The following is a 56,512-nucleotide window of genomic DNA, read 5'->3' on the forward strand; positions in this document are numbered from 1 at the left end:
GGCCAGCACCGACAGTGCGCCGAGCGGATTGTGGCCGATCCCATGCCAATTCCCGCGCAGATAGGCGACAATCGTCGCCGGTCCGCGCACAAACTGGCTGAAACGGGCGTAGGTCGAACCAACCACCCCCCAGATGAGCCGAAACGCCAGCAGGCCGATGATCGCAAGTCCCAGACGACCGTGCCAGACCATCAGGTTGCCGCCGATCAGGCCGGTGGCGAAGGCTGCCGCGACCGCGAGAAAGAGTAACCAGTGAGTCAGGCGGGTGGGTAGATCCCAGAGTTTGATACGCTTGTTTTGCATGTCATGGTGCCAAAAGTTGGATTGAGCAGGATGATGGAGTGTCGCCCTGGCTGGCGCTTGCAGCCAAGTCCGTCAAAGTGATTTCCCGCAAAGTTTATAACCGCCCGACTGAAACCGCTTGGCTTGCCGGCTCTTCGACATGGCATTACATTGACATGACGACCTGAACGGCGACAGTCCCATGGCGCGTACCAAGAACGAAGTCCTCACCATCCGCGCCACTGCCGAGATCAAGGCACTGCTTCTGGACGATGCGAAAGCGCAGAGTCTCGCCCTTCCTGACCCGAACCAGACCGGGCGCAAGGACGCCACCCAGCCGAGATAACCGAGATTAACGCATGACAGGGAACGCCCTTCACAACATCGAACAGATCGAAGCCAGCCTCTGGGAGGCTGCCGACCAGCTCCGCTCCAACTCCAAGCTGACTTCCAGCGAATACGTAATGCCGGTGCTCGGCATCATCTTTCTGCGTCACGCCGCCAATCGCTATTACGTTGCCAAGGCTGCTATTGAGGCCGACCAGGCGGCGGGCCGGATGCCCAAGCGCTCACTGATCCAAGCCGATTTCAAGAAACGTCGGGCGATGCTGCTGCCGAGGGAGGCGCAGTTCGACGAGTTGCTGAGGCTCCCGAAAGACGCCAACTTCGGCGCGGCACTGGTGGGCGCCATGCACGCCATTGAGGCTGAATTCCCATCGCTCGCCGGCCAGCTTCCCAGAGATTACGACGGTTTCGACCCTGCCCTGCTCGAAAACCTGCTGCGCATCTTCGACAGCGAAGCCTTGCGCACCGCCTCGGGCGACGTGTTTGGGCGCATCTACGAATACTTCCTGATGAAATTCGCCATGCAGGGCGCGCAGGACAATGGCGAATTCTTCACCCCGCCCTCGCTGGTGCAGACCATCGTCAACGTCATCGAGCCCGATCACGGCATCGTCTTCGATCCCGCCTGCGGCTCGGGTGGCATGTTCGTGCAGTCCAGCCACTTCATTGAGGACCAGGGCCAGGACACCAGCCATCGGGTGACCTTCTACGGTCAGGAAAAGACCGGCACCACCATCCGGCTGGCCAAGATGAATCTCGCTGTGCATGGCCTGGAGGGCGACATCCGCGAGGCCAACACCTTCTACGAGGACGTGCACAGTCTCTACGGTCGGTGCGACTTCGCTATGGCGAATCCGCCCTTCAATGTCGACATGGTCGATGCGTCCCGCGTGTCGAGCGATTGCCGCCTGCCGTTTGGACTTCCAGGGATCACGAAGAACAAGCAGACGAAGAAGGAAACCGTCTCCAACGGCAACTATCTCTGGATCTCCTATTTCTGGAGCTACCTGAACGAGCGTGGACGGGCCGGCTTCGTCATGTCGTCCCAGGCGTCCAGCGCCGGACATGGCGAGGCAACGGTACGCCGCAAGCTGGTCGAAACCGGCGACGTGGACGTGATGATCGCGATCCGCTCCAACTTCTTTTACACCCGCACCGTTCCCTGCGAGCTGTGGCACCTGGACCGGGGCAAGCCCGAGGAGCGCCGCGACCAGGTGCTGATGATCGACGCGCGCAACGTCTACCGGAAGGTCACGCGCAAGATCTACGATTTCAGCCCGGAGCAGCTCGCCAATCTCACCGCCATCGTCTGGCTCTACCGGGGTCAACAACATCGTTTCCTGGATCTGGTCGCGGGCTATGTCGATCGGATCGGCGATGAGATCGCCTTGATCGAAGATGCCGTGCTCGCCTTCGAGGAACGGCTCGTCGAGATCGAGGACGGGCTCAAGGCTTTTGCTGATGGAATCCGCGCCATCGCGGATATTGATGAGGCGCAACGGCAACCGCTGATCGACGCCTTCACCGAGTTGACGGAGGCCGAGAGCGCCTACGAGACCGACCGCGCCTCCCTGCTCGACGCTCTGGCGGCATTCGTCGCGATGACAGCTAGGACGCCGCCCACCAGCAACGGGGATCAGCACGCCGCCCGGCACACCTTCACCCCGCTGGCCGAGCGCGTCAAGGGTCTGGTCAAACAGATCGACCTGCTCTATAAGCTCGCCGCCCGCGCCGCGCAACTGGTCCAGGATTTCGCGGGCGCGCACGAAGCGGCGGCTGCGATCTACGATCGCCGCATCCTCTCCCGCGCGCTCAAGCCGCTTGATGCCGAGCGCAAGACCGCCGTCGAGCAGCTCAAGCTCGCGGCCTATTTCTATCGCCAGGTGGTCTGGCTCCAGGAGCGCTTTCCCGATGCCGAATTCGTCGCCGTGCCGGGTCTTTGCAAGGCCGTCACCCGCGCCGAGATCGCCGCCGCCGACTGGAGCCTGACGCCGGGTCGCTATGTCGGCGTCGCCCCGACCGAGGAGGACGAGGACTTCGACTTCGAGCAGACCCTGCGTGACATCCATATCGAGCTGGCGGACCTGAATCGCGAGGCGGCTGAATTGGCAGCCAGAATTCAGGCGAATCTTGAGGATATCCTGTAGGGGCGAATTCATTCGCCTTGAATTCCCCCGAATTCATTCGCCCCGAGACGTTCAGACCGTCCAACCAGCCTACAGACATCAACATATGCCACGCGACGACCTACTGAAAGGACGTTTCTCCTGCTCCGGCCACGTCTACCACGTCACGACTTGCACCGAGGCCCGCGTGCCCTTGTTCCGCGATTTTTCCTGTGGAAGGCTGGTCGTGAAAGAGATGCGAGAGCTGAACGACGCCAAGACAGTCACATCGTTGGCCTGGGTCATCATGCCCGACCATGTTCACTGGCTGTTCCAGCTTGGAAGCGACCTCACCTTGTCGCAGACCATGAAGGGTTTTAAGGCCCGCTCGGCATTGACCATCAATCGTTTCCTGAATCGGCGCGAGCCAGTCTGGCAACGCGCATTCCACGACCACGCCCTACGCCGGGAAGAAGACCTGCGCACCGTCGCGCGCTACATCATCGGCAACCCGCTACGCGCCGGCCTGGTCCAATACATCGGAGATTACCCCCTATGGGATGCCATCTGGCTGTAGGGGCGAATGAATTCGCCCCTACAACGCCGGGCGTCATCCATGTGGAGGCCGCAAAACCCGTAGGGGCGAATTTATTCGCCCCGTTGCCGGCAGGGATTCAGGAGAATTTCGAGGAGTTAGGCGAGTGAGTTGGTCTTTATGCAGTCTTGATGAATTGGGTTCGGTTTCGCGGGGACGCTCACGGCATCGCCCACGTGATGCCTCCCATCTCTATGGCGGCCCTTATCCGTTCGTACAGACTGCGGACGTGAAAGCAGCCAACCTTTATTTGACCGAATACGAGCAGACGTACAGTGAGGTAGGGCTTGAGCAAAGTAGGCTCTGGCCACCGGGAACCTTGTGCATCACCATCGCCGCAAATATCGCGGAAACTGCAATTCTCGGTATCGAAGCATGTTTCCCGGACAGCATTATTGGCTTCATTGCGAATGCAGATAGAGCGGATACGCTGTTTGTGAAGTACATGTTTGATGCGGCCCTGAAGATGCAATATCGGGCCTACACGCAGGGGGCTGCACAGGATAACCTGAGCCAAGCCAAGTTGCTGGCGCTGAAGTTCTCGGTTCCCGATGTTGCAGAGCAGCGCCGAATCGCTGATGTTCTTTCTGCCTACGACGACCTGATCGAAAACAACCGCCGCCGGATGGCGCTGCTGGAGGCGGCGGCGCGTCAGCTCTACCGCGAGTGGTTCGTCCGCCTGCGCTTCCCCGGCCACGAGCACACTCGCATTATCGATGGTGCGCCGGAAGGATGGGAGCACAAACCGCTAGCGTCGCTCTGTGAAAATGAGACGGGGATTCAAACCGGACCTTTCGGTAGTCAGCTCCATCAGTCCGATTATGCCGAGGACGGAATCCCAGTCATCATGCCGCGAGACCTTGTCAACTTTACGATTTCGCTCGATTCAGTCGCACGAATTCCTGAGCAGATCGCCGAGCGGCTAGATCGGTATCGGTTGATGATCGGAGACACGGTCTACGGGCGGCGCGGCGATATGGGCCGTCGCGCATTCATTGGCCCGCGACAGTCCGGTTACATCTGTGGAACCGGCTGCTTACGCATTCGCCCGAACCCTGAACGAATTAACCCGAGGTATCTGTTCGATGCCTTGGGATCGCCCGAAACGGCCGGGACAATCGCGAGCCGGGCAAAGGGCGCGACAATGCCGAATCTGAACTCAACGGTTCTCAAGACTGTTCCGGTTCTCGTCCCACCTCGGCGCATGCAGCAGCACTACGTTGAGCAGATAGAGCCACTGACAGCGATGTGTGAGCTACTTGCCGAGTTAAATCAACGACTCCGCACCGCTCGCGACCTCCTCCTCCCCCGCCTCATGAGCGGCGAGATCGCGGTATGACGCTGGAAGACCAGCACACCGACCGCAAGTCGCTGCGCACCGTCACCGGCAAGAACCCGCATTGGGACGAGATAGCCAAGGACTGCGTCTGCTTCGCCAATAGCCAAGGCGGTCGACTCTTGATCGGGATCGAGGATAACGAGACAGAGCCGCCTGCCGGACAAGGGATTCCACCGGAACTGATCGATCGGCTGCGCAAACGGATCGGCGAGCTGACGGTGAACGTGCAGGCGTTGCCCAGCGTGCGACAAGCCGCGAACGGTGCCGAGTTCATCGAGCTGCTGGTCGACCGCTCACCGAGCGTCGCCTCGACCACGGATGGTCGCTATTTCCTGCGGGTGGGCGATACCTGCCAGCCCGTCTTGGGGGATGACGTGCTGCGCCTGGCCAACGAGCGACCGGGCCGGCCTTGGGAGTCGATGGACGCCGGGGCTGTCCGCGCCGCGACGGATCCCGCCAAGTTCACCGATTTCGTGCGGGCGATCCGCGAGTCCGACCGGGTCAAGGCATCGGTGAAGGAGAAAGGACCGGATGAGCTGCTGACCCATTACGGGCTTGCCCAAGGGGCAACGCTGACGCGGCTTGGTGTCCTGCTGCTCGGCACCATGACGGATCGGCGGGCCTTGGGCACCGCGCCCTTGGTGCAGGCGATCAAGTACGACGGGTTGGGACAGAAGATCAACAAATGGGTGTGGGACGATTGCGCCTTGTCACCCGTGGAGCTGCTCGATGCGATCTGGCAGGAGATCTCTGATTTTCGCGAGAGCCAGGAAGTCCCGGAGGGGATGTTTCGGCATAGCGTGCCGGCCTACGACGAAAAGGTGGTGCGCGAGCTGCTGGTCAACGCCCTGGTGCATCGGCCTTACACCCAGCAGGGCGACATCTATCTGAACCTGCATCCGGATCGCCTGGAGGTGGTCAATCCCGGTCGGCTGCCCCTGGGGGTCACCCCGCGCAATATCCTGCACGCCAGCCGTCGCCGCAACGAAGGTCTGGCGCGGATCTTTCACGACCTGAAGCTGATGGAGCGCGAGGGCAGCGGCTTCGATCTCATGTACGACCGGCTGTTGTCTCAGGGCCGACCAGCGCCGCTGATCGAGGAAGGCACGGATTGGGTCAAGGTGACCATCCAGCGACGCATCCTCAAGCCGGAGGTCATCCGGTTGATGACCGAAGCCGATGCGCGTTTTCAGTTGACGCAGCGCGAGCGCATCACCTTGGGGATACTGACCCAGTCGGACGACTTGCTGGCAGGTGAGCTTGCCGAAGGACTTGAGACGCCAGTGGATGCCTTGACGACTTGGCTGGGTCGGTTAATCGAGTTCGGTCTGGTTCAAACCAGCGGACGCACCAAAGGAACCCGGTATTTCGTTTCGCCGGATCTGCTGCGTGGCACGGGGCTGGCCCGCATGACCTCTCTGAAGCGTATTGAGGCGCATCGACTGGAGGCATTGGTCAGAGAAGACTTGAAGCGATACCCAAAGTCGCAGATCGGCGAGATCCATTCCCGAATCGGACCGGAGATTCCGCGGAGTCGGTTGAAGCGTGCTCTGGCGCAACTTGTCGATGCCAATATCGTCGTGATGGAGGGCACGCTTGGTGGGGCACGTTACCACTTGCGCAGTCAGGGGTGATGCTATGCGCTTTGGCTCATTGAGGCTGGAAATAACGGCTAAACCAACTGCCGACATGCACTAAGGACGATGAGTTGATCCGTTAAACAACTGTCTTTTATCTATCTTTATTGATCTTGGCGGCTGATGAATGAGCCAAGCTCGGACCAAGGAAGTGAGCCAAACAACGATGGCCGTGACCGACATCAACAGCGAAGACCGCTTGGTCCAACAGACCTTTGCCAACCACCTGCATGAGGTGTTGGGTTGGGACAGTGCCTACGCCTGGAATCAGGAGACCTTCGGACCGGACGGCACGCTTGGGCGCAGCGACACCAGGGAGGTCGTGCTCACCCGCGACCTGCGCGCGGCGCTCATCCGTTTCAATCCCGAGCTGCCGGAGCAGGCGATCGAAGAGGCGATCGCCAAGCTAACCCGTCAGGACTTCACCCGCTCGACCCTTCAGCACAATCGGGAATTTCATCGTTTCATCCGCGACGGGGTGCCGGTCAGTTATCGGGACGCCAAAGGCCAGGTGCGGCAGAGCTTCGCGCGGGTCATCGACTTCCGCCATCCGGAAGAAAACTGCTTCCTCTGTGTGCGCGAGCTGACGATCACCGGGTTGCGCGCGCCCCACTACAACCGCCGCGCCGACCTGATCTGTTTCGTCAACGGTCTGCCGCTGGTCTTCATCGAACTGAAGGCGGTTCATATCAACATCCGTGCCGGCTTCGACGGAAACCTGCGCGATTATCTGGACGAGCATGTCATCGCCCACGCCTTCCATCACAACGCCTTTCTGATCGTCAGCAACGGGCATCGGGCGCGCTATGGCTCCATCACCAGCGGCTGGGAGCACTTCGCCGAGTGGAAGCGCCAGGACGAGCGCGACCGGGGCAGCGTGGATGCCGAGATGCTGCTGAACGGCCTACTCGCCAAGGATCGGCTGCTCGACATCGTCGAAAGCTTCATCCTCTTCGATGCCAGCAAGCCGGGCGCGGTCCGTAAGATCGTGGCAAGCAATCATCAGGTGCTGGGCGTGAATCGGGCAGTCGATTCGGTCGTGCGGCAGGAGGCGCTGAAACGCGCGTTTCCGCCTGATCAGCGGCTGGGCAGCCGGGTTATCAAGCTGCCGCTCGAAAACCGGCGTTTCCTCAAGGCGGCGGAAGAACCCGGTTCGTACATCCGAAAAGGGCCAATCGAGCTGAGCGAGCGCGCGCATCCGGACCTTGGCCGGCTCGGCGTCTTCTGGCATACGCAGGGCAGCGGCAAGTCCTACTCGATGGCCTTCTTCGCCGAGAAGGTGCGCCGGATCGTGCCGGGCAACTTCACCTTCGTCCTCATGACGGACCGCAACGACCTGGACAGCCAGATCTACAAGACCTTCGTCGGTTGCGGGGTGGCGGACGAGCGGACGCCGCGCGCGGGCTCGGGGAGGGAACTGGAAGCGTTGCTCAAGGAGAACCATCGTTACGTCTTCAGCCTGATCCACAAATTCAATCAGGAGGTGAAGCGGGACCACCCCTACAGCGAGCGCGACGACATCATCGTCATCTCGGACGAGGCGCACCGCACTCAGGCCGGCAGGCTGGCGCGCAATATGCGCCAGGCCCTGCCGAACGCCGCCTTCATCGGCTTCACCGGCACGCCGCTGTTCAAGCATGACGAACTGACCAAGCGCCTCTTCGGCGGTTATGTCTCGCGCTATGACTTCAAGCGCTCCGAGGAAGACGGGGCCACGGTCAAGCTGGTGTATGAGAACCGTGGCGAGAAGCTCGGCATTGCCCGGCTGGACCTCAACGACCGCATCGCCGAGAAGATTGAGGAGGCCGAGCTGGACCCCGATCAGGAGGCGCTGCTCGAAAAGCTGCTCGGCAAGGATTATGAGGTCATCACCGCCGACGAGCGTCTGGATAAGATCGCCGACGACTTCGTCGAGCACTGTGCAACCCGTTGGGCGTCCGGCAAGTCGCTACTGGTGTGCATCGACAAGATCACCTGTGCCCGCATCCAGCAGCGAATCCTGCCGCGCTGGAAGACCAAGGCCGCAGCGGTGCGCCGTGAAGCCGAGGCTCGGCAAGCGGATCTCCAGGCCGCGCTTGATCCGGATCTCCGGCAGCGGCTGTACGCGCAACGCGATCGACTGATGGAACAGGCCCGCTGGCTCGACGAGACGATCATCGAGATCATCATCAGCGAGGGGCAGAACGAGGTCGCCGACTTCAAAAAATGGGGCTTCGACATCATCCCGCACCGGGCGCTGATGAAGCAGGGCTTCGAGACGGCGGACGGTAAGCGGGTGGATGTCGAGACGGCCTTCAAGAACCCTGAGCATCCCTTCCGCGTCGCCATCGTCTGTGCCATGTGGCTGACCGGGTTCGATGTGGAATGTCTGTCCACGCTTTACATCGACAAGCCGATGAAGGCCCATACCCTGATGCAGGCCATTGCCCGCGCCAACCGGCGCTATCCCGGTAAGGACTTCGGGCTGATCGTCGATTACAACGGCATGCTCAAGAGTCTGCGCGCGGCGCTGGCCCAGTATGCGCTTGGCGACGACGGCAAGGATGGTGGAGAGATCGTCGCGCCCATTGAGGAGCGGGTGCAGGCGCTACTGGAGGCCATTGAGGCGACCGAGGCCCATGTTCGCGCGCTGGGGTTCGAGATGCAGTCCTTGATCGGATCTCAGGGGTTCGTCCGTATCAAAGGTATGGCGGATGCCGTGGAGGCCATCTACACCAGCGATGAGTCCAAGCGGCGTTTCGAGATTCTGGCCCGTCAGGTCTTCATCCGTTTCCGGGCGTTGCTGATGGAGCCGTCCGCGTTCGCCTATGCCGAGCACCACGACAACATCGAGGCCATCTACAAGAAGCTCTCGGAACGGCGTGACACGGCGGATGTCACCGAACTTTTGAAGGAACTGCACCGCATCGTGAATCAGGTGATCTGCGCCGAAGCGCCGGGCGAAGACCAGACCGAAGGGCTGACCTTCGACCTCAGCCAGATCGACCTGGAAAAGCTCCGCGACGAGTTTGCAAAGAAGGTCAAGCGCAAAGCGACGGTACTTCAAGACATCCGCGACATCGTCGAGCAGAAGCTCGCGGCAATGCTCAAGTCCAATCCGCAGCGAATGGACTATTACAAGCGCTATCAGGCGATCATCGCCGACTACAACTGCGAGAAGGATCGGGTCACCATTGAGGAAACCTTCGCCGCGCTGACGGACCTGATTGACGGCCTTGATGCCGAGCAGCGACGCGCTGCCGAGGAAGGATTGGACGAGGATGAACTTGCCCTCTTCGACCTGCTGAAGAAGGATACTCTCGGCAAAGATGAACGCGAAAAGGTCAAGCAGGCGAGCCAGGCTTTGTTGGCCTCGCTGCGCAGACTGCTGGCACCACTGGAGCACTGGACCGACAAGGAGCAGACCCAAGCCGAAGTGGAAATCTTCATCCTCGACCAGCTCTACACGAAATTGCCATCGCCCTCTTTCACTGAAGAGGATAAGCAGGAAGCCGCAGCGGTCGTTTACCGGCACGTCTGGCAACAGGCCGTCAGTGGCGCTTTCAGGATGGCGACTTGACGCGCCAGAACTAAACAATATTTTGATTTTTACAGATAAAGTAATCGATATGCGTAAAAAAACCGCCGGAACGATGACGAAAGCAGTGGTGCTGTTGAGCGGCGGGCTGGACTCGACGACGACGCTCGCCATCGCCAAAGCCGAGGGCTTCACGCCCTATGCGCTCTCCTTTCGCTATGGTCAGCGGCATGCGGTGGAGCTTGAGTCGGCGGTGCGGGTCGCGCAGGCCATGGGGGTCGCCGAGCATGTGATCGCCGACATCGATCTGCGCCGCTTCGGCGGCTCCGCCCTGACCGCCGATCTGCCGGTGCCCAAGGCGCGCAGTCTGGACGAGATGGGCGCGGGCATTCCCGTCACCTATGTTCCGGCGCGCAATACGGTGTTTCTCTCCTTCGCGCTGGCATGGGCCGAAGTGCTGGGCGCGAGCGATCTCTTCATCGGCGTCAACGCGCTCGATTATTCCGGTTATCCCGACTGTCGGCCCGAGTATCTCGCGGCCTATGAGCGCATGGCGAATCTGGCGACCGCTGCCGGGGTCGAGGGACGCCAGCAGCTACGCATCCATGCCCCATTGATGCAGTTGACCAAGGCCGGGATCATCCGCTGGGGTCTCGCACTGGGCGTCGACTATGCCCTGACCAGCAGTTGCTACGATCCGGGCGCGGCTGGCCGGCCCTGTGGTCAGTGTGATTCCTGTCTGCTGCGTGCCAGGGGCTTTGCCGAAGCGGGCGTGGCCGATCCGCTGCTCGCACGCTTCGCGGAGGCCGTATGAGCGAACGTCTGCTGCATGTCGCCGCCGCGCCCTTCGAGGCGGCCTGCCATATCCCGATTCTGCCCGAAGGTCATCGCTCGCGCCGTCTGCACGGTCACAGTTTCCGCGCCCGTGTCCGCGCCGACCTGCCGTCCGACTGGGCGCCCTTTCCGGGGGCGGCGACCGGACGTCTGACCGAGGCGCTCAAGGAATGCATCGACGCACTCGACTATCGCAATCTCAATGAGATTCTGCCGGTTCCGACCGACGAAAACCTCGCCCGCTGGGTGCGCGCACGGCTGACGGCGCCGGGGATCGAGTCGGTCGGCATCCAGAGCACCCACGATCAGGGCGCGGATCTGGACGGCGCCGATCATGTTCATCTCTGGCATCGTTTCCGCTTCGAGGCCGCGCACTGTCTGCCGAACGTGCCCGCCGACCATCCCTGCGGACGCCTGCACGGTCACGGCTTCGAGGTCATCCTGCACGCCGATCAGACGCTTGCGGACGAGGACATGGGGATGGATTTCGACCGGCTCGCCGCGCTCTGGGCGCCGCTTCAAACCGAACTCCATTACGCCTGTCTCAACGACATCGCCGGTCTGGAGAATCCGACCAGCGAGCGGCTGTCGCACTGGATCTGGCAGCGGCTCAAGCCCGAGCTTCCGGTGCTGTCCTGGGTGACGGTCTACGAGACCGCCACCGCCGGCTGTCACTATGACGGTACCCATTACCGCATCTGGAAGGAGCAGCGATTCGAGAGCGCGCTACGGCTGGTCGCCGCACCCGACGGCGATCCGCGACGGCGGTTGCACGGTCACAGTTATCTGCTGCGACTGCATCTCACCGCGCCGCTCGATACCGTACTGGGGTGGACGGTCGATTACGGCGACGTGAAGCGGATCTTCAATCCGGTTTACCAGCTGCTCGACCATCACCGGCTCGATGCCCTGCCGGGGCTCGATGCGGCGGACCCTGGCAGTCTGACCCGCTGGATCCGCGCCCGGATCGCGGACGATCTGCCCCAGCTCGACCGCATCGATCTGCACGAGACGCCGGGGTGTGGTGCGACGCTCTGCTGGGGCGAACTGGGACCGGCCCTGCCGACATGAGCTATCTGGTCAAGGAAATCTTTTACACCCTGCAAGGGGAGGGTGCCCAGGCTGGCCGCCCGGCCGTCTTCTGCCGCTTCGCCGGCTGCAACCTCTGGTCGGGACGCGAACAGGATCGCGCGCAGGCCGTTTGCACCTTCTGCGACACCGATTTTCGTGGCACCGATGGCGTGGGCGGTGGTCACTTCCGCACGGCTGAGGATCTGGCCAGCGCCATCTGCGCGCAATGGCCCCGCGAGGCCGGTCTGTCAGCGCCGCCCTATGTCGTCTGCACCGGAGGCGAGCCGCTGTTGCAGCTTGATGCCGCGTTGATCGATGCCCTGCACGCGCAGGGCTGCGAGATCGCGGTCGAAACCAACGGCACCTGTCCGGCCCCGCCAGGGCTCGACTGGATCTGTGTCAGCCCCAAGGCCGGCGCCGGGATCAAACTGACCGTCGGCGACGAACTCAAGCTGGTCTATCCGCAGCCGGCAGCCCCGCCCGAGCGCTTCACGTCACTCACCTTCACGCACTTTTTTCTGCAACCGCTGGATGGTCCCGATCTCGCTGTGCACACTGCACGGGCCATCGCCTACTGCAAGGCCCATCCGCGCTGGCGCTTGAGTGTGCAGACCCACAAGATGCTTGGTTTTCCTTGATTTATTTTTCAATGCATGCAAAGGCTGCGGGTGCTCTCTTTCGTGCTGGCAGATGATTGCCTCACATGTAAATTCAGATTGACATTGTTGGGTGTAAAGCTAAGATGACAGGTAGGATCGCAAAGTGCATCGTCTGATCCGGATGCGGTGACATTGGGCAGGCGAAGCACCCTCAGTATCGCGGTCAGTTTATGACGCCATCCTGTCATCCAGGATGGATATGATGTCAGTGTCTTTCCTAACGGAGTCCCATCTCGTGGCTGAACAGAAATTTACCCCCGCTCAACAACCCAAACCCCGCGTGGAAGCCGCTCCGGTCGTCGCTCAGGCTCAGAGTCTGTCCGGCCTGACCGACCAGCAGGCGCAGGAATTTCACGAGCAGTTCAAAGTGACCTATACCGCATTCGTTGCGCTGGCAGCGGCTGCTCACCTCTTCGTCCTTGCCGTGAAGCCCTGGTTCTAAAATCCATCCCGCACCGAGATCAACGATCATGAGCGACCATCTCGCAGGGCCGAAAAATCCCGCCGACGATTGGAAGATCTGGCTGGTGGTGAATCCATCGATTTGGCTGATGCCGATTTTTTATGCCCTGCTGACCCTGGCCATTTCCGTCCACGCCGTTGTCTTTGCCGTTGGTCTGGGCTGGAATTAAGGGGCGGAGCCCGCGTCACTGACGAACGGGTTTTCTGTCAGATCGTTTCCCTGATCTGTCGGTCTGGCGTGCGCGGATTGATTGAATTCGGCGCTGGCAGCCACATGGCTGCCAGCGCCGATTGCGTTTCAGCCTTCCGGAAAATACCCGCCGGGCAAAGAAAAAGGGCTTGGTTTTTTAAATCCAAGCCCTTGATCTGATTTGGCGCTCCCTAGGGGGTTCGAACCCCTGTTACCGGCGTGAGAGGCCAGCGTCCTAACCGCTAGACGAAGGGAGCAGTATTGCGGTCAAGAATCGCGTATTATACGCTCATTGCGCCGCCGCACAAGCGGCTGTGACAATCCTTTGACCAATCGACTGACCGCGCTCGCCCGCTTGGGAACCTTCGACATCCGTTCCCGCATCGTTCACGAGCGCTGCCCTGGCACTTTTAAGGAATCCGCTCAAATACGGTCATGCAGGAATCCGACCCCGACACAACAGGCACCACGACTCCACTGGTCGTGCCACGCCCGGAACATAACATCTCCCGCGCGCAGATCAGCGAGCACGCGCTCAAGGTGCTCTACCGACTCAGGCAGGAGAATTTTCAGGCCCATCTGGTGGGCGGCGGCGTGCGCGATCTGCTTCTGGGCCACGAGCCCAAAGACTTTGATATTGCCACTGACGCCACGCCTGAACAGGTGCGCCAGGTCTTTCGCAACTGTCGCCTGATCGGGCGGCGGTTCCGGCTGGCGCATGTCCATTTTGGGCGCGACATCATTGAGGTTGCGACCTATCGCGGCAGCGGCGACGATGCCGATCCCGCCGATCATCGTCTGGAAAACGGCATGATCGTGCGCGATAACATCTATGGCAGCATCGAGGAGGATGCGCGGCGGCGCGATTTCACCATCAATGCGCTCTACTACAATATCGCCGATTTTTCGCTGATCGATTATGTGGATGGACTCGCCGATCTGCGCGCGGGCAAACTGCGTCTGATCGGCGACCCGGAACAGCGTTACCGCGAGGATCCGGTGCGGATGCTGCGGGCCGTGCGCTTTGCCTGCAAGCTCGGCTTTGCCATTGAGCCGTCAACCGAGCAGCCGCTCTTCAGGCTCGGATCGCTGCTCGGCGACATTGCCGCCGCGCGTCTGTTCGATGAGCTGATCAAGCTCTTCCATTCCGGCTATGCGCTGGATGTCTTCGAGAAGCTGCGTCATTACGGGCTATTCGGTCAGCTCTTCCCGGAAACCGACGCCTGTCTGGCGCTGGAGGATCAGGGTTTTCCGGTCATGTTCGTCAGCCGTGGTCTGGCCAACACCGACCGGCGCCTGCAGGAACACAAGCCGGTCGCACCCGCCTTTCTCTTTGCGATTCTGCTCTGGGAACCGGTGCGCCGCGCAACCGAGCAATTGCAGTCCGAGGGCATGGACGTCAATGAGGCGATCCTCGTGGCTTCCGCCGATGTCTGTCACCGGCAGCAGTCGCTGGTGGCGATCCCCAAGCGTTATTCATTGCCGATGCGCGAGATCTGGGCGCTGCAACCACGGCTTGAGCAGCGCGAGGGCAAACGGCCCTACCGGCTGATGACCCACCCGCGTTTCCGCGCCGCCTATGATTTTCTGCTGCTGCGCGCCGAGGCGGGGGAGACGGATCCCGAGCTGGCCGACTGGTGGACCCGCTTCCAGGAGGGAAGCAGCCAGGAACGGGCGAGCATGACCGAAAGCGGCGCCAAGCGGCGCCGTCCACGTCGCCGCCGCAGCAAGTCCAAGACCCCGGCAAATGAAGTGGCCGGTTGACCGCGTGTCCAGATCGCTATTCTTGCATTATCCCTGATGCCCCCGGAGCTGCCGATGTCCACTGCGCCGATCTCAGTCGCCACCCTTGCCGCCATGAAGGCGCGGGGTGAGCGGATCGTTTGTCTGACCTGCTATGACGCCAGCTTCGCCCGTCTGCTCGATACGGCGGGCGTGGATCTGATGCTGGTGGGCGATTCACTGGGCATGGTGCTGCAGGGCCATGCCACGACGGTGCCGGTCACCATCGACCAGATGGTCTATCACACCGCCTGTGTCTCGCGTGGGCGGGAACGGGCGCTGCTGGTGGCCGACCTGCCTTTTCTGGCCTGTGCCACGCCGGAGCGTGCGCTCGACCATGCCGGGCGTCTGATGCAGGAAGGCGGGGCGCAGGTGGTCAAGCTCGAAGGCGGCGCGCCCATGCTGGAGACCGTGCACCGCCTGACCAGTCAGGGCGTGCCGGTCTGCGCCCATCTGGGTCTGCTGCCGCAGTCGGTGAACCGGCTCGGCGGCTATCGTTTTCAGGGGCGCGATCATGCCTCGGCGGAGGCGATCCGTCATGACGCCCTGGCGATGCAGGATGCGGGGGCCAGTCTGCTGGTACTGGAATGCGTGCCGACGGCGCTGGCAACCGAAATCAGTCTGACCCTGACGATTCCGGTGATCGGCATCGGCGCTGGCGCGGGTTGTGACGGCCAGGTGCTGGTGCTTTATGACATGCTCGGACTCAATGCGGGCCGTCCGCCGAGTTTCAGCCGCGATTTTCTGACCGGTCACGGTTCCATGGCCGAAGCGGTTGCCGCCTATGTGGCGGAAGTCCGTCAGGGCACCTTCCCGTCAGCGGCTGAAACGCCGTATTAGAGTCCATTTCCTGAAAACGCATACCGATGCAGGCCTGAAATAGACAGGATTAACAGGATTCCCCATGATGGACAGGATTTTTAAACGCTTGTTTTCAATCTTGTTAATCTTGAAAAATCCTGTTAATCCTGTCTATTGACGGCGTTTCGGATTGGCATCAATCTTCCAGACATCCCAAATTATCTATGCACCGCGTTGAGCAACTTCATGACCTGCGCGCCCAGGTCGCCGGCTGGCGGGCCAGCGGCGAGCGGGTGGCCTTCGTGCCCACCATGGGCAACCTGCATGCCGGGCATCTGACCCTGGTACGCGAGGCGCGGCTGCATGCCGCGCGCGTGGTCGCCAGCATCTTTGTCAATCCGCTCCAGTTCGGTCCTGGCGAGGATCTGGACGCCTATCCGCGCACCCTGGACGAGGATTCCCGGCAACTGGCCGAGGCCGGGTGCGATCTGGTGTTCGCGCCCAGTGCACGGGTCGTCTATCCGCGCGGACAGGCCGAGCAGACGCGGGTGGAGGTGCCGGGGCTCTCGGATATCCTCTGCGGCGCCAGCCGGCCCGGCCACTTCGTCGGCGTCGCCACCGTGGTGTGCAAGCTGTTCAATATGGTGCAGCCGCATGTGGCGCTCTTTGGCGAGAAGGATTTTCAGCAGCTTCTGGTGATTCGCCGTCTGGTCGAGGATCTGGCGATGCCGGTTGAGATCCTTGGCGTGCCAACGGTGCGCGAGGCGGACGGGCTGGCGATGAGCTCGCGCAACGGCTATCTGTCGTCCGTCGAGCGCAGCCAGGCGCCCGCGCTCTATCGCGCCCTGACCAGCGCCGCTCAGGCGCTGCATGCGGGCTGCGTCATCGCCGAGGTCGAGCAGGCGGCGCTGTCGCAGATCGCCGACGCCGGGCTGCGACCCGATTATTTTACGGTACGTGTTGCGGGCGATCTCAGCCCGGCAACGCCGGACGATGCCGACCTGATCGTGCTGGCCGCCGCCTATCTTGGACGGGCGCGGCTGATCGATAATCTGCGGGTGATGCGCGGCGCTCATTGACAGCCATCCGGCAGCGACGGATTCGCCGCAAAATCGGATGCTGCATCGCAACAAAGGCTGCGCTACACTATTCACCATCTAACATCAATCATCTTCATTCAATCTTGAAGATTTGGCCGTACTGGCCCTTGCGAGGATTTCTGACATGCATTTGACCCTTCTGAAATGCAAACTGCATCGCGCCTGCGTGACGCATGCGGAAGTGGATTACGAAGGCTCCTGCGCCATCGACGAGGAATTCCTCGATCTTGCCGGCATCCGCGAATATGAGCAGATCCAGATCTACAACGTCACCAATGGCGAACGCTTCACCACCTATGCGATTCGCGCCGAAGCCGGCTCGCGGGTGATCTCGGTCAATGGCGCGGCGGCCCACAAGGCGGCGCCGGGGGATCGGGTCATCATCTGCGCCTACGCCGCCATGACCGAGGCCGAGGCGGATGTCTTCAAGCCGAGCCTCGTCTATCTCAACGAGCACAACCGGGTGCTGCGCACCGGCGACGCCATTCCCGCCCAGGCCGCCTGATCCTCACCTGCTCAGGCCAGCGCCAGGCTGGCCTGAGTCTGACGCTCGGCGATGGCGTCGGCATAGAGCGCCAGATATTGACGCGCGCTGGCCTCCCAGCTCAGGTCCTGTGACATGCCCGTCGTCGCCAGGCGTCGCCAGGCATCCGGGTTGTCGCGATACAGCCGCAGCGCCTGATGGATGGCATGCAACAGTGCCTGCGGCTGCGGTTCGTCGAACAGAAAACCGGTGGCTGTGCCATTGGCAAGCGTGTCGGGGGTGGTCTGGACGACCGTATCCGCCAGTCCGCCCGTGCGATGGACGATGGGCGGCGTCCCGTAGCGCAGGCTGTAGATCTGATTCAGCCCGCAGGGCTCGAAACGCGACGGCATCAGAAAGCTGTCGCAACCCGCCTCGATGCGATGCGCCCGCGCCTCGTCATAACCGATGAAGACCCCGACCTGACGCGGATGACTGGCGGCGATGTCGAGCAGCGCCTGCTCGATCTGACGTTCGCCAGCCGCCGCCATCACGATCTGGATCCGGGGATCGCGTAACAGCTCCGGCAGCATGGCGAGAATCAGATCGACTCCCTTCTGTTCCACCAGTCGTCCGATATAGCCCAGCACGAAGCTGTCCTCGCTGCGCGGCAGCCCGAACTCGCGCTGTGCGTCGAGCTTGTTCTCGGTCTTGAGGCCGAAACTGTCGCGGTCATAGGGTTGCAGGATCAGCGGATCGGCGGCCGGATTCCAGGCCTGGTAGTCGATCCCGTTGAGGATGCCGCTGAAATGGCTGCCAACCTGACGCAGCAGGCCATCGAGTCCGCAGCCGAAGCGCGGGGTGCGGATCTCGTTGGCATAGGTGGGGCTGACGGTGTTGACCCGATCCGAAAAGACGATGCCGCCCTTGATGAATGACAGACGCTGATGGAATTCCAGCCCCGACAGGCTCCAGAGCGCCGGGGGCAGACCGATGCGATCAAAGGTGGCGCGATCAAACAGACCCTGATAGGCCAGATTGTGGATGGTGAAGATGCTGGCCGTGGGTGTGGGCCGATCCGACATCAGCGCCGGGGCGAGACCGGTCTGCCAGTCGTTGGCGTGCAGCACGTCCGGTCGCCAGCCGATCATCGGCAGACCCTGGGCGATCAGGGCAATGACGCGGCAGAAGAGCAGAAAACGCTCGGCATTGTCGCCCCAGTCGCGACCGCTGAGGTCGGTATAGGGGTTGCCTTCGCGGCTGAAATAATCGGGCGCATCGACCAGATAGACCGGCAGGTCGTGGTCCGGATGCCGTCCCTCGATGATTCGTACGCTGGCCTGCGATCCCGTGACTCTGAGTTCACACAGGCTGCGTGGTTCGCGTAACTGTCTGGCGGCACACGGATAGGCCGGCAGGATCAGACGTGCGTCATGTCCGAGCTGGCGCAGCGCGGCGGGCAGGCTGGCGGCGACATCGGCGAGCCCCCCGGTCTTGATGAGTGGATGTGCCTCACTGCTGGCCATCAGAATACGCAGCGTCTGCCGTTCCGGGGCGGCGGACAAGGAAGAAATGGACGATTCCATGGATGGTCTCTGCATGAGGGGCGCTTGGCTTGCGGTCAGACGCAGCGCGACAATGTGATGACAGACTTCACGTTAGCATACTTACCCTGGAGCGGGGCAACAGGCTCGGACTGGATCCCGTCTCGCGGGCATGATCCAATGCGCTCGCGGTGATTGACCCCCATTTCAAGGTTCAGCCTTTCCAAGGAGACCAACCAGCATGTCGCTCGTGAACCAGACCCCCCAGTGGCAGGCCCTGCAGGATCATTGGGATGCGATGAACGGAGTGCGGATGTCCGATCTGTTCGCCGCCGATCCCGGTCGCGCCCCGGCCATGACGCTCTCGGCCGCCGGACTTCATCTCGATTATTCCAAAAACCTGGTGACGCCGGAGACCCTGTCGCGTCTCATCAATCTGGCCGAGGCGGTTGATCTCAAGGGCTGGATCGGGCGGATGTTCAGCGGCGAGCCGATCAACAACACCGAGCAGCGTCCGGTGCTGCATGTGGCGCTGCGCAATCGCACCAATCGTCCGATCCGGGTTGCGGGCGAAGATGTCATGCCCGCGATCAACGCCGTGCTGGCGCGGATGGAGTCCTTCGTCGGGCGGGTGCGTTCGGGCGAGTGGACCGGCCACACCGGACAGCGCATCACCGACGTGGTCAACATCGGCATCGGCGGCTCCAATCTCGGCCCCAAGATGGTCTGCACCGCGCTCGCACCCTATCAGCGCGAGGATCTGCGGGTGCATTTCGTCTCCAATGTCGATGGCACCCATCTGGTCGAGACCGTGCAGCGCCTGAACGCGGAGACCACGCTCTTCATCGTCGCCTCCAAGACCTTCACCACTCAGGAGACCATGACCAACGCCACCAGCGCACGCGACTGGCTGCTGACCGCGCTGGGCGATCAGGCGGCGGTCGCGCGCCATTTCGTCGCCGTCTCCACCAGTGCCGAGCGGGTCGCCGCCTTCGGTATCGACACCGCCAACATGTTCGGCTTCTGGGACTGGGTGGGCGGGCGCTATTCGCTGTGGTCGGCGATCGGTCTGCCGATTGCGCTGGCGGTGGGGTTTGATCGCTTCGTCGAACTGCTCGCAGGCGCGGAGGCGATGGACGATCATTTCCGCACGGCGGAGCTGTCCGCGAACATGCCGGCGCTGCTGGGTCTGATCGGGGTCTGGTATGCCAACTTCGCCGGGGCGCGCACCCATGCGGTGCTGCCCTACGATCAATCGTTACGCTATCTGCCGGCCTATCTGCAACAGGGCGACATGGAGAGCAACGGCAAGGGCGTGACCCGCGAGGGCGTTGCCGTCGATTACAGCACCGGCCCGGTGGTCTGGGGCGAACCCGGCACCGACGGTCAGCATGCCTTCTATCAGCTCATCCATCAGGGCACCCAACTGATCCCGGCCGATTTCATCGGGGCCATCCACAGCCATAACGAGCTAGGCGATCATCACCCCAAGTTCATGGCCAATTTCTTTGCCCAGACCGAGGCTTTGATGCGCGGGCGCCGCTTCGACGAGGCGCTGGCCGAGCTGCGCGCCGCCGGGATCGCGGAAGAGCGCGCGCAGTTCCTGGCCCATCACCGCACCTTCCCCGGCAACCGGCCGACGAACAGCATCCTCATGGAGCGTCTGACCCCGCGCACGCTCGGTGCCCTGATCGCGCTGTATGAGCACCGCATCTTCACCCAGGGCGTCATCTGGGGCGTCAACTCGTTCGATCAATGGGGTGTGGAGCTCGGCAAACAGCTTGCCAGCGTCATCCTCGACGAGATCCAGGCCGGCAGGGTCATGGCGGATCACGATCCTTCCACCCGCGCCCTATTGGAGCATTTCATCCGTCAGCGCCATGCCTGATTGCGCCCATCGGCACCCCACGACCCTGCATCGATCATGGCCAATTTAAGCGAAGCTGCGCAAAGCCTGTCGCCCGACGAACGACGCATTCTCCAGGTCGTATCCGTCGTCTATGAGCCGCTCAATCAGACGACATTACAGGACATCCTGACCCAGCTCGGGTGGCGCGATCAGGGCGGACGCCCGCTGGCCGCGCTCGTCGCCAAACCGCTGCGCGAGCGTCTGCTCGCTCAGGGGCTGCTGGTCAAGCAGGGACCGGGATTCGTCTGCGCCCCTGAACTGGCCGAGAGCCTGACGCGCGAGACCCAGCGCGCGGGTCATTTCGACCATATCGTCGCCGTCGCCGAACAGGCGATGCCGTCCAAGCCGCGCTATCACTGGGAGACGGTCAGCGACCGCAAACAGACGCGCCGTCTGCGCAACGCGCTCTATGCCGGCAATGAAAAGGACGTGCTGACCCAGCTTGGTCTGACCGAACGCGCGCCGGGGCAGCCCGTGACCTATCGCGAGGTCGAACGGCTGTCGCGGATCTGTACCGCGCTGCCCGATGCGGACTGGTTTGCGACCCTGAGCCCGCGTCTGCGCATCCTGGCGCTTGGTCCACGCCTGACCGAAACCAGCCTGCACCTGACCCCGCAACCGGAATTCCACGACTTCCTGGCGCAGAATCTGACCCCACTGGCCGCCGAGCATCCCGCCGCCGCCTGCGCGCTGGCCGAGCAGGCGCTGTTCCAGGGGCGTATCGAGGCGGCCGCCGCCATCCTGGGCAATCGCATCACGCCCGAGACCCTGCCCCTGATCGGCTGGCTGCATCTGCTGCGCGGGCGTCATGACGACGCCATCGAGGTTTTCGAGCTGCATCTGACGACCCAGCGTCGCCAGACCCGCAAGCGCAATCTCGCCGTGCCCGGTCTGCCCGGTGTCATGCACCTGCTGGCGCTGTTGCGGCGCGGCGCGGCGGGCGATCTGGAACGGGTGCAGTCGCAGTCCAGTCTGATCGCGCGCCTGCCGGTGACCGACCCCTGTGCGCCGGTCTTCCAGACTCTCAACCAACTGGCGGCCATCCTGGCCGGACGCCAGCGGGCCGAGGACGCGAACTGGATCCGTCAGGCACCGGCCAGCCTGCGCCCCTTCGATCTGCTGTTTCTCTGTCTCGCCCGGCACTGGCTGGGCGAACGCCCCCCGCTGGAGGCGCTCAAGGCGCTTGCGATCCAGTCCGAAGAGGCGGTCAAGGCCGGCATCTTCTGGTATGCCTGGGAAGGGCTCGACCTGCTGCGGCGGTGCAGCCGGCCGCTCCAGCTTGCCGCGCTGCCGACGCCGCCGGCGGGGCTGACCCGGCTCACCGGGCTCCTCACCCCGAAATCGGCCTGGGAGATTGCGCTGGATGCGCTCAAAGGGATCGGAGCCGCCAGCGAGGGCAAATCGACAGCCGGCACGGATGCCGAGGCCGGACGCGACCGCCGGATGTGCTGGGTGCTCGCGCTCTATGGCGGTCAGGGCACCCTGGAGCCGCGCGAACAGAAGCGCAACAAGTCCGGCGGCTGGACCGCCGGACGGGCGGTGGCGCTCCAGAAGCTGGCCGATGCGCCCGAGGATTACGACTATCTGACCCCGCAGGACCGGCGGATCTGCGGCTACATCCACCGCGAGACCGACAGCGGCTGGTATGGCCGGACCTATTATCGTCTGGACGCGGAAGGGGCCCTGCTGGCCGCCGTCGGTCATCCGCTCGTCTTTCGCGCCGGTCTCATGGATGCCCCGGTCGAACTGGTGAAGGGCGGGCCAGCACTCGAAGTCATCCAGGGCAAGGACGGCATCCTGGTGCGTCTGCATCCCTTTCCGCCCGAGGGCGCATCGCTGCTGCTGGTCAACGAACAGGCGCAGCGGATCCGGGTGGTCCAGTTCGACGCCGCACAGCGGCGCATCGCCGGCATCCTGGGACCGGAAGGGCTGCGTGTGCCGCCCAACGGCAAGGAGCGTCTGCTCGAAGGCATCGCCGCCATCGCTCCCCTGCTGACCGTGCATTCGGCCATCGGCGGGGCCGAGCGGGTGGCTGAGTCGCTGCCGCCCGACGCGCGCCCCTTCGTGCATCTGAATCCGACCGAGACCGGTCTGACCCTGGAGCTTCTGATGCAACCATTGGGCGAGACCGGGCCGCGTCTGCTGCCGGGGCAGGGCATGGCGACACTCTTCGCCGATCTCGACGGACGCGCCGTCCAGACCACGCGCGATCTGGCCGAGGAGCGCCGTCAGGCCAAACGGGTGCTCGATGCCTGCCTGCGGCTGACCGACAACGGCACCTGGACCTGGTGTCTGGACGACCCCGAAGAGGCGCTGAGCACCCTGGAACAGTTGTCCGCGCTCGGCGAGGGTGTGGTGCTGCAATGGCCTGAGGGCAAGCGTATCGGTCTGTCCAATGAGGCCGCGCTGTCACAGATGCGGGTGAGCGTCTCCCAGGGCCGCGACTGGCTGGCGCTGGAAGGCGGACTGACGCTGGATGATGGCAGTCTGCTCGGCATGCAGCAGCTCCTGGAACTGGTCACGGCATCACCCGGACGTTTCGTGCGTCTGGACGAACGCCAGTATCTGGTCCTGAGCGATGCGCTGCGCAAGCGGCTCGACAGTCTGCGCGGACTGACCGAGGGCGGACGCTTCCATCCGCTGGCGGCCGGGGCGATCGATGAGGCGCTGGACGGGATGGAGGTCAAGGCCAGCAAGCGCTGGTGCGAGCTGCTCGCACGTCTGGCCGAGGTCCGCGACCTGGAGCCGGTCGTACCCTCCACGCTTCAGGCCGAACTGCGCGACTATCAGGTCGAGGGGTATCGCTGGCTGGCGCGTCTGGCGCACTGGGGCGCGGGTGCCTGTCTCGCCGACGACATGGGGCTGGGCAAGACGGTGCAGGCGCTGGGCATGATCCTGTCGCGCGCACCCGATGGACCGACCCTGGTGCTGGCGCCCATGTCGGTCTGTTCCAACTGGGTCAGCGAGGCCCGCCGCTTCGCCCCGACGCTGAATCCCAAACGCTTCGGCGAGGGCGACCGCGACCGTATGCTCGAATCCGCCGGTCCCTTCGATCTCATCGTCTGTAGTTATGGACTCTTGCAGACCGAGGGCGAACGGCTCGCCAGGGTTGAGTGGTCAACCATCGTTGCCGACGAGGCGCAGGCGTTCAAGAACGCCATGACCAAGCGGTCGCAGGCGATCATGAAGCTCAATGCCGGATTCCGACTCATCACCACCGGCACCCCGATCGAAAACCATCTGGGCGAGCTCTGGAACCTGTTCCGCTTCATCAACCCCGGACTGCTCGGCTCGCTGGAGTCCTTCAACCGGCGCTTCGCTGCACCCATCGAACAGCAGCGCGACTCGGGCGCGCGCCAGCGGCTGCGACAGTTGCTCAAGCCCTTCATCCTGCGCCGGCTCAAGAGCGAGGTCTTGAGCGAACTGCCGCCGCGCACCGAGATCACTCTGGAACTGGAACTCAGCGCCTCCGAGGCCGCGCTCTACGAGGCGCTGCGCCGTCAGGCCATCGAGCGGCTGGAAACCGCAGAGAGCAACCCCGGCCAGAGGCGCATGCAGCTCCTCGCCGAGATCATGCGGCTGCGCCGCGCCTGCTGCCATCCCAAGCTGGCCTTGCCCGACAGCGACCTGCCGAGCGCCAAGCTCGACGCCTTCAGCGAGATCCTCGACGATCTGCGCGACAACCGGCACAAGGCGCTGGTCTTCAGCCAGTTCGTCGATCATCTGTCGCTCATCCGCGCCCATCTGGACGCCAGGGGCATCCGTTATCAATATCTGGACGGCTCCACCCCGGAGGCCAAACGCAAGACCGCCGTCGCCGCCTTTCAGGCCGGGGAGGGCGAGCTCTTCCTGATCAGCCTGCGTGCCGGCGGCTCCGGGCTCAATCTCACCGCCGCCGATTATGTGATCCACATGGATCCCTGGTGGAACCCGGCGGTCGAGGATCAGGCCAGCGACCGCGCTCATCGCATGGGACAGGAACGCCCGGTGACGATCTATCGGCTCATCACCAAAGGCACCATCGAAGAGAAGATCATCGCCCTGCATGCGAGCAAGCGCGATCTGGCCGACGGACTGCTGGAAGGGACCGGCGACGGCGGACGCCTGAGCTACGAGGATATGCTGGCGCTGATCCGAGAGCAGGGATAGCTGTTTAAGGCGATTTCCGGGAAAGTTCGTACCCGCCCGAAACGCCGTCAATGGACAGGATTAACAGGATGATTCAAGATTAACAGGATTTAAAACAATGATTTAAAAATCCTGTCCATCCTGCAAAATCCTGTTAATCCTGTCCAAAACGATCCGGTTCGTCAGGTGCAAGGATCCGCGCATCGGGATTCGGGAATCGCTCGACCACCCAGTCCGGTAATTTGGCCTGATTGGCATGATAGAGCGCGTCCGACTCGATCATGACCAGCACCAGTACGGTCGCCATCACCGGCAGGATGCCGATGCCAGCAACCAGCGCCCAGACTGCCTCTTTCATCATGCCGCCATAGGCATGGCCGGCCCAGCCCAGCGTGATCGCCAGCAGCAGCAGACCGAGCATCAGCAGAAAGATGCGGCTGCGGCGTGCGCAGACCTGCCAGTGACACATGACATACCAGGGATCGCGGTCGATGGCGCGGCGCGCACGCCAGAGGATGAAGCCGAGAATGCCGAATGAGATCGCCGGGATCAGCGCCATGATCCAGGGGAAACTCCCGGCAAGGCCGCCTAAGGCCACTGTCAGCAGGATGTGATTGCCGATCAGATTGGTCAGAAACAACTCGTGCGGGACGTTGGCCCGTTTGATTTCGTCGCGGCTGACTGCAAAGCGCATGGGTATCTCATCCTCGATGACGGCTCAACCGCGTCCGGGACGGCAGGCGGCGTTTGCGCATGATGCGGTGCCCACCGCCATTCTGCAATGCGACCGGCGGGGATTTGCGGTTGAAATCGCCGCGACCTTTCGCTAGTTTCGATCCCCGTATCTGACTGAGGCCGTCAGGGACGCCGCGCCGGTAACGGTTCTTCGGTGTTCGGAACATCTCAGCCCGAGCGCGCGCACCGCCCCCGGCGTGCGGCGAGCCCTGCATCAGCACCGAGGAAACCGATGAGCGCCATCCCGCAAGACTTCGTCCGCAAGACCGCCCAGCTCTCCGAGGAGGTCACGCGACCCTTTCCGAACTCGCGCAAGATCCATGTGACCGGCTCGCGACCCGATCTGCGCGTGCCCATGCGTGAGGTGGCGCTGACCCCGACCCAGACCAGCCAGGGCGAGGAAGACAATCCGCCGGTTCTCATCTATGACACCTCCGGCCCCTATACCGACCCGAGCGCACAGATTGATCTGCTCGCCGGTCTGCCGGACGTGCGCAGCGCCTGGGTCGTCGAGCGGGACGATACCGAGGAACTGGCCGGCCCGACCTCCGCCTTCGGTCATGCCCGCCAGAGCGATCCGGCACTGGCCCATCTGCGCTTCGAGCATCTGCGCACCCCGCGCCGTGCCAGGTCCGGTCGCAACGTCACCCAGATGCACTATGCCCGTCAGGGAATCATCACCCCCGAGATGGAATATGTCGCCATCCGCGAGAATATGCGTCTGGACGAACTGCGCGCCGATCCGCGTTACAGCAGGCTGCTGCGCCAGCATCCCGGCCAGTCCTTCGGCGCCGCACTGCCCGCGACCATCACCCCCGAATTCGTGCGCGACGAGATCGCGCGCGGACGCGCCATCATCCCGGCCAACATCAATCACCCCGAGCTGGAGCCCATGATCATCGGGCGCAATTTCCGGGTGAAGATCAACACCAACATCGGCAACTCGGCCCTGTCGTCCTCCATTGAAGAGGAGGTCGAAAAAATGGTCTGGTCGGCGCGCTGGGGCGGCGACACGCTCATGGATCTCTCGACCGGCAAACACATCCACGAGACCCGCGAATGGATCCTGCGCAATGCGCCCATGCCGATCGGCACCGTGCCCATCTATCAGGCGCTGGAGAAGGTCGATGGCCGGCCCGAGGAGCTGACCTGGGAGATCATGCGCGACACCCTCATCGAGCAGGCCGAACAGGGCGTGGATTACTTCACCATCCATGCCGGGGTGCTGCTGCGTTATGTGCCGCTGACCGCCGACCGGCTCACCGGCATCGTCTCGCGTGGCGGCTCCATCCTCGCCAAATGGTGTCTCGCGCACCATCGCGAGAATTTCCTCTACACCCATTTCGAGGATATCTGCGAGATCATGAAGGCCTATGACGTGGCCTTCAGCCTGGGCGACGGACTGCGCCCCGGATCGCTCGCCGACGCCAACGACGCCGCCCAGTTCGCCGAACTGGAGACACTCGGCGAACTGACCCGGATCGCCTGGAAACACGATGTCCAGGTCATGATCGAAGGCCCCGGCCACGTGCCGATGCAGATGATCCAGGACAACATGACCAAGGAACTGGCCGACTGTCACGAGGCGCCCTTTTACACCCTGGGGCCATTGATCACCGACATCGCCCCGGCCTACGACCACATCACCTCCGGTATCGGCGCGGCCAACATCGGCTGGTATGGCACCGCCATGCTCTGTTATGTCACGCCTAAGGAGCACCTGGGACTGCCCGACAAGCAGGACGTGCGCGACGGCATCGTCACCTACAAGATCGCCGCCCATGCCGCCGATCTCGCCAAGGGACTGCCCGGCGCCCAGATCCGCGACAACGCACTCTCCAAGGCCCGTTTCGAGTTCCGCTGGGAGGACCAGTTCAACCTCTCGCTCGACCCCGAGCGCGCCCGCGCGTACCACGACCAGACCATGCCCCATGCCTCGCACAAGGTCGCCCACTTCTGCTCCATGTGCGGGCCGCACTTCTGTTCGATGAAGATCACTCAGGACGTGCGCGACTATGCCCGGTCACACCAGATCGACGAGATCGAGGTTGCGGTCGAGGCCGGTATGCAGGAGAAGGCGCGCGAGTTTCTGGAGAAAGGGGCTGCCATTTATAAGGTAGTGTAGTCACGGCGCACATCTACGCGACCGACCATGTCGGGGGAACTGCTTTTCGCGATCCCGTAAAGGTAAGTGATACCTGGAATCGCAAGAAGTGCCTGCGATAAGCTCTTACAGCAATGGGAAAAGATAGCCTGATCTTTCGCCACACAGGATGCGTACCTGGCGGCGGCTTGCCAAGAGGATGGCCATGAAGCTCGAATACCAAGACTTGAGCGAAGACCAGTTCGAGCGACTCGTGATCGCGGTTTGCACATGGCTGCTTGGTTTCGGCGTCCAGGGCTTCAGCAAAGGCCCGGACGGCGGCAAAGATGCTCGTTTCCATGGCCGAGCAGAACGATTTCCAAGCACCGTAGGCCCTTGGGATGGACGTATCGTCATCCAGGCCAAGCACACGGATCTGATCAACCGTAAGTTCTCCGAGCCAGATTTCTCGGGCGAGGCACCCAGTGCTGTTCTTAGCCAAGAAATTGCCAAGATCAAGCGGCTACGTGATGCCGATGAGATCGATTATTACCTGCTGTTCTCGAACCGCCGGCTGGCAGCCGGGGCCGAGCAAAAGATTCGCAAGCGGATTGCAGCGGCGGTCGGGATCGACGAATCTGCCGTGCATCTATGCGGGGAGGAGGAACTGGACAAATATCTCACCTGTGAGCCGGATATCCCAAGACGGGCCGGGATCGCATTGTTCGATGTTCAACCTTTCATCGACCCTGGCGATCTGGCGCGGATTATTAACGCCTTTGCCGAAGCGCGTGATTGGCTGACAACGGTCTGGGACGATGGCACACCACCGCCGGAACGGCGCATCAGCCTGAAGGAAAAAAACCTGATCAATGGGCTTTCACAAGCGTACTCAAAGCGAATCGAGTCTTATATCAAGGAGTTCAAGGTGGTTCAGGACTTTCTTGCGTCACCGGAAAACAGCGTCTTCCTACGTCACTACGATGACACCGCCGAGGATCTCAACGGGTTCATCTTGACCCATAGGGAGCAACGCCACAGTTTCGATCAAGTTCTGGAACGGGTGTTCCAGCTTCTGATCGACCGCGACTATGACCTCAGGGTCAACAAGCGTCTGACGCGTATTGTCTTCTACTACATGTATTGGAACTGCGACTTGGGCAGCGAGAACCATGCTTAGACCATCCAAGCATGCCCACCCCGACAAGACCGTGGTAGCGGTTGCCACCTTGCTTCTTCGCCGCCTGCAAGCAAGGCGCGTCGAGACCTTCGACGACTTGCGTGCGCATCTTTCTGGCGCTCAGGAGGGTGTTGGCACGCTGTTCCTACCGGCACTGAGCCTGCTTTTCTTGCTAGGGTTGATCGAGTACCGCCCTAAGACCGACGCATTCGAATACACTGGACGCTGACGATGCGCCTATCACAGATTTACTGTAGTCAGCCGAATCTCTTTGGACCGATCCGGTTCAACGCTGGCTTCAATGTTGTCCTTGGCGAGATCCGAGTACCGGAAAACCGGGACAAGGATACGCACTGTCTTGGAAAAACTACGCTGGCACGGTTACTCGATTTTTGCCTCCTCAAAAAACGCCACAAAGACTTCTTCCTGTTCAAGCATCAGCGCCAGTTTGCCGATTTTACGTTTTTTTTGGAGGTCGAAATCCTTTCAGGCGACTATCTGACTATCCGCCGCTCCGTCGCCGAGAACACACGCATCGCTTTCAAGCATCACGCGGAACCACTCAGGAATTTCGCTCGATTACCGGATACCGAGTGGGACCACGCTGATGTTCAACTCGACCGCGCGCGCCAAATCCTCGACGGGTCACTGGATCTACGTGCCGTCCAACCCTGGGATTACCGGATGCCAGCGAGCTATGCGCTGCGAACGCAAAAGGATTTCAACGACGTTTTTCAGCTCGACAAATTTAAGGGTAAACACGCTCAGTGGAAACCTTACATAGCCCACATCCTGGGTTTTGACACGAAGCTTGTCAGATCGAGCTTCGATCTCGCGCACCAGATCGAAAGCCTGAAGCAGGGAATCGCCGCAGTCCGAACCGAACTGCTCGGCGTCAATACGGACCTGGATACGATAGAGGGTCTCCTAACGCTGCGCTCTGAGGAAGCCGAGTCGCTTGCTGGCCGAATCGAAGCATTCGACTTCCGTTTAGCGGACTCCCAGGTCAATAAAGAGTTGGTCGATGAGCTTGATCGACAGATCGCCGACGCAAATCAAGAGCGCTACTACCTTTCGACCAATCGCGCCAAGATCGTCCGCGCGCTGGAAGAGCACGCCATCGTCTTTGATCCCAAAACCGCGAGTCAATTATTCGAGGAGGCCGGCCAGATTTTTCCAGGCCAAGTCCGCAAGGCATTCGAAGATCTGATCCGCTTCAACCTTGCTATTACGGACGAGCGGAGAGGATACCTGCTAGTCGAACTGAAGGATTTAGATGCCAATATGTTCGCCTTGGAGGGCCGACTCGAAGATCTTAACCGCCGCCGAACGGAAGCGCTAGTCTTCCTGCGCGACACCGACTCGATCCAGAAATATCGCGATTTGAACAGACGTCTCGTCACCCTGCGAGCGGAGATCGAGCGCCTAACGAGTCAACGGGAAGCATTTCTGCATCTACGAGAGAAGGAGCGTGAGCGTGTTCAGATGGAGGAGCAGCGCGTCCAAGTGCAACAGCGTCTTGAGGATAACATTGAGTCCGAGGCTCGTGCCCCCGAAAGCCGTTACCAGGCCGTTCGTCGCTATGTGAACGAATTTACTCGCGAGGTTTTGGATCGCGAATCCCTGCTCTCCACACGACTCAACAAAGAAGGCAACATCGAGTTTGCCGCCGAGTACTTGGGTGCCAGCGGCAAACCTAATAGTGAGGACCAGGGTAAGACTTACCGTCAAATGCTATGCGCGGCATTCGACCTCGCGGTTACCCGTGCCATGCTTGACGAACCTTATATCCGATTTCTCTATCACGATGGCTTGCTGGAGGGGCTCGACAATCGCAAGAAGCTCAACTTGGTCAGCACCATCCGCCGCTTTGCTAGCCTCGGCATCCAGCAAATCGTGACTGTCATCGACTCCGACCTGCCGATGGACGAGACCGGTGCACGCTTCACCTTTCGCAACGACGAAGTGGTGCTGGTGCTCCATGATGAGGACGACAGCGGTCGTCTGTTTCGGATGCCTGGATGGTGAGCAGCCCGGAAACATTTCCCATAATGGACGTTGGCCAGATAGCAGAAATGTCAAAAAACCAGATTATTAACAGTCTCTAATTTCTGCTTTTTCGGTTAAACCGAGCAATTTAGCGGTTACCATGGCGACCACTCCGCATCCAGGACAGGCTTATGGCGCTCAAGGCAACCGTCTTCAAAGCAGAGATCCAGATCAGCGATCTGGATCGTCATTACTACGAGAACCACGCGCTGACGCTCGCCCGCCATCCGTCGGAGACCGACGCGCGGATGATGGTCCGGCTGCTGGCCTTCTGTCTGTTCGCCGATCCGCAACTGCGCTTCACCAAGGGGCTCTCCACCGATGATGAGCCCGATCTCTGGCAGCACAGCCTGAGCGGCGAGCTGGAACGCTGGATTGAAGTGGGGCAGCCTGACGAGCGGCGTCTGCGCCAGGCGTGCGGACGTGCCCGCGACGTGGTGGTGATCACCTACGCGGGTCGGGCCGCCGATCTCTGGTGGCAGCAGAACGCGGCGGCCTTGCAGCGTCTGCGCAATCTGCGGGTGCTGGATGTGGATCCCGCCGGGGTGGAGGCGCTGGTCGCCCTGGTCGAGCGGACCATGGTGCTTCAGTGCACGCTCGACGGCGGTCAGGTCTGGCTCGGCAACGGGCGCGTGACGGCGGAGCTGACTCCCACTTGGCGACAGGCTGGAGACACGCGATGAGTCAGGGCCATCCCGACCGGCTGTTCGCGCGACATGGCCGGTCGGGTGCTGAAAAGCCTGGAGGAACAGGGACTGGTGAGCATCAAGCTCTTCGGGGCCAGATCGATCAAGCCAACTCAATGATCCCCGTAATGTCCGCTGATCGCGAAGATATAAATCGCCTCATCGTCGAACCGATAGATGACGCGATCTTTTTGCGAGAGGCGACGCGACCAGAGGCCGCTCAGATTATGTTTCAAAGCCTCCGGCTTACCAATGCCTGTTGCCGGATCACCTCGTTGCATCTCTTTGAGAACCCGGCACAGGTTGAGATGCAGCCGCTTGTCCGCGATCCGAAGCGCTTCGTACCGCTCCCAGGTATCACCCTCAAAGATGATTGAGCGCATCGAGCTGCTCAGGTGTGGGCCGATAACCGCTGGAGGTTGCATGCGTGCGCGAGGACTGGGTGATCTGAGCCATGAGTGAGGCGTTTTGCAGGACAGACAGGGTTTCCTGCTCGCGTTCCCAATCCTCGGCGCTGAGGACGATGAAATCGGCGCCATTGCGACGGGAGACCTTCAGTGGTTCATGATCGGCGATCACCTTTTCAACATAGGTGCGCAGATTGTCCCGGAAGTGGTTGACGGTCACGGTGTCCATTGATGAATACCTGATTCTGTACGGTAAATCGGTACGCAATATAGCGCAGACTCCTGAGAAGACAAAGCCCGCATCGGCGGGCTTTGTCAGTCACGCGAAGAAGAGCCGCGCCAGTTCAGCCCCCGGATCCTCCGCCCGCATGAAGGCTTCACCGACCAGAAAGGCGTTGACGCCATGCGCGCGCACCCGCGCCACGTCGTCAGTCCCCAGGATGCCGCTTTCGGTGACCAGCAACCGTTCGGCGGGGATGGACCCCAACAGCCCAAGGGTCGTTTCCAGCGTGACCTCGAAGGTGCGCAGATTGCGGTTGTTGATGCCGATCAGCCGACCGGGCAGGGCCAGCGCCCGCGACAGTTCCGGGGCGTCATGCACCTCGATCAGCACATCCAGACCCAGCGATTGCGCCAGCGCATTGAGTTCGCTCAGTTGCGCATCGTCCAGACAGGCCGCGATCAGCAGGATGCAGTCCGCGCCCAGGACACGCGCTTCATAGACCTGATAGGGATCGATGATGAAATCCTTGCGGATCACCGGCAGGGTGCAGGCGGCGCGCGCCTGCTGGAGATAAGCGTCGCTGCCCTGGAAGAAATCCACGTCGGTCAGCACCGAGAGACAGGCCGCCCCGCCCCGCGCATAGCTCGCCGCGATCTCGGCGGGGCGGAAGTCCGGGCGGATCACGCCCTTGCTGGGACTGGCTTTTTTGATCTCGGCGATCACCGCCGGCTGACCGGCATCGACCCTGGCGGCGAGTGCGGCGGCAAAACCGCGCGGCGGGTCGGCATCCGCCAGCGCGGCCCGGAGTTCGGACAGAGGGCGGTGCGCGGAACGGGCGCGCACTTCCTCGACCTTGCGATGGATGATTTTTTTCAGGATGTCGGGGGTCTCGGCCATGCTGCTGCCCATGTCTGGAAATCGCCTGAATGTGGTCAAAAACTTGCGGTGAGTGCGATCAACCGCTCCAGTCGCGCCGCCGCCTCGCCGCTCGCCAGCACCTCGCCGGCACGGGCGATGCCTGCCGCCAGGGTCTCGGCACAGCCGGCGGCATAAATGGCCGCACCGGCATTAAGCTGCACGATGTCGCGCGCCGGCCCCGCTTCGCCAGCGAGCACCGCGCGCAGCATGAGGAGACTTTCGGCTGGATCCTTGACGCGGATGGCATCGAGCGGGGTGCGGCTGAGACCGAAATCCTCGGGCCGGATGCTGTAGCGATGGATCTCGCCATCCCTGAGTTCGGCGACATCGGTACTGTCGGCGATGCTGATCTCGTCCAGGCCGTCGCGGGCATGGACCACCAGCACATGCCGGCTCCCCAGACGTTGCAGCACCAGGGCCAGGGTCTCCAGCAGCGTCGGGCTGAAGACACCGAGCACCTGATTGGGCACCCCTGCCGGGTTGGTGAGCGGTCCCAGCACATTGAAGATGGTGCGCACGCCCAGCTCGCGGCGTGGCCCGATGGCGTGTTTCATGGCGCTGTGATGACCCGGCGCGAACATGAATCCGACCCCGGCCTCGCGCACGCAGCGCGTCACCTGCACCGGCGTCAGATCCAGCCGCACCCCCGCCGCCTCCAGCACATCGGCGGCGCCGGATTTGCTGGAGACCGAGCGGTTGCCATGCTTGGCGACATGACAGCCTGCCGCTGCCGCCACGAACATGCTGGCGGTCGAGACATTGAAGGTGCCGGAGGCGTCGCCGCCGGTGCCAACGATATCGACCGTTTGCTCCAAACCGCCGAGATCCACGCCACTCGCCAGCTCGCGCATCACCGAGGCCGCCGCCGCAATCTCAGTCACGGTCTCGCCCTTCATGCGCAGAGCAACCAGAAAGCCCGCGATCTGGGCCGAGGTCGCGCCGCCGGTCATGATGGCCCGCATTACCCCGGTCATTTCGTCATGATCGAGATCCCGGCGCTCGATACAGCGGGCAATGGCGTCTTTGGGATTCATCAGTCGCGATCCTCGATGAAGTTGCGCAGCAGGTCGTGGCCATGCTGAGTCAGGATGGATTCGGGATGGAACTGCACCCCCTGGATCGGCAGGGTCCGATGGCGCACGCCCATGATGCACTCACGCGCACCGTCCGCCGTCTCGGTCCAGGCGAGCACTTCCAGACAATCCGGCAGTGTCGTGGGCTCGATGACCAGCGAGTGATAGCGCGTCGCCTCGAATGGATTGGCCAGCCCGCTGAACACGCCCCGGCTGATGTGATGGACCGGCGAGGTCTTGCCGTGCATGATCATGGGGGCTTTGACGATGTCGCCGCCGAACGCCTGACCGATGGACTGATGCCCCAGACAGACCCCCAGAATCGGCACCCGCCCGGCCATGGCCTGAATCAGCGGCACCGAGATCCCGGCCTCGTTCGGCGTGCAGGGCCCCGGCGAGATGACGATCCGTTCGGGAGCGAGCGCGGCAACCTGCTCGACCGAGAGTTCATCATTGCGCACCACCCGCACCTCGGCCCCCAGTTCGCCGAAATATTGCACCAGGTTGTAGGTGAAGGAATCGTAATTGTCGATCATCAGCAGCATGTGCGGCATACCTGTTGTGTGGCATGGCGCGCGTGACGTGGCATCGTCCAGGCGTCGCCATTGACTGAAAACGTGCGATTCTATGCTATGCGGCGTGCTTCAGCGCCTGCTTGGTCGGTCCATGTCGGGGATATCCTCATCGTCAGCGTGCATGCCGGATTTTTGAGACGCCAGTATATCGCCCGATCAATGCCCGCACGCTGTCAAACGCCACCGCTGAATGTCCGGCGCAGGCAAGGGTTGGAACGCCGTTCGTGAAAGCTGGACACTGAAATACATGACATCGGGCAATCAGCGAGCGGCAGAGAGCCACTTCAGCACCATTTCATACAGGGCGTCGGGATCGACTGGTTTGGAGAGGAAATCGTTCATTCCTGCCCGAAAACAGTTGGCCTTGTCTTCGGTAAAGGCGTTGGCGGTCATGGCGACGATCGGTGTGGATGCATGCGTTGGCAGGCGGCGAATGCGGCGGCTGGCCTCCAGTCCGTCCATCGTCGGCATTTGCATATCCATCAGGATCAGATGGTAGTCATGGCAGGCCGCCAGATCGGTGGCTTGCGCGCCATCGATGGCGACATCTGCGTGCAATCCGGCGGCCTCAAGCAGAAATTGCGCGACCTCCCGGTTGATCGGTTCGTCCTCGGCCAGCAGCACGCAACAGTCGCCGAACTCCTGCCTCAGCCGGGCGCAAGGGTCGCTTGCGGGCGGCGTGTCCGGCTCGGACCCTGCCGCCGGGGTCTCCACGGCGAGACGTGCGGTGAACCAGAAGGCGCTGCCCTCGCCCGGAACGCTGGACATGCCGACCTCTCCCTCCATGAGCCGGGCCAGGCGGCGAGCGATGGCCAGACCGAGCCCGGTGCCGCCGAATTGACGGGTCGTGGAGTTGTCAGCCTGCTCGAAGTCGGCGAACAGGCGACTGACCGCCTCGGGCGCGATGCCTACTCCGGTATCCGCGACCTCGAAGCGGACGACTGCCGCATCCGTTGTCTGCTCAATGATTCCGGCCCGCAGCGTCACCGAGCCGGAATGGGTGAATTTCACTGCATTGGCGGCGTAATTGAGCAGCGCCTGCTCCAGACGGGTTGGATCGCCCATCAGGGGCGCGGGCTGCGCGCCGGCTTCCGCATGCAGGCCCAACCCCTTGGACCGCGCCTGCGGGGCGATCAGTTGCAGGACATTGTTCACCACCGTCTCGATCCGAACCGGGATCCTTTCCAGTTCCAGCTTGCCCGCATCGATCTTGGATAAATCGAGAATGGTGTTGACGATCTCCAGCAGGTGTCGGCCAGCCGCATCCAGGGTATCGAGCCAGTGGCTCTGCTGCGCGGTGATGCCGGATTTGCGGACCATGTAGGCCATGCCGATGATGGCATTGAGCGGCGTGCGGATCTCGTGACTCATGTTGGCCAGAAAGGCGCTTTTGGCGCGATTGGCAGCCTCTGCGGCGTCCCGCGCCTGGGTCAGATCGGCCTCGCCCGCCTTGCGGGCCGTGATGTCTTCGATGAAGGCAATGAACCATTCCTCGGCAGCCGCGCGATGGAGATAGACGGTGATCTGGACCGGGTAGCATGAGCGATCCTTGCGCCGATGCAGACTCTCGATCTGCGCAACGCCCGCACCATGTCGCAGGTCGTCCGCTGTCTGCCGAACACGTTCGGGCGGCAATTGCGGGTTGATGTCGCTGATCGTGCGTTGCAGCAGTTCCTCGCGCGTATAACCGAGCTGGCGGCACAGTTCGTCGTTCGCGTACAGAAACTGGCCGGTCTCGGCATGGTTCCAGGCGATGCCGATCCCCGCCCGATCCATGGCGAACTGCGTATGCGCCAGTTGATCGTTGCTCTGCTGCAAGGCGTCGGTGCGACGCGCGACCAGCAATTCGAGTTCCTGGCGGAAACGCTGCTCGTTTTCCAGCAGCTTCGTCTCGGCCTCCCGCTGTTCGGTGACATCCAGGACAACGCCGTCCCATATCACACCACCGTCGGCAGTCCGGCGCGGACGTGAGTGGATCAGCAGCCAGCGTTGCCCACCATGCGAGGGATGAAATGGCACCAGCGCCGAAAAATCGCTGAGTTCAGCCGCGCTCTTCGCTTCGGCCTCCGCATAGTCCGCAAGCGCGGCGGGCGGGATCCGCGCGAAGAGCGGACCTGCGTCCAGGATCACTTGTTCGGGACGGCATCCCAACGTCCTTTCGGCGCCGGCACTGAGGTAGCGAAAACGGGGCCGGCCATGCGATACCTCGTATTGGTAGATGAAACCATTGGGCAGGTTGTCGCCGATCGAACGCAGTTGCAATTCCCGGTCGGCCAGCGCCTGCTTGGCCTGCGTGAGCTCGGTCGTGCGCGCCGCCACGGCGCGCCGCAGCGTCAGGATCCAGATGCCGAGGAAGGCAAGCGCCAGTGCCAGCACGGCGGCGGCCTCGACGGCAAATTGGGCGTAGCGCCCGTAATCGGTCGGCTCGGTCAGCCATTTTCGGCGCAGTTCGTTCATCTCCGCAGCGGAAATCGCCGCCATGCCCTGTTCGACCAGACGCAGGGTCACGCCATTTCCCTTGCGCACCGCCCGGTGAAACTGGCCTCGATACAGCTCGAACGCCTTGACGAACTGGCGGTGCGCATTCTGTTGGTACAGATAGAAATTGGCCGGGTACTCGTCGAGACAGAACACCTTGATGTCCTGCACCTTGGCCGCCTGGATCAGTTTGGTGTAGTTGCCGTAGTAGACGAGGGTCTGGATGCCGCTGTCCTGGAGCTTTTCGATACAGGCATCGCCCTCCATGACCCCCACCTGAAATCCGCGCAGCGATGCCAGGTTGGTGAGACCGCCGATCGAGACATCCCGATAGATTGCCACCGGCAGGTCGGCGTAGGGCGGGGAAAAATCGTAGAGCGGTTCGCGTTGCGGGGTCTGGAAGATATTCTCGATGACATCGGCATCTCCACGCAGCAGGATACGCTGCGCCTCCTCCCACTTGGTCGCCTTCAGCTCGACCTTGACGCCGGTCTTCTGCTCCCAGAGCTTCCACAAATCGACGAGCAGACCATCCTCGCGTCCGTCCGCGTTGAGAAACAGATAGGGTGGATAATTTTCGTCGCCAATGACGCGGAGAACCCGGTCTTCGGTCATTGCCGCAGACGGCAGAAGAATCAGCGCCACCACGACCCAGCGCCCGAGGAACAACCGGGTCAGCGCCGCAAACCGCCATTTAAGACCAGCTTCCATCTGCAAAACTCCACAATGTGCACCCTGTCATTTTCCGATGATCAGACTCCGACAATCCTTAAGTCTGCCGGGGTCGATCCGATCCAAAAACATCACATACCGCGCTGGGCGCGGTTTAATGGCATGGCGGAACGCTTTAAAGGGCGGGTCTCTCATCTCGCGGAACTTGACGGCAGTGCGTCTCGCGCACGAAGAGCGCCGCGATCAGACCCAGCAGGGCGAAGCCGCCGGACAGCCAGAGTCCGTTGTGATAATCGCTCAGTGTGTAGTGGCGCACGCCATCGATCAGGGCGCCGGTCCAGGTCAGATCCATGACCCAGCCGAAGGCCGGCTGCATGATGGCGGCGCCGAGAAAGAGTCCGGTGTTGACCAGGGCGATGGCCATGCCGGCGACGCCCGGCGGCACGACTTCCTTCGCCGCGGCATAGCCCACCACGAAACCGCCGGCGGACAGTCCGAGCAGGGCATAGAGCGTCAGCCCGGTCCAGCCCGGCCCCCAGGGCAGCAGGATCAGCGCCAGCCAGGCGAGCACCGAGAGCGCGCTGGCGCCGATCATGACCGGCTTGCGTCGCCCCAGATGGTCCGAGAGCGAGCCCATGAGAAAGGAGCCGAGCGCGAATCCGGTCAGCGCGGCGGTGGTGTAAAAAGAGGCGTCGGTGCGATCCAGCCCGAAGACATCCCGCATCAGCGGGACGCCCCAGAGTCCGGCGAAGGCGAAGAGACTGCCGGTCACGCCGAACATCACGAAGAAGCTCGGCCAGACCGCTGGCGTGGCGAAGACCCCGCGCAGATCAAGGAGCCAGTGCTGGTGACGTGGCGGATGCGGCGGCAGACCCTCCAGTTCGCGCACCGACGGCAATCCGGCATCCTCCGGGCGGCTGCGCACGAAGAGCACCGTGAGGACGGCGATGATCACGGAGAGCAGACCAATGCCGACGAAGACGCTGCGCCAGGAGGTGACGTGGAGCAGGAGCGCCAGCGGGCCGGCGGCCAGGATGGAGCCGACATTGCCGAGCAGCAGGGTGAGTCCGCTGATCACCCCGTAATAGCGTTCGCTGAACCATTGCGTGTTGGAGCGCATCAGGCCCACGAAGACCACCGAGACGCCGAGTCCGACCAGAAAACGGCCCACTGCGGCGGCCTCGAAGGTTTCGGCCAGTCCGAACAGAACCGATCCGGCCCCGGCCACGAGACAGCCGAGTGCGACGCCGATGCGTGCGCCCAGGGTGTCCGCCAGCACCCCGGCGGGGATCTGCATGGCGGTATAGATGTAGTAATACATGGCGGCCAGCGAGCCGAGCGCCGCACCGCTGGTGTGGAAGGCCGCCATCAGGTCCGCTGCGACCACACCCGGCGCCATGCGGTGGAAATACACCGTCATGTAGGCCAGGATGAGGATGGCGTAGATGGTCCAGCGCAGACGCTGGAAGCGCCGCCGGTTGATTGGATCGTCGATTGGGTCGATGGGCATGAACGGCGCCTCGGGTCGGTGTTGAACCGCGCTCGGCGCGGTATGCGATGTGTTGGATCGGATCAACCTGGACGCGGTTTTAAGACTGTAATTGCCTGATCTCCAGGATTCGCCGTTCGATCTCGCGTCTGAGTTCGCGGCGCATGGCAGCAGCCCGATAGCGTCGCTGCGCAGTCGGGGTCGTGATGGTCAGTGGTGGAACCGAAGTCGGATGGCCCGCATCATCCACCGCCACCATGGTGAAATAACAGGTGATCACATGCCGGCTGGTTTTGCGGATGATGTTCTCAGCCATCACGCGGATGCCAACCTCCATCGAGGTGCTGCCGGTGTAGTTGACGGCAGCCAGAAAGGTCAGCAGCTCACCGATGTAGACCGGCTCGCGAAAGAAGACCTGATCGACCGAGAGCGTCACCACATAGCGATTGGCATAGCGTGAGGCGCAGGCGTAGGCCGCCTGATCCAGCAGCTTGAGGGTTGCTCCGCCATGGACTTTGCCCGAAAAGTTGGCCATCTCGGGCGTCATGAGCAGGGTCATGGTCAGCGTCTGATGCTGGCTGTCGGGTGTGTCCGTCATCGCGTTTCCTTTTCTTGCTCTCCCAGAAAAATCCATCCACTGACACTCGCCTTGAACAGACAGGATTTTCCAGGATGGACAGGATTTTTAAGTCCTTGTTTTAAATATTTTTAATCCTGAATCATCCTGTTAATCCTGTCCATTTGACAGTCTTTCAGGCGGATAAAAACCTTCCTGTCAACCCTGAAGCGATTTCAGCCGTGCCAGACGTTCGCTGGCCGACTGTGCCGTCGGTGCGCGTCCGCTGGCGGCGGCAAGCGCGGCGGCGATGTTTGGATCGTCCTGTTCCGGGCGTGTGGGGGCCAGCAGTTTGGCCTTGGAGGCGGCGGCATCGGCCTTGGCCAGATCGTGGGCGGCGGCCTCGTTCATCGCCTTGAGTGCAATGTTCAGGCTGTTGGTGCTGCTGCTGAGTCCGGCGGCGCGGCGCGCGGCCTCGGCCTGACGCTCGGCCAGTTCGCGCTGCTGCTCGGCGCGTTTCAGGTCACGCTCGGCGCGTTCCAACTGACGCCGTGCCTCTTTCAGCTTGGCCCCGGCATCGGCATAGGTGCTTTCCAGCATCCCCAGGAAATCCTTGGCGTCAGCGGCCTCGCTGGTTTCGCGCTCCACCTCGGGGGTCATGTCTTCCAGCATGTCGAGCAGGGTGCCCAGACTCTTTTCGAGCTGGCCCTTGCGGATGGGATCGGCCTCGGCGCTCAGTTGGGTTTGCAGCATTTCAGCCGCCGCCATGCGCTGATTGAGCAGTGACCGGATGGCGTCGGCCTCTTTCTGCTCGCGGTCATAAGCGCTGCGCGCCTGCGCGACCTCCATGCCCAGATCGTCGAGATGCTCTTCCATGGTGCGCAATTCGGCCTCGGTCGCGCCCTTTGGATCCCAGCGCACCAGGGCTTCGAGACCGGCCTGCATGGCCTGATCGGTTTTGACGCCAGCGAAATGACGGAGAAAGTTCAACATGATGGATGTCTCCTGTTTGGATCAGATTCAGTTGGTGAATGTTGAGGCTGACGGTTTAAACGATTCATTTTTTAAAATCTTAAACCGCGCGAGCTCATACGTCGTCGATGCTGTCAGGTCGATTCAGGCCAAAAACATCGCCTATTGCGCTGGGCGCGGTTTAACCCGACATCGCCCCCGCATTGAGCAGGCCGATCGCCAGTTGCACGCTGACCAGCATCAGGGCGGCGGCGATGTTTTCCGCTTCAATGGCGGCGCGGAAGCCGCGAAACAGCAGGATGAAGATGGCCAGGGTCAGCAACTGGATCAGCACCGCGACCAGCCCCCAGAGCACGATGTCGAGCCAGAGGCTGCTGGTGGCGAGGGTGGCCGCCAGCGGGATGGCGAGCGACAGCAGGGCACCGCCGAGCACCAGACCGGCGGCGCGGTTGCCTTCGGCGATCAGGGCGCGCTCGCGAAAGGGCGTGATGAGCGTATAGAGCAGCGCACCCAGAATCAGTAACACCAGTGTGGTGAAGAAATGCAGCAGAAGGAACGGCAGACCGCTGGCGAGGGTCTGCCACAAGGCTGAAAGGATGTCGGTCATGAGAATTCGCTCCAGACGAAACGGAAAGACGGATTAAACCGCGCCCAGCACGGCATGTGATGTTTTTGGATCGGATCGGCCCCCGCAGACTCAGGGGGTGTCGGAGCCGGCGCGGTTTAAGATATTAAAAAATAACCTTTAAACCGCGTCTCCACGACTGTTGATGACACCCTCAAGGTTAAACACAAAATGAAAATCACGCCTGTCGCACTGGACGCGGTTTAGCTGAGTTGCAGACTGGCGATGGGGAGATCGATGCCGGTGTGGATCGTCACCCAGGCGGCGTCCTCCTGATCGACGGCGGACACCAGCAGATAGTCGGTCGGCGGCGCAGGTGGGACGGCGCCGGTGGATCGCGCATAGAGCATGGCCTGCTGACGGCGGCGCGGCGCGCTGCCCTCGCCGGTTTCCAGGGTCTCATGGATGGCGCGCGGGGCGACGCGCCGCTCACCAGCGGACCAGAGACGCTGATAGAGCCGACCGTCTTTGGTCTCGAATTCAGGCCAGCCGATGAGTCCTTCGGCCTCGTCCAGCCAGACGCCCCATTCAGCCGCATCGGCTGGCGTCACCTCGTCCAGCAGCGAGAAATAGCGGCACTCGTCGGGGTTGCCGCGCGCATCCAGATGCACCTGAAAGAAGCTGTTGCCGCCGGAGACATAGAGCCGGTACCAGGTCAGCCCCTCGCACACCGCTTCTCCCACAGTCTCCACTGACAGCAGACCGCTGGCGGTCGCCGCCTCGGGCGCCTGAATCGCGCTATAAGGCGCGGCCAGAATGAAGAGCGAGGGATCGACCGGCAGGGTCATGCCGACGCGAAACCAGTTGGGGCGATAGGGCTGACGCGCCGCCCGCGCGGGCGCGCCGGAGCGTCGCTTGGCGACATCGCCAAAAAATTTGCGCCAGATGAGGATGGTCACGAGTGCACCGAGGAGGAGTAAAAAGAGCGCAGCCAGGAGTGCCCCGTAGGGGAAGGATTCGGTCTGTGCGGGAGGTTCGACAGCCGGCTCGACAATGGGCGGCGGATAATCGGGATCGCGCGGCCCGCTCATCCCGGCAAGACGGCTATCGAGCGCCGCAAGCTGACGTGCAATCTGCGGATCGTCGCGCGCCTGCTTCTCGGCCTCGGCGCGCCATGCCCGGTATCCCGGATCCTCGGCATGATGATAGAAAAACTCGGCATGGCCTGGACGCGATACCGATTCCAGCAGACCCCAGAGCAGGGCGGCGCTCCAGGGGCTGAACGAGGCGGCAGCCTGACGCGCGACAGGTGCGGCGGCCTGACCGCCGGTCCAGGAGCGCGAGCCGGTCCAGGCCGAGGGCTGGCGTGGATAGCTGATGCCTGCGGTCGATGGACGCCGGGGGGCGCTGACCGTCGCGGGAGTTGATGTCTGAGGGCGCGACAGGGTTTCCGGCGGCGGTTGCGTGCTTGCGCGGAAGGCGTCCAGCGCCTGCTTGGACGCGCGGCGGGCCAGTGCCCGATCACTTTCCCCGCCCCGGATCGCGTATGAGGTGGACGCCGAGTCGCTGCGCGGACGGCTGTAGCCGCCGCTGGTTGAGGGTGTGCGCGAACGTGGCGCAGAGATGGCACGGGTCGAGGGGGTGCGACCACTCGACGGACGTGAATAACCGCCGCTGGACGAGCTGCTTTTGCTCTTGGCCCAGCTATCGCTGGGTGTTGCCCAGCCGACGGTAAAGGCAACGAGCAGCGCAAGGCTGAAAGCGAGGCTGACTGGTCGTCCTGTCATCTGGAGACACCACTTCTAGGCAACGGATTGGCCGGGACAGCGTCACGCGCCTCAGTCCAGGCATGGCGATTGATCGCCGATCTTACTCAAAAAACGGAGATGGCGGTTTAAAAACAGTGCGATCAACCGCCGCGCGGATCGAGCCGCCACACCTGCTCGGTGAGCGCGGTCAGCCCGCGCTGGCGAAAGCGCGGCGAGTCATCAAGCACGTCGAGCGTTGCCAGCTCGCGGATGGCATAACGATCACCAAACAGACGCTCGATCTCGTCGCGATGGACCGCAAAGGGCGGGCCGGTCATCTGGTTCTGATCGTAATCCAGCGTGATCAGCAGTCCGCTGGCAGCGTCCGGCATCAGGGTCTTGAGGTGCTGCGCGTAACGGGGTCGCAGATCGGGCGGCAGCGCAATCAGCGAGGCGCGATCATAGACCGCACCGACCTCCAGCAGATGATCCGGGGTGAGCGCGAAAAAATCCCCGCACAGCAGCGTGAGTTCGTCGAGCCGATAACGACGAAACGGCGGCTCGTCGGTTATCTCGGTAGTCAGCCCCTGTTCGGCGAAGAATTCGTCCACCGCCAGCGGGCTGATCTCGACACCGAGTACGCGATGCCCCCGGCTCGCCAGCCAGAGCAGATCCAGCGTCTTGCCGCACAGCGGGACAAAGACCAGCCGCTCCGCCGGCAAATCGAGCCGGGGCCACCAGTCGCGCAGATGCAGATTGATCTCCGGCAGGTGCCAGCCGGTTTCGCCACGCTGCCAGCGTTCGAGCCAATAGTCAGGTGTCATTGCCACTCGTTCTCCAGAAAAGCCGTCTCAGTATCCAGTTAAATCGTCCCGACAGATGCCGCTCAGGCCGCCAGCCGTCCCATCTCATAGTCATCGATCGCCTGCTTGATCTCGGCGCGGGTATTCATCACGAAGGGGCCATAGTGCGCCACCGGCTCGCCCAGCGGGCGGGCGGCGAGCACCAGCGCCCGCGCACCCTCTGCGCCGGCCTGGAGCGGGATCACTTCGCCCGGACTCAGCACCGCCATCTGACGTGGTGCGATCATCCGGTTGGCCACCCGCAGCCCGCCCGCGATCAGATAGACCAGTGCGCGATGACCCGCTGGCACCGGCACCTCCAGCCCGGCGTGCGCTGGCAGCCGCACATCCAGATAGAGCGGATCGGTGGCGATCCCCTGCGCCGCACCCTGGATGCTGTTCGCGCCGTCCGCGAAGCTGCCGGCGATCACTTTTACCTCGACGCCGTCCGGGCGGGTCACGACGGGGATGATCTCGGCTGGGAGATGCCGGTAGGCCGGATCTTTCAGCTTGTCCTTCGCCGGCAGATTGATCCAGAGCTGAAGCCCGTGCATCCGCCCGGATTCCTGCTGCGGCATTTCGGAGTGAATCACGCCGCGCCCGGCGGTCATCCACTGCACACCGCCCGACGACAGCAGCCCTTGATGACCGAGATGATCCTCATGGAGCATCCGGCCTTCCAGCATGTAGGTCACGGTCTCGAAGCCACGGTGCGGATGAGGCGGGAAGCCGGCGATGTAATCGCTCGCCGCGTCCGAGCCGAACTCGTCGAGCAGCAGAAAGGGATCCAGGCCGCGCATCCCGTTCGGGCCAACGATGCGATAGAGCTTCACGCCGCCCCCATCGGACGCAGGCGAGGCGGTCAGAATCTGTTCGATGGTCATGGGTTGCATGGTCTGCTCCTAAGCGGCGAGACGTTGAATGTGTTGGGTGGCCGCCGCCAGCGACTCGCGGCGTGCGGCATCGCCCAGATTGAGCCCTTCGGCATAGACGAATTCAATTTCAGTGATACCGAGAAAGCCAAGCATGGTCGTGAGATAGGGGCTCTGGGTGTCGGTAGGCTGGCCATGATGGCGACCGCCCCGGCTGGCGAAGATGACCGCCCGCTTGCCCGCCAGCAGCCCCTGCGGCCCCTGTTCGGTATAGCGGAAGGTGACGCCCGCCCGCGCCACATGATCGAACCACGCCTTGAGCGGGCTGGGGATGCCGAAGTTGTACATGGGTACGCCCAGAACCAGGATGTCCGCCGCCTGAAGCTCGGCGATGAGTCGATCGGCCTCGTCGGCGATCCGCTTCTGCTCGGGCGTGCGTTGCGCGGTGGGCGTGCCGATGGCGGTGAGCCGCGCGGCGTCCAGATGCGGAATCGGGTCACGGCCCAGATCGCGGTGATTGACCACCAGATGCGGATTGCGTTCACTCAGACGGGCGATGAAATCGGCGGCCAGGGTCGCGGAGACGCCGTTACCGGAGAAAAGACTGCTGTCGATGTGCAGGATACGGGTCATGGTGGGTTCCTCAAGCGATGATCAGGATTGAGCTTGAGACAGAGCATAGTCTTGGTTTAGCGATGAATTGATGCTAATTTCAGTCTTATCTCATCGATAAATCGAATCAGTCATGTCCAGCGACCTTCCCCGCACGACACTCGAACAGTGGGCGACCTTGCAGGCCGTGGTCGATCATGGCGGCTTCGAGCGGGCCGCCGAGGCGCTCAGTCGTAGTCAGTCGGCGGTCAGCTACAGTCTCAAGCGCTTGCAGGAGCAGTTGCCGGTGGCGGTGCTGGTGCCGCAGGGTCGGCGGACGCAGCTCACCGATCCCGGAGCGGTGCTGTTGCAGCGGGCGCGGCTGATGCTCGACGAGGCCAGACGGCTGGAGCAGTTGGCGGCAACCCTGGCGCAGGGTTGGGAGACCGAGGTGCGGCTGGCGGTCGAGATCGTGATGCCGCCCGATCCGCTGCTCGGCGCACTCGCCCGCTTCAGCGCCCAGGCGCCGCAGACGCGGGTGCAGATGATGGAGACGGTCTTATCGGGAACCGGCGAAGCCCTGTTGCAGCAGCAGGCCGATCTGGCGATTACGGGGCTGGTGCCGCCGGGCTTTCTCGGCGATCCGCTGGTGCGGGTGGATTTCATCGCGGTCGCCCGGTCGGACCATCCGCTGCACCGGCTGGGACGGACCCTGACCCTGGAGGATCTGCGCGCGCACCGGCAGGTCGTCATCCGCGACACCGGGCGCTTTCGTCAGCTCGACAGCGGCTGGCTCGACGCCGACGAACGCTGGACCGTCTCCCATCTGCTCACGGCGATTGCCATCATCAAACGGGGTCTGGCCTTTGCCTGGATGCCGCGCCCTCATATCCAGGCGGAACTGGAGAGTGGCGAACTGCGACCGCTGCCGCTGGAACAGGGCGCGATCCGCCCGGAGACACTCTATCTGGTCTATGCCGATCCGGTTGGCGCCGGTCCCGCAACCCGCGCGCTGGGGCGGCTGCTGGCAGCAGAGAGTCAGTCATGGCTGGCTGTCTGATCGTGCTGACGGTCCTGAGGGCATAAAAAAACCGACACCTTGGGGGTGTCGGGTCAAAATGAGTCGGACCTGATCCGCCGCCCGGACAGACCGCTGACCTTAGGCGGTGACATTGAGTTTTGTGCCCACATGGGCGGGCAGACCCTGGGTCGCGCTGGGCAGGCTTTGGATCAGTTGCATCGCGGATTGCTCCTGGATATCGATGGCCTTTTTCAGGACCGCCACGCCCACGGCCCCCTCCAGTTTGTTCTGACTCAGACTCGTTGCAAGCTGGGTCAGGCCGGCGGTTGAACTGGGAATTTCCATGGAATGACCTCACGGTGTTGGATGAAATGGGAACCCTGGCCCGTTCAGCCTGACGTGCCACTCCCGGTTTAACGGCAGTCGCCCCGACTTCTGGATGAATACCCTGCTCAGTGCGCGCGTTCACCCGCACTGCGGGATACGGTCGCCTGCCTGGAAAATCCTGTCCATTCAAGTGCTGTCACGATGAGGATTCGCTATGAGTCAGGTTCACCTCCGCCGCTTCACCGGCAGCGCCATCGCGCCCCATCTGCATGATGTGGCCGATCTGCGGATCCGGGTGTTTCGCGAGTGGCCCTATCTGTATCAGGGCGACATGGATTACGAGCAAAGGTATCTGGAGACCTACAGCCGCTCCCCTGAGAGTCTCTTCGTGCTGGCCTTCGACGGCGAGCGGGTCGTGGGCGCCTCGACCGGGGTGCCGATGGCGGATGAGACCGATGAATTCAAACAGCCCTTCATCGCGCGCGGCGACGATCCGGGGCGGATCTTCTATTTCGGCGAATCGGTGCTGCTGCCGACGTATCGCGGTCAGGGCGTCGGCGTGCGCTTCTTCCAGGAGCGCGAGGGTTATGCCTGCGAACTGGGTCGCTTTACTCACACGGCATTTTGCGCGGTGGACCGTCCGTCCGATCATCCGCGCCGTCCGCCCGATCATGTCCCGCTGGATGATTTCTGGATGCGTCGCGGCTATGTCAAACAGCCGTCGCTGACCACGCTGCTGACCTGGCTGGATCTGGAGGAGTCCCGGCCAACCGCCAAGCCGATGACCTTCTGGCTCAAGCGTCTGGACGGTGTCGATGCGAATTAAGATCGCTGCCTGTCAGTATCCCATCGATTCTCTGCCCGATCTGACCGCATGGCGGAACAAGGTGTCCGCGCTGGTCGCCGAGGCGGCCACTGCGGGGGCATCGCTGCTGGTCTTCCCCGAGTATGCCAGTCTGGAGCTGGCCTCGCTGCTGCCCGAAGCGGTGCGCAGCGATCTGCGGGCGACCCTGGCGGGGATGCAGCCATTCCTGCCCGAATATCTGGCGCTCCATCGCGAGCTGGCCGAGCGCCATCAGGTCTATCTGCTGGCCGGCTCCTTTCCGGTCGCAAACGATGGCGTCTACCGCAACCGCGTCTGGCTCTTTGGTTCCGACGGTCGCTGCGGCTGGCAGGACAAGCTGATCATGACCCGCTTCGAGCGTGAACAATGGGGCATCGCGGGGGGCGAGGGGCTGACCCTGTTCGAGACGGCAATCGGTCGTCTGGGGATTCTGATCTGCTATGACGCCGAATTTCCGCTGCTAGCCCGTGCGCTGGTCGCGGCGGGTGCGGATCTGCTGCTGGTGCCGAGCTGCACCGATGGCTGGCCGGGTTATCATCGGGTTCGCATCGCCTGTCAGGCGCGCGCCCTGGAAGGGCAATGTTATGTCGTGCAGTCGCCAACGGTGGGCGAGGCATCCTGGTCGCCAGCGGTGGATGTGAATCGCGGTCTGGCCGGCGTCTTCAGTCCGCCGGATCATGGCCTGCCGGATGACGGCGTGATCGCGCTGGGGCGTGCTGGCGAAACCGGCTGGGCGCTGACCGAGCTGGATTTGGATCGGCTGCGCGCGGTGCAGACGGGTGGGCAGGTGCTCAATCGCCGCGATTGGGGCGAGCAGCGCCCGGTCGTGGTGCGGGAGATCGATCGGGTCGTGCTCTGATTGTTTCGGGACCGCCAGCACCCTGCCGGTGGTCCCGGAGACGATGGGTCGATCAGGGCACGGCTTTCTGCGGCTGGGCCGAGTCCTCCGCGATTTTGCTCAACTCGGCCGGAGTCAGCTTGTCGTCATAGATGCCAGCGCCGACCTGGATGTCGGACTTGAACGACACCGCCGCGCTGTGGGCATAGGAGATCTTGCGCGATGCCTTGGCCTCGCCCGGTTTCGGCCACCAGTATTCGACCCAGCCGCCATCTTTTTGGGCGCCGGCCTTGCACAGATCCTGGAAAAGGGCGTGGTCCTTGTCGTCGCGCATCTGCAGGATGGGTTTGCCGACCAGATCCGGGCGCAGTGGATGGGCGATCATCACATCTTCGCGGCAGCTATAGACGAAGACATAGCTGTCTTTCCAGACCCAGCGGGCGTCCTTGTTGTTATTGAAATCGGCGAAACCCGCCAGACCCTTGGCGTTCAGATACTGAACGGCCTCGCGCACCTTGCTCACCACTTCCTCGGGCGTGGCGTTGATGGCGGGGTCGGCGGCCCAGGTGCTGGCGGGGACGGCAGCGCCCAGACTCAGAACCAGTCCGGTCAGAGCAACGGTCATGTTTTTCATCGTCGAATCCTCTTGAAGCGAATGGTGCGGAAAGCGGGCGTCGAACCGGCGCGCGGTGGAGCCGTCAGCTCACCCAGGGCTTGCCGGCCGGCAGCAGTTCGCGCCCATAGAGTTCGTTCAGGATGATGCGGGCCATCATGTACCAGGCAGTCAGGGCGCAGGCCATCAGCACATAGCCGGCGACGACCGTCATGCCCGGATAGCCGAAGTGTGCCAGATCCAGAAGAATGAAGCCGGCCAGCAGCAGGGTGAAGGTCAGCGCCATGGCGCCGTGGATGCGCAGCGAACCGACCCAGAGGATCGCGGTGAACAGGGTCCAGGCGACCAGGAAATAACCGACATCCTCGGTCCCGGCCTTGAAGAGGTCATATTTGTTGGCAATCAGCATCAGCGCCAGCGCAATCCAGAAGGCGCCGTAGGAGGTGAAGGCGCAGTAACCGAAGTTGTTGCCGGTCTTCTGCTCCTGAATACCGGCGATGAGCTGTGCCAGACCGCCGAAGATGAGCCCGAGCCAGACCACGGGGCCGATGCTGGGCATCCAGCCCACATTATGGAATTGCAGCACCATCGTAGTGAGACCGAAGCCGGCCAGGCCGACCACCGCTGGGTTGCCAAGTTTTTGTTCCGTCATGATGTCTTTCCGAGCGTTGCCAGAAGATAAGGGTTTCCCCGGCGCGACGGCGGGGCGCCAAATGTTACTCCATATTTAAACCGCGTCCGTCATGGTATGCGTTGTTTTCAGTGGTCAGCCGGTTTGGCATCCCTCTGGAACGTCGGCATCGACGCGGTTTAAATCATTCATTTTTAATCTTTAAACCGCGCCCCGCCGAACGTCCGTGGTGACGCAAAGCGAGTTGACGTGCCACGAAAGGATGTTTTTCGCTCTGGGCGCGGTTTAAGGCGTCCGTGCCACTGTCCAGACCTCCACCTGTGCAGCACCGGCACGCAGCAGAACCCGGCTCAGTTCGGCCACGGTGCTGCCGGTGGTCATCACATCGTCGATGATCGCCAGATGCCGCCAGCGCAGTGGCGCCGTGACGGCGAAGGCACCGCGCAGATTGCGCCGACGCTCGCGTTCGGTGAGTCCGCTCTGGGGTGGTGTCGCCGCGATCCGCGCGCAGCCGTGCGCAGCGACAGGCAGCGCCAGCTCCCGACCCAGCACACGGGCGATTTCCAGCGCCTGATTGTAGCCACGCTCGCGCAGCCGGCGCGGATGCAGCGGGACCGGGACCAGCGCCTCCGGTAGCGCCAGGTGCCGTTCACGGATCGTCTCGGCCAGACACTGGCCGAGCAGACGCGCCTGATTCAACCGACCCTGAAATTTGGCGCCGATTACCAGGATCGGTACGGCGGCTTCATAGCGAAAAACCGCGATGCAGTGCTCGAATGGTGGTGCCTGTTTCTGACAGCGACCGCACAGGGTTCCGGCTGGAACCGGTCCCGCAAACGGCAGGGCGCAGCGGGCGCAGAAGTCTCGATTGCGCGGCAGATCCCGGTCGCAGCCGTCGCAGAGATCGCGACCCCGTACCCCCGGCGCGCCGCACAGCACACAGGTGGGCGGGAACAGGGCTGAAATGAGTGTCTCGAAATGCGTTGCCTGACGCATGGCGGTTTTTCTCTTCGTCCGTCCAGGTTCTCGACTGGAAACCGGGTTGGCGAATCAGATACAAAGTCCCATATCGCGGCGGGTGCGGTTTACTATTCTCCAACCCCCGGATGTCAATGAACCATTTGGTCAGGCGTATCATGCATTGTGTCAGCGGTTTTGCCCTGCTTATTTCCCTGCTGCTGTCATCGACACTGTCATGGGCAGGCCTGCCCATTGCGGTCGATGGACAGCCTTTGCCGAGTCTGGCGCCGATGCTGGAGCGCGCGGTGCCTGCCGTGGTGAACATTTCCACCGTGAGCCGGATCGACAGTGCGGATCACCCACTGTTGCGCGATCCCTTTTTCCGTCATTTTTTCGATGTTCCTCCGGAGCGTCAGCAGCGCCGGAGCAACAGTCTGGGAACAGGCATCATTGTGGATGCGGGACGCGGGCTGGTGCTCACCAATCATCATGTCGTCGCCAAGGCGGACGAGATCGATGTCACCCTGCATGACGGACGCACTCTGAAGGCCCAACTGGTGGGAACCGACCCGGATACCGACGTGGCGGTGCTGCGTATCCCGGCGCAGAAACTGACGGCCCTGGATTTTGCCGATTCGGATGCGCTCAGGGTCGGGGACTTCGTGGTCGCCATCGGCAACCCTTTCGGCCTCAGTCAGACCGTTACGTCCGGCATCGTGAGCGGTCTGGGTCGCTCCGGGCTGGGTATCGAAGGTTATGAAAACTTCATCCAGACCGATGCCTCCATCAATCCGGGCAACTCCGGCGGCCCGCTGGTCAATCTGCGCGGCGAGCTGGTGGGCATGAATACCGCCATCCTCGCCCCCGGCGGCGGCAACATCGGGATCGGCTTCGCCATCCCGGCCAACATGGTGCGCTCGATCATGGAGCCACTGGTCGAGCATGGCGTCGTGCGGCGCGGTCTGTTCGGTGTCGGCGTGCAGGATCTGACGGGTGAACTCGCCGCTGCGCTCGGTATGCAGGAACGCGGGGGCGCACTCGTGACGAGCATCGAAGCGGGATCAGCCGCTGCGGAGGCGGGTCTGCGCGCGGGTGATGTCATCCTCGCTGTCAACGGCAAACCGATCAAAGGCGTGACCGATGTTCGCAATCGTCTGGGACTGCTTGGCGTCGGGGCGCGGGTGGAGCTCAGTATTCTGCGTGACGGCAAGCCGCGCCGCCTGACCGGCGCCATTGCCGATCCCTATCGCCACTTCATCCGTGGCGAGCGTCTCTCGCCCAGTCTGGCGGGGGCGCTGTTCGGTGAGCTGGATCGCTACGCTGGAGTTCCCGCCATCCCCGTCGGCACGGTGGAGGTCAACAGCCCGGCGTGGCAGGCGGGATTGCGCGAGGGCGATCGTCTGCTGGAGGTCAATGGCGAGCGCATCGGCGATGTGCGCGACATCGCGCACGTGCTGCGGAAATCCGATGCCCTGTTCAGTCTGCGCGTCCAGCGTGGCGATGAGCTGATTCTGCTGGCGCGACGCTGAGACCGGCGTTCTGCACTAACGCAGCCATTGTCCGAGTGGCTCGCGCGGCAGGATGTAATTCAGGGTCAGAAAGACGGCATTCGAAACGGCGTCACCATGGCTTTCATAGGTTTGCCAGCGATAACGGTAGCTGAGACCAAGCCTCAACGAATCGCTCAGGCGGCGCTCCAGACGGGGTTCCAGCGCAATGTAATCCCGGTCGTTTTCCGAGATTTCGCCGCCTGGATTGCGATTGCGGTAGCCCTGAACGTCAATCTGAAATGCCCACAGCGATGAGAATTGACGGTTGAAGGCCAGCGCAAGCCCGGTGGTGTCGAGCAGGGTGCCATTACTGCTCGGCAAAAGCGAGCGGCTGGCGCTCATCGAAAGACTCCCCGTCTCAAACCGCTTGCTGAGGCTCACCTGAAATAACGGGCCATTATTTTCGGTTTCATCGATCTCGCCGTTGGTGGGTGTTTCGGAACTGGCGTGGCGGATACCGGCAAAAGAGCTGAAGGTCCAAGTTTCCGACAGCAGATGATTCAAACCGACCTCAAGGCCGACGCTATTGCTTCTGGTATCGACTTTGGGCGCGTCATACTGATCGTAGGAGAGGCGCCCCGACACTGTTGTGCGCTCGCTCAAGGCGTAAGCGGAGGTCAAGGCTGCCGTGGCGAAGGTGTAATCGTAAAGCGGGATGAATTGAACGTCCTCATAGGAGACATCCTGATATTTCACTTGGGCGTCAAGTGTCGCACGGGGAGAGAGCGAATAGCTCCAAGAGGGATTGATCGCCAGACTGATGCGGGGTTTATTCACCTGAACGAATCCGGTGGTTTGGATCTCGCTCGTCAACGTCGAGTCATAATCCACATTGGCATTGAGTCCGAAGCGATTTCGATCCAGTCGATAAGCACTGACCAATCCAAGCGAACCGGCAGTCTCATCGAACTCGGAAAGGTCGGCGTAGCGAGTCCCCGAGATCCTGGCGCCAATCCCGATCTCACTCACCTCGGTGCGCCGCCCGCTTTCCATTTTAGCCTGTGCCTGAGCGCCAGATGAACTCTGTGGGTCGTCGGTGGAGAGACGCACATTATCGTCATAGAATCCGCCGAGACTGGCGCTGGGTTCGATATACCACTGGCTTGCCCCAGCCCATGCCGGAATGAGCACGACCGCAAGCAACAGAGCATTCGCTCGTCCGCAACGGAAACATTCTGCGCGATCAGGCATCGGATGTCGGGCCTCAAGTCAGCAAAGGGCAGTCCCCGGTATCAGGGTACAACGATGACATCTCCCGCCTGTAATGAGATGTTCTGCTCAAGCAGCTCACCACGCATGACTTTTTTATAATTGAAGGAGATGGAGCGTTGAGCGCCGCTCTCTTTCCGCAGCACCTTGATGTTCTTTTCGTCCGCAAAGGGGGTCAGGCCGCCGGCCATGGCCAATGCCTGCATCACGGTGACATCGCGCGAAACGATGGGAAAATCTCCCGGTTTATTCACGCGACCCGTTACGTAGATCCGGTTGCCCGGAATTTCCTGCAGGGTGACGGTGACAACCGGATCCGGGATGTATTTTGATAATCTTTGCTTGATGGCGCCTGAAAGATCGTCAATCGTCAATCCGCCTGCCTTCAGGTCGCCCGCCAGGGGAAATGAGATCCCTCCATCCGGTCGAACTAAAACCAATTGTTCAAGACCGGGTTCCTGCCACACCGAAACGGACACGATGTCGCCCGGTTGGAGTGTGTAGCCCTGCATCAGATCTGAGCTGTTCGTCGCCAGTGCAGGTATTGCAACTGAGAATACCAAAAAAAGCACTGCAAGTCGTTGAGCGACAGTGGGTCGCCCGCAACGACCATGGGAAATACTCGGTTGCATGGGCCGCTTACCTCGAGTCCTGGATTAACCAAACCTAGATATTTGAAATGAATTGGAAAATTGCTTGGCCGACGGGGATTGTCAAACGCTTGAAACAAACCTTCGATTTCTCAATCGTGGTTCGTGCGGATCGTCAATGCACCCCAAGCGTGTGTGACGTGAATCATTAGATCATCGACCGCTGGGTTTTTCCAGTGTGGTGCGTGCTGATTGATGCGGGGAATGGGTCGGTCAACGCGAAGGCGGATGGCCAAAACGATAGCGGATTCCGGGAAAAGAGGCACAAAAAAGCCCGCTACAGCGGGCTTTTCGGACAGGCCTGAGGGATCGGATTATTTGATCTTGCCTTCCTTGTACATCACGTGCTGGCGAATGACGGGATCAAATTTCTTGATCTCCATCTTGCCAGGCTGATTGCGCTTGTTCTTGGTCGTGGTGTAGAAGTGACCGGTGCCGGCGCTTGAATTCAGGCGGATCTTTTCGCGTGCTGCCTTAGCCATGGATGAGCCCTCCGGTTAGACCTTTTCGCCGCGTGCGCGGATTTCGCCAAGCACGGAGTCAATGCCTTTTTTGTCGATGATGCGCATGCCTTTGGCAGACAGCCGCAGTTTGACAAAGCGTTTCTCCGCCTCGACCCAGAACCGGTGTTCATGAAGGTTGGGTAGAAAACGGCGTTTGGTCTTGTTGTTTGCGTGCGAGACGTTGTTGCCGGTGAGGGGGTGTTTACCGGTAACCTGGCATACCTTGGACATGACGGAGATCCCTGCAAGTCGGCGTGGTGTTTCAGTGCATAAAAGAAGCGGAATTCTAGCACGCGAATTTCAATCGCTGCAAGTGCCGCAAATCTCGGCGGTAAGATCAAACCGCCTCATAGGGCACATAACGTGGCTCGAACATCCGGGCGCGGATGAAGGACTCCAGATCATTCGGACGCTTGATGCCGGCGAGACCTTCGGCGAAGGCGATCTCGCAGACGGCGACCGCGATCTGTACTGAAATCTCGCGGATCAGGGTGAGGTCGGGATAGAGACGACCGACGGACAGGCTGTCTTCGCCGACCAGACTCGCGAGGGTGCAGGCGGCGGCATAGAACATGGAGTCCGTGACCTTCGCGGCGCGGCAACTGATGGCGCCCTGACCCACGCCGGGGAAAATGTACATGTTGTTGCACTGACCCGGCACCAGCAGGCGTCCGCCGCGCGTGATGGGATCGAAGGGGCTGCCGCTGGCGAAGAGCGCGGCGCCGTCGGTCCAGGCATAGGCCTGGTCGGCGGTACATTCGGCCTTGCTGGTCGGGTTCGACAGCGGAAAGACGATCGGGCGCTCGCAATGGCGGTGCATCTCCCGGATCGCCGCCTCGCTGAAGCTGCCGGCCTGACCGCAGACACCGATGAGCACGGTCGGCTTGATGGTGCGGATGACATCGAGCAGGTCCGCAATCGGTGCCGAATCCTGCGCAAAGGGGCGTTTGTGCTCGGAGAGGCTGTCGAAACGGTCGAGCGTCACCAGACCCTGCGAGTCGAGGGTCCAGATCTGACGCCGCGCCGCCTCCAGGCTTAAGCCCCCTTCGGCCATCATGCCGGCGACGATGGTATCGGCAATGCCGCGCGCCGCCGATCCGGCGCCCAGAAAGACCACCCGCTGCTCGGCCAGTTTCTGTCCGGTGATGCGCAGTGCGCTGAGGATGCCGGCAAGGGTGACGGCCCCGGTGCCCTGGATGTCGTCGTTGAAGCAGAGCACCTGATCGCGATAGCGGGCGAGCAGCCGGAATGCCTGGTCGTTGGAGAAATCCTCGAACTGGATCAGCGCGTGCGGCCAGCGGGCATGCACGGCGCGGACGAAGGCATCGACGACCTCATCATAAGCCGGGCCGGTCAGACGTTCGGCGCGGCGTCCGAGATAGAGCGGGTCGTCACGCAGCGCGCGGTTGCCCGTCCCCACATCGAGCATGACCGGCAGGGTGCGCGGCGGATGGAAACCGGCGCCGACCACATAGAGCGAGAGCTTGCCAATGGGGATGCCCATCCCGTTGGCGCCCAGGTCGCCGAGCCCGAGGATGCGGCTGCCATCGGTGACGACGACGATCTCGACCTCGTCCTCGGGCCAGTTGTGGACCATCGAGTCGAAATGGGCGATCTCGGCGGCGCCGAAATACATGCCGCGCGCACGCTGGTAGATATGCGCGAACTGGCTGCACGCCTGACCGACCACCGGGGTATAGATCACTGGGGTCAATTCGTTGATGTGCGACAGCAGCACCCGGTAATAGAGCGTTTCGTTGCGGTCGTGCAGGGTCTCCAGATAGCTGTAGCGGTCCAGATCGCTGTACTGGCGGTGAAAATTCTCCATGATCCGGCTGGCCTGATCGTCGATGCTGACCACTTGCGGCGGCACCAGCCCGCGCAGACCC

Annotated in this window: 52 protein-coding genes, 1 tRNA gene and 1 pseudogene (2 of these 54 cut by a window edge); 27 read left to right on the forward strand and 27 right to left on the reverse strand. The window is 62.3% G+C overall.

Going from position 1 to position 56,512, the window contains the following annotated elements; genetic code table 11:
• Positions 1–303: the beginning of a cytochrome b/b6 domain-containing protein gene (locus EDC35_RS06875; protein ID WP_132976507.1), read on the reverse strand. The gene continues 396 nt to the left of window position 1, outside the view; the window shows 303 of its 699 coding nt (coding positions 1–303); the start codon lies at positions 301–303; its stop codon lies beyond the left edge, outside the window.
• A 181-nt stretch (positions 304–484) separates the two neighbouring features.
• On the opposite strand from EDC35_RS06875, the gene EDC35_RS18495 reads away from it, so the two are divergent.
• The 11 genes from EDC35_RS18495 (at position 485) to pufA (ending at position 13,016) form a co-directional block, all read left to right on the forward strand.
• The gene (locus EDC35_RS18495; RefSeq protein WP_165903368.1) at positions 485–628 is read left to right on the forward strand and encodes a hypothetical protein; all 144 of its coding nucleotides are present in this window, start codon (positions 485–487) and stop codon (positions 626–628) included.
• A gap of 13 nt (positions 629–641) precedes the next feature.
• Positions 642–2,774 (forward strand): type I restriction-modification system subunit M, encoded by a 2,133-nt coding sequence (locus tag EDC35_RS06880; protein WP_132976508.1) that lies wholly within the window; start codon positions 642–644, stop codon positions 2,772–2,774.
• Positions 2,775–2,859: 85 nt separating this feature from the next.
• Complete coding sequence (locus tag EDC35_RS06885; protein ID WP_132976509.1) at positions 2,860–3,309, forward strand: REP-associated tyrosine transposase; 450 nt, start codon at positions 2,860–2,862, stop codon at positions 3,307–3,309.
• A gap of 124 nt (positions 3,310–3,433) precedes the next feature.
• Positions 3,434–4,666: a restriction endonuclease subunit S gene (locus EDC35_RS06890; RefSeq protein WP_132976510.1), complete on the forward strand. Its 1,233-nt coding sequence runs from the start codon at positions 3,434–3,436 to the stop codon at positions 4,664–4,666.
• Positions 4,663–6,300 carry an ATP-binding protein gene (locus tag EDC35_RS06895; RefSeq protein ID WP_132976511.1) on the forward strand — a complete coding sequence of 546 codons (1,638 nt, stop codon included), beginning with the start codon at positions 4,663–4,665 and terminating at the stop codon, positions 6,298–6,300. The genes EDC35_RS06890 and EDC35_RS06895 overlap by 4 nt, the downstream gene beginning before the upstream one ends.
• A 130-nt stretch (positions 6,301–6,430) precedes the next feature.
• Positions 6,431–9,862, forward strand: a complete 3,432-nt coding sequence (locus EDC35_RS06900) for a type I restriction endonuclease subunit R (RefSeq protein WP_243651505.1) — start codon at positions 6,431–6,433, stop codon at positions 9,860–9,862.
• Positions 9,863–9,935: 73 nt separating this feature from the next.
• Positions 9,936–10,634: a 7-cyano-7-deazaguanine synthase QueC gene (gene queC, locus EDC35_RS06905; protein ID WP_132976512.1), complete on the forward strand. Its 699-nt coding sequence runs from the start codon at positions 9,936–9,938 to the stop codon at positions 10,632–10,634.
• Complete coding sequence (locus tag EDC35_RS06910) at positions 10,631–11,725, forward strand: 6-pyruvoyl trahydropterin synthase family protein (protein ID WP_132976513.1); 1,095 nt, start codon at positions 10,631–10,633, stop codon at positions 11,723–11,725. Before queC ends, EDC35_RS06910 begins: the two co-directional genes overlap by 4 nt.
• A complete protein-coding gene (gene queE / locus EDC35_RS06915) occupies positions 11,722–12,363 on the forward strand; it encodes a 7-carboxy-7-deazaguanine synthase (protein ID WP_132976514.1) in 642 nt (213 codons plus the stop codon). The genes EDC35_RS06910 and queE overlap by 4 nt, the downstream gene beginning before the upstream one ends.
• 337 nt (positions 12,364–12,700) lie before the next feature.
• Entirely contained in the window at positions 12,701–12,826 is a 126-nt protein-coding gene (gene pufB, locus EDC35_RS06920) for a light-harvesting antenna LH1, beta subunit (protein WP_424565288.1), read from the forward strand.
• Between the two features lie 28 nt (positions 12,827–12,854).
• Positions 12,855–13,016: a light-harvesting antenna LH1, alpha subunit gene (gene pufA, locus EDC35_RS06925; RefSeq protein ID WP_132976516.1), complete on the forward strand. Its 162-nt coding sequence runs from the start codon at positions 12,855–12,857 to the stop codon at positions 13,014–13,016.
• A gap of 202 nt (positions 13,017–13,218) precedes the next feature.
• Here pufA and EDC35_RS06930 read toward each other — a convergent pair.
• Positions 13,219–13,293 (reverse strand) — tRNA-Glu (locus EDC35_RS06930).
• Between the two features lie 178 nt (positions 13,294–13,471).
• On the opposite strand from EDC35_RS06930, the gene pcnB reads away from it, so the two are divergent.
• The 4 genes from pcnB (at position 13,472) to panD (ending at position 17,224) form a co-directional block, all read left to right on the forward strand.
• A complete protein-coding gene (gene pcnB, locus EDC35_RS06935) occupies positions 13,472–14,800 on the forward strand; it encodes a polynucleotide adenylyltransferase PcnB (protein ID WP_132976517.1) in 1,329 nt (442 codons plus the stop codon).
• Positions 14,801–14,854: 54 nt separating this feature from the next.
• Positions 14,855–15,658 carry a 3-methyl-2-oxobutanoate hydroxymethyltransferase gene (gene panB, locus EDC35_RS06940; protein ID WP_132976518.1) on the forward strand — a complete coding sequence of 268 codons (804 nt, stop codon included), beginning with the start codon at positions 14,855–14,857 and terminating at the stop codon, positions 15,656–15,658.
• A 185-nt stretch (positions 15,659–15,843) separates the two neighbouring features.
• On the forward strand, positions 15,844–16,698 hold the full coding sequence (gene panC, locus EDC35_RS06945; protein WP_132976519.1) for a pantoate--beta-alanine ligase: 855 nt from the start codon (positions 15,844–15,846) through the stop codon (positions 16,696–16,698).
• 145 nt (positions 16,699–16,843) lie between these two features.
• Entirely contained in the window at positions 16,844–17,224 is a 381-nt protein-coding gene (panD, locus tag EDC35_RS06950; RefSeq protein WP_132976520.1) for an aspartate 1-decarboxylase, read from the forward strand.
• Positions 17,225–17,235: 11 nt separating this feature from the next.
• Here the strand turns inward: panD and glgA are convergent, their stop codons facing one another.
• Entirely contained in the window at positions 17,236–18,768 is a 1,533-nt protein-coding gene (gene glgA, locus EDC35_RS06955) for a glycogen synthase GlgA (protein ID WP_165903369.1), read from the reverse strand.
• Positions 18,769–18,967: 199 nt separating this feature from the next.
• Between glgA and pgi the strand changes: the two genes are divergently transcribed.
• Both pgi and EDC35_RS06965 read left to right on the forward strand, forming a co-directional pair.
• The gene (pgi, locus tag EDC35_RS06960) at positions 18,968–20,614 is read left to right on the forward strand and encodes a glucose-6-phosphate isomerase (protein ID WP_132976521.1); all 1,647 of its coding nucleotides are present in this window, start codon (positions 18,968–18,970) and stop codon (positions 20,612–20,614) included.
• Between the two features lie 36 nt (positions 20,615–20,650).
• Positions 20,651–24,784: a DEAD/DEAH box helicase gene (locus EDC35_RS06965; RefSeq protein WP_132976522.1), complete on the forward strand. Its 4,134-nt coding sequence runs from the start codon at positions 20,651–20,653 to the stop codon at positions 24,782–24,784.
• 133 nt (positions 24,785–24,917) lie between these two features.
• Here the strand turns inward: EDC35_RS06965 and EDC35_RS06970 are convergent, their stop codons facing one another.
• Positions 24,918–25,457, reverse strand: coding sequence for a hypothetical protein (locus EDC35_RS06970; protein ID WP_132976523.1), 540 nt, complete (start codon positions 25,455–25,457; stop codon positions 24,918–24,920).
• 273 nt (positions 25,458–25,730) lie between these two features.
• Between EDC35_RS06970 and thiC the strand changes: the two genes are divergently transcribed.
• From thiC to EDC35_RS07000, 6 genes and pseudogenes are all read left to right on the forward strand, one after another.
• Positions 25,731–27,623: a phosphomethylpyrimidine synthase ThiC gene (gene thiC, locus EDC35_RS06975; protein ID WP_132976524.1), complete on the forward strand. Its 1,893-nt coding sequence runs from the start codon at positions 25,731–25,733 to the stop codon at positions 27,621–27,623.
• 184 nt (positions 27,624–27,807) lie between these two features.
• Positions 27,808–28,761, forward strand: coding sequence for an ABC-three component system protein (locus EDC35_RS06980; protein WP_165903370.1), 954 nt, complete (start codon positions 27,808–27,810; stop codon positions 28,759–28,761).
• Positions 28,754–28,990 carry an ABC-three component system middle component 8 gene (locus tag EDC35_RS19035; protein ID WP_132976526.1) on the forward strand — a complete coding sequence of 79 codons (237 nt, stop codon included), beginning with the start codon at positions 28,754–28,756 and terminating at the stop codon, positions 28,988–28,990. Before EDC35_RS06980 ends, EDC35_RS19035 begins: the two co-directional genes overlap by 8 nt.
• Positions 28,991–28,992: 2 nt before the next feature.
• Positions 28,993–30,789, forward strand: a complete 1,797-nt coding sequence (locus EDC35_RS06990) for a DUF2326 domain-containing protein (RefSeq protein ID WP_132976527.1) — start codon at positions 28,993–28,995, stop codon at positions 30,787–30,789.
• A 152-nt stretch (positions 30,790–30,941) separates the two neighbouring features.
• Positions 30,942–31,493 (forward strand): YaeQ family protein, encoded by a 552-nt coding sequence (locus EDC35_RS06995; RefSeq protein ID WP_132976528.1) that lies wholly within the window; start codon positions 30,942–30,944, stop codon positions 31,491–31,493.
• Between the two features lie 18 nt (positions 31,494–31,511).
• A pseudogene (locus EDC35_RS07000) lies at positions 31,512–31,616 on the forward strand (hypothetical protein); the annotation flags it as partial.
• Here EDC35_RS07000 and EDC35_RS07005 read toward each other — a convergent pair.
• The 14 genes from EDC35_RS07005 to EDC35_RS07070 form a co-directional block, all read right to left on the reverse strand.
• On the reverse strand, positions 31,610–31,879 hold the full coding sequence (locus tag EDC35_RS07005; protein WP_132976529.1) for a Txe/YoeB family addiction module toxin: 270 nt from the start codon (positions 31,877–31,879) through the stop codon (positions 31,610–31,612). The pseudogene EDC35_RS07000 and the gene EDC35_RS07005 overlap by 7 nt on opposite strands.
• Positions 31,860–32,132 (reverse strand): type II toxin-antitoxin system Phd/YefM family antitoxin, encoded by a 273-nt coding sequence (locus EDC35_RS07010; RefSeq protein WP_132976530.1) that lies wholly within the window; start codon positions 32,130–32,132, stop codon positions 31,860–31,862. The genes EDC35_RS07005 and EDC35_RS07010 overlap by 20 nt, the downstream gene beginning before the upstream one ends.
• Positions 32,133–32,222: 90 nt before the next feature.
• A complete protein-coding gene (gene trpC / locus EDC35_RS07015) occupies positions 32,223–33,023 on the reverse strand; it encodes an indole-3-glycerol phosphate synthase TrpC (protein ID WP_132976753.1) in 801 nt (266 codons plus the stop codon).
• 35 nt (positions 33,024–33,058) lie between these two features.
• Positions 33,059–34,078: an anthranilate phosphoribosyltransferase gene (trpD, locus tag EDC35_RS07020; RefSeq protein WP_132976531.1), complete on the reverse strand. Its 1,020-nt coding sequence runs from the start codon at positions 34,076–34,078 to the stop codon at positions 33,059–33,061.
• Positions 34,078–34,662, reverse strand: coding sequence for an anthranilate synthase component II (locus tag EDC35_RS07025; RefSeq protein ID WP_132976532.1), 585 nt, complete (start codon positions 34,660–34,662; stop codon positions 34,078–34,080). The genes trpD and EDC35_RS07025 overlap by 1 nt, the downstream gene beginning before the upstream one ends.
• 291 nt (positions 34,663–34,953) lie before the next feature.
• A complete protein-coding gene (locus EDC35_RS07030) occupies positions 34,954–37,881 on the reverse strand; it encodes a response regulator (RefSeq protein WP_132976533.1) in 2,928 nt (975 codons plus the stop codon).
• 136 nt (positions 37,882–38,017) lie between these two features.
• A complete protein-coding gene (locus EDC35_RS07035; protein ID WP_132976534.1) occupies positions 38,018–39,352 on the reverse strand; it encodes an MFS transporter in 1,335 nt (444 codons plus the stop codon).
• A 79-nt stretch (positions 39,353–39,431) separates the two neighbouring features.
• A complete protein-coding gene (locus EDC35_RS07040; RefSeq protein WP_207896139.1) occupies positions 39,432–39,929 on the reverse strand; it encodes an acyl-CoA thioesterase in 498 nt (165 codons plus the stop codon).
• Between the two features lie 177 nt (positions 39,930–40,106).
• A complete protein-coding gene (locus tag EDC35_RS07045; RefSeq protein WP_132976535.1) occupies positions 40,107–40,880 on the reverse strand; it encodes a hypothetical protein in 774 nt (257 codons plus the stop codon).
• Between the two features lie 160 nt (positions 40,881–41,040).
• Positions 41,041–41,466, reverse strand: coding sequence for a DUF350 domain-containing protein (locus EDC35_RS07050; RefSeq protein WP_132976536.1), 426 nt, complete (start codon positions 41,464–41,466; stop codon positions 41,041–41,043).
• A gap of 221 nt (positions 41,467–41,687) precedes the next feature.
• On the reverse strand, positions 41,688–43,211 hold the full coding sequence (locus EDC35_RS07055; RefSeq protein WP_132976537.1) for a DUF2491 family protein: 1,524 nt from the start codon (positions 43,209–43,211) through the stop codon (positions 41,688–41,690).
• 122 nt (positions 43,212–43,333) lie between these two features.
• Positions 43,334–43,996 carry a thiopurine S-methyltransferase gene (locus EDC35_RS07060; RefSeq protein ID WP_132976538.1) on the reverse strand — a complete coding sequence of 221 codons (663 nt, stop codon included), beginning with the start codon at positions 43,994–43,996 and terminating at the stop codon, positions 43,334–43,336.
• Positions 43,997–44,058: 62 nt separating this feature from the next.
• Positions 44,059–44,907 (reverse strand): pirin family protein, encoded by an 849-nt coding sequence (locus EDC35_RS07065; protein WP_132976539.1) that lies wholly within the window; start codon positions 44,905–44,907, stop codon positions 44,059–44,061.
• Between the two features lie 9 nt (positions 44,908–44,916).
• Entirely contained in the window at positions 44,917–45,519 is a 603-nt protein-coding gene (locus EDC35_RS07070) for an FMN-dependent NADH-azoreductase (RefSeq protein WP_132976540.1), read from the reverse strand.
• Positions 45,520–45,631: 112 nt separating this feature from the next.
• Between EDC35_RS07070 and EDC35_RS07075 the strand changes: the two genes are divergently transcribed.
• Positions 45,632–46,537, forward strand: coding sequence for a LysR family transcriptional regulator (locus tag EDC35_RS07075; RefSeq protein WP_132976541.1), 906 nt, complete (start codon positions 45,632–45,634; stop codon positions 46,535–46,537).
• A gap of 99 nt (positions 46,538–46,636) precedes the next feature.
• Here the strand turns inward: EDC35_RS07075 and EDC35_RS07080 are convergent, their stop codons facing one another.
• On the reverse strand, positions 46,637–46,843 hold the full coding sequence (locus EDC35_RS07080; protein WP_132976542.1) for a YjfB family protein: 207 nt from the start codon (positions 46,841–46,843) through the stop codon (positions 46,637–46,639).
• Positions 46,844–47,039: 196 nt separating this feature from the next.
• Between EDC35_RS07080 and EDC35_RS07085 the strand changes: the two genes are divergently transcribed.
• Positions 47,040–47,651: a GNAT family N-acetyltransferase gene (locus EDC35_RS07085; RefSeq protein ID WP_132976543.1), complete on the forward strand. Its 612-nt coding sequence runs from the start codon at positions 47,040–47,042 to the stop codon at positions 47,649–47,651.
• Positions 47,641–48,528: a carbon-nitrogen hydrolase family protein gene (locus EDC35_RS07090; protein ID WP_132976544.1), complete on the forward strand. Its 888-nt coding sequence runs from the start codon at positions 47,641–47,643 to the stop codon at positions 48,526–48,528. Before EDC35_RS07085 ends, EDC35_RS07090 begins: the two co-directional genes overlap by 11 nt.
• A 52-nt stretch (positions 48,529–48,580) precedes the next feature.
• On the opposite strand, the gene EDC35_RS07095 is transcribed toward EDC35_RS07090, so the two are convergent.
• The 3 genes from EDC35_RS07095 to EDC35_RS07105 form a co-directional block, all read right to left on the reverse strand.
• Positions 48,581–49,141, reverse strand: a complete 561-nt coding sequence (locus EDC35_RS07095; protein WP_132976545.1) for a cache domain-containing protein — start codon at positions 49,139–49,141, stop codon at positions 48,581–48,583.
• A 64-nt stretch (positions 49,142–49,205) separates the two neighbouring features.
• Positions 49,206–49,772 carry an acetate uptake transporter gene (locus EDC35_RS07100; protein ID WP_132976546.1) on the reverse strand — a complete coding sequence of 189 codons (567 nt, stop codon included), beginning with the start codon at positions 49,770–49,772 and terminating at the stop codon, positions 49,206–49,208.
• Positions 49,773–50,036: 264 nt separating this feature from the next.
• Complete coding sequence (locus EDC35_RS07105; protein WP_132976547.1) at positions 50,037–50,747, reverse strand: ComF family protein; 711 nt, start codon at positions 50,745–50,747, stop codon at positions 50,037–50,039.
• Positions 50,748–50,887: 140 nt separating this feature from the next.
• On the opposite strand from EDC35_RS07105, the gene EDC35_RS07110 reads away from it, so the two are divergent.
• Positions 50,888–52,240 (forward strand): Do family serine endopeptidase, encoded by a 1,353-nt coding sequence (locus EDC35_RS07110; RefSeq protein WP_132976548.1) that lies wholly within the window; start codon positions 50,888–50,890, stop codon positions 52,238–52,240.
• A 15-nt stretch (positions 52,241–52,255) separates the two neighbouring features.
• On the opposite strand, the gene EDC35_RS07115 is transcribed toward EDC35_RS07110, so the two are convergent.
• The 5 genes from EDC35_RS07115 to EDC35_RS07135 form a co-directional block, all read right to left on the reverse strand.
• Positions 52,256–53,452, reverse strand: a complete 1,197-nt coding sequence (locus EDC35_RS07115; RefSeq protein ID WP_132976549.1) for a porin family protein — start codon at positions 53,450–53,452, stop codon at positions 52,256–52,258.
• Positions 53,453–53,493: 41 nt separating this feature from the next.
• A complete protein-coding gene (locus tag EDC35_RS07120) occupies positions 53,494–54,102 on the reverse strand; it encodes a polysaccharide biosynthesis/export family protein (RefSeq protein WP_132976550.1) in 609 nt (202 codons plus the stop codon).
• 332 nt (positions 54,103–54,434) lie between these two features.
• Positions 54,435–54,602, reverse strand: coding sequence for a 50S ribosomal protein L33 (gene rpmG / locus EDC35_RS07125; protein ID WP_132976551.1), 168 nt, complete (start codon positions 54,600–54,602; stop codon positions 54,435–54,437).
• Positions 54,603–54,617: 15 nt separating this feature from the next.
• The gene (rpmB, locus tag EDC35_RS07130; RefSeq protein WP_132976552.1) at positions 54,618–54,854 is read right to left on the reverse strand and encodes a 50S ribosomal protein L28; all 237 of its coding nucleotides are present in this window, start codon (positions 54,852–54,854) and stop codon (positions 54,618–54,620) included.
• Positions 54,855–54,960: 106 nt separating this feature from the next.
• On the reverse strand, positions 54,961–56,512 hold the 3' portion of the coding sequence (locus EDC35_RS07135) for an NAD-dependent malic enzyme (RefSeq protein ID WP_132976553.1). It continues 140 nt past the right edge of the window; 1,552 of the gene's 1,692 nt are visible here — the last part of the coding sequence; its start codon lies off the right edge, out of view; its stop codon occupies positions 54,961–54,963.

This window comes from Thiobaca trueperi, assembly GCF_004342175.1.
GTDB lineage: Bacteria > Pseudomonadota > Gammaproteobacteria > Chromatiales > Chromatiaceae > Thiobaca > Thiobaca trueperi.

What these genes read in the sequence shown, in the direction of transcription:
- EDC35_RS18495 (WP_165903368.1), top strand. Translation starts at nt 485, where the DNA reads ATGGCGCGTACCAAGAACGAAGTCCTCACCATCCGCGCCACTGCCGAG.
- EDC35_RS06880 (WP_132976508.1), top strand. Translation starts at nt 642, where the DNA reads ATGACAGGGAACGCCCTTCACAACATCGAACAGATCGAAGCCAGCCTC.
- EDC35_RS06885 (WP_132976509.1), top strand. Translation starts at nt 2,860, where the DNA reads ATGCCACGCGACGACCTACTGAAAGGACGTTTCTCCTGCTCCGGCCAC.
- EDC35_RS06895 (WP_132976511.1), top strand. Translation starts at nt 4,663, where the DNA reads ATGACGCTGGAAGACCAGCACACCGACCGCAAGTCGCTGCGCACCGTC.
- EDC35_RS06900 (WP_243651505.1), top strand. Translation starts at nt 6,431, where the DNA reads ATGAGCCAAGCTCGGACCAAGGAAGTGAGCCAAACAACGATGGCCGTG.
- queC (WP_132976512.1), top strand. Translation starts at nt 9,936, where the DNA reads ATGACGAAAGCAGTGGTGCTGTTGAGCGGCGGGCTGGACTCGACGACG.
- EDC35_RS06910 (WP_132976513.1), top strand. Translation starts at nt 10,631, where the DNA reads ATGAGCGAACGTCTGCTGCATGTCGCCGCCGCGCCCTTCGAGGCGGCC.
- queE (WP_132976514.1), top strand. Translation starts at nt 11,722, where the DNA reads ATGAGCTATCTGGTCAAGGAAATCTTTTACACCCTGCAAGGGGAGGGT.
- pufA (WP_132976516.1), top strand. Translation starts at nt 12,855, where the DNA reads ATGAGCGACCATCTCGCAGGGCCGAAAAATCCCGCCGACGATTGGAAG.
- pcnB (WP_132976517.1), top strand. Translation starts at nt 13,472, where the DNA reads ATGCAGGAATCCGACCCCGACACAACAGGCACCACGACTCCACTGGTC.
- panB (WP_132976518.1), top strand. Translation starts at nt 14,855, where the DNA reads ATGTCCACTGCGCCGATCTCAGTCGCCACCCTTGCCGCCATGAAGGCG.
- panC (WP_132976519.1), top strand. Translation starts at nt 15,844, where the DNA reads ATGCACCGCGTTGAGCAACTTCATGACCTGCGCGCCCAGGTCGCCGGC.
- panD (WP_132976520.1), top strand. Translation starts at nt 16,844, where the DNA reads ATGCATTTGACCCTTCTGAAATGCAAACTGCATCGCGCCTGCGTGACG.
- glgA (WP_165903369.1), bottom strand. Translation starts at nt 18,768, where the DNA reads ATGGAATCGTCCATTTCTTCCTTGTCCGCCGCCCCGGAACGGCAGACG.
- pgi (WP_132976521.1), top strand. Translation starts at nt 18,968, where the DNA reads ATGTCGCTCGTGAACCAGACCCCCCAGTGGCAGGCCCTGCAGGATCAT.
- EDC35_RS06965 (WP_132976522.1), top strand. Translation starts at nt 20,651, where the DNA reads ATGGCCAATTTAAGCGAAGCTGCGCAAAGCCTGTCGCCCGACGAACGA.
- EDC35_RS06970 (WP_132976523.1), bottom strand. Translation starts at nt 25,457, where the DNA reads ATGCGCTTTGCAGTCAGCCGCGACGAAATCAAACGGGCCAACGTCCCG.
- thiC (WP_132976524.1), top strand. Translation starts at nt 25,731, where the DNA reads ATGAGCGCCATCCCGCAAGACTTCGTCCGCAAGACCGCCCAGCTCTCC.
- EDC35_RS06980 (WP_165903370.1), top strand. Translation starts at nt 27,808, where the DNA reads ATGAAGCTCGAATACCAAGACTTGAGCGAAGACCAGTTCGAGCGACTC.
- EDC35_RS19035 (WP_132976526.1), top strand. Translation starts at nt 28,754, where the DNA reads ATGCTTAGACCATCCAAGCATGCCCACCCCGACAAGACCGTGGTAGCG.
- EDC35_RS06990 (WP_132976527.1), top strand. Translation starts at nt 28,993, where the DNA reads ATGCGCCTATCACAGATTTACTGTAGTCAGCCGAATCTCTTTGGACCG.
- EDC35_RS06995 (WP_132976528.1), top strand. Translation starts at nt 30,942, where the DNA reads ATGGCGCTCAAGGCAACCGTCTTCAAAGCAGAGATCCAGATCAGCGAT.
- EDC35_RS07005 (WP_132976529.1), bottom strand. Translation starts at nt 31,879, where the DNA reads ATGCGCTCAATCATCTTTGAGGGTGATACCTGGGAGCGGTACGAAGCG.
- EDC35_RS07010 (WP_132976530.1), bottom strand. Translation starts at nt 32,132, where the DNA reads ATGGACACCGTGACCGTCAACCACTTCCGGGACAATCTGCGCACCTAT.
- trpC (WP_132976753.1), bottom strand. Translation starts at nt 33,023, where the DNA reads ATGGCCGAGACCCCCGACATCCTGAAAAAAATCATCCATCGCAAGGTC.
- trpD (WP_132976531.1), bottom strand. Translation starts at nt 34,078, where the DNA reads ATGAATCCCAAAGACGCCATTGCCCGCTGTATCGAGCGCCGGGATCTC.
- EDC35_RS07025 (WP_132976532.1), bottom strand. Translation starts at nt 34,662, where the DNA reads ATGCTGCTGATGATCGACAATTACGATTCCTTCACCTACAACCTGGTG.
- EDC35_RS07030 (WP_132976533.1), bottom strand. Translation starts at nt 37,881, where the DNA reads ATGGAAGCTGGTCTTAAATGGCGGTTTGCGGCGCTGACCCGGTTGTTC.
- EDC35_RS07035 (WP_132976534.1), bottom strand. Translation starts at nt 39,352, where the DNA reads ATGCCCATCGACCCAATCGACGATCCAATCAACCGGCGGCGCTTCCAG.
- EDC35_RS07040 (WP_207896139.1), bottom strand. Translation starts at nt 39,929, where the DNA reads ATGACGGACACACCCGACAGCCAGCATCAGACGCTGACCATGACCCTG.
- EDC35_RS07045 (WP_132976535.1), bottom strand. Translation starts at nt 40,880, where the DNA reads ATGTTGAACTTTCTCCGTCATTTCGCTGGCGTCAAAACCGATCAGGCC.
- EDC35_RS07050 (WP_132976536.1), bottom strand. Translation starts at nt 41,466, where the DNA reads ATGACCGACATCCTTTCAGCCTTGTGGCAGACCCTCGCCAGCGGTCTG.
- EDC35_RS07055 (WP_132976537.1), bottom strand. Translation starts at nt 43,211, where the DNA reads ATGACAGGACGACCAGTCAGCCTCGCTTTCAGCCTTGCGCTGCTCGTT.
- EDC35_RS07060 (WP_132976538.1), bottom strand. Translation starts at nt 43,996, where the DNA reads ATGACACCTGACTATTGGCTCGAACGCTGGCAGCGTGGCGAAACCGGC.
- EDC35_RS07065 (WP_132976539.1), bottom strand. Translation starts at nt 44,907, where the DNA reads ATGCAACCCATGACCATCGAACAGATTCTGACCGCCTCGCCTGCGTCC.
- EDC35_RS07070 (WP_132976540.1), bottom strand. Translation starts at nt 45,519, where the DNA reads ATGACCCGTATCCTGCACATCGACAGCAGTCTTTTCTCCGGTAACGGC.
- EDC35_RS07075 (WP_132976541.1), top strand. Translation starts at nt 45,632, where the DNA reads ATGTCCAGCGACCTTCCCCGCACGACACTCGAACAGTGGGCGACCTTG.
- EDC35_RS07080 (WP_132976542.1), bottom strand. Translation starts at nt 46,843, where the DNA reads ATGGAAATTCCCAGTTCAACCGCCGGCCTGACCCAGCTTGCAACGAGT.
- EDC35_RS07085 (WP_132976543.1), top strand. Translation starts at nt 47,040, where the DNA reads ATGAGTCAGGTTCACCTCCGCCGCTTCACCGGCAGCGCCATCGCGCCC.
- EDC35_RS07090 (WP_132976544.1), top strand. Translation starts at nt 47,641, where the DNA reads ATGCGAATTAAGATCGCTGCCTGTCAGTATCCCATCGATTCTCTGCCC.
- EDC35_RS07095 (WP_132976545.1), bottom strand. Translation starts at nt 49,141, where the DNA reads ATGAAAAACATGACCGTTGCTCTGACCGGACTGGTTCTGAGTCTGGGC.
- EDC35_RS07100 (WP_132976546.1), bottom strand. Translation starts at nt 49,772, where the DNA reads ATGACGGAACAAAAACTTGGCAACCCAGCGGTGGTCGGCCTGGCCGGC.
- EDC35_RS07105 (WP_132976547.1), bottom strand. Translation starts at nt 50,747, where the DNA reads ATGCGTCAGGCAACGCATTTCGAGACACTCATTTCAGCCCTGTTCCCG.
- EDC35_RS07110 (WP_132976548.1), top strand. Translation starts at nt 50,888, where the DNA reads ATGCATTGTGTCAGCGGTTTTGCCCTGCTTATTTCCCTGCTGCTGTCA.
- EDC35_RS07115 (WP_132976549.1), bottom strand. Translation starts at nt 53,452, where the DNA reads ATGCCTGATCGCGCAGAATGTTTCCGTTGCGGACGAGCGAATGCTCTG.
- EDC35_RS07120 (WP_132976550.1), bottom strand. Translation starts at nt 54,102, where the DNA reads ATGCAACCGAGTATTTCCCATGGTCGTTGCGGGCGACCCACTGTCGCT.
- rpmG (WP_132976551.1), bottom strand. Translation starts at nt 54,602, where the DNA reads ATGGCTAAGGCAGCACGCGAAAAGATCCGCCTGAATTCAAGCGCCGGC.
- rpmB (WP_132976552.1), bottom strand. Translation starts at nt 54,854, where the DNA reads ATGTCCAAGGTATGCCAGGTTACCGGTAAACACCCCCTCACCGGCAAC.